The organism is Pseudomonas sp. zfem004, assembly GCF_032621715.1.
Lineage (GTDB): Bacteria > Pseudomonadota > Gammaproteobacteria > Pseudomonadales > Pseudomonadaceae > Aquipseudomonas > Aquipseudomonas sichuanensis.
Genome location: NZ_JAVYJF010000008.1, coordinates 1 through 57671 on the forward strand (window position 1 = coordinate 1; position 57671 = coordinate 57671).

The 57671-nt window shown below is 65.3% G+C and carries 47 protein-coding genes (1 of these 47 running past the window's edge); 17 read left to right on the top strand and 30 right to left on the bottom strand.

Annotated features, from left to right (window positions below; all coding sequences use genetic code 11):
• Nucleotides 1-61: 61 nt before the first annotated feature.
• On the bottom strand, nt 62-2281 hold the full coding sequence (locus RTH46_RS10765; RefSeq protein ID WP_153787929.1) for a primosomal protein N': 2220 nt from the start codon (nt 2279-2281) through the stop codon (nt 62-64).
• A 169-nt stretch (nt 2282-2450) separates the two neighbouring features.
• Between RTH46_RS10765 and rpmE the strand changes: the two genes are divergently transcribed.
• The 3 genes from rpmE to RTH46_RS10780 all read left to right on the top strand — a co-directional run bounded on the left by rpmE (nt 2451) and on the right by RTH46_RS10780 (nt 4937).
• Complete coding sequence (rpmE, locus tag RTH46_RS10770; protein ID WP_125465915.1) at nt 2451-2666, top strand: 50S ribosomal protein L31; 216 nt, start codon at nt 2451-2453, stop codon at nt 2664-2666.
• Nucleotide 2667: 1 nt separating this feature from the next.
• Nucleotides 2668-3489 (top strand): thermonuclease family protein, encoded by an 822-nt coding sequence (locus tag RTH46_RS10775; RefSeq protein ID WP_316905667.1) that lies wholly within the window; start codon nt 2668-2670, stop codon nt 3487-3489.
• 179 nt (nt 3490-3668) lie between these two features.
• Nucleotides 3669-4937 carry a malic enzyme-like NAD(P)-binding protein gene (locus RTH46_RS10780; RefSeq protein WP_110996568.1) on the top strand — a complete coding sequence of 423 codons (1269 nt, stop codon included), beginning with the start codon at nt 3669-3671 and terminating at the stop codon, nt 4935-4937.
• 111 nt (nt 4938-5048) lie between these two features.
• Here RTH46_RS10780 and RTH46_RS10785 read toward each other — a convergent pair whose 3' ends face one another.
• The 5 genes from RTH46_RS10785 to RTH46_RS10805 form a co-directional block, all read right to left on the bottom strand.
• Nucleotides 5049-7241, bottom strand: a complete 2193-nt coding sequence (locus tag RTH46_RS10785; RefSeq protein WP_316905668.1) for a lipase family protein — start codon at nt 7239-7241, stop codon at nt 5049-5051.
• Between the two features lie 6 nt (nt 7242-7247).
• A complete protein-coding gene (locus RTH46_RS10790; protein WP_316905669.1) occupies nt 7248-7844 on the bottom strand; it encodes a hypothetical protein in 597 nt (198 codons plus the stop codon).
• 187 nt (nt 7845-8031) lie between these two features.
• On the bottom strand, nt 8032-8856 hold the full coding sequence (locus tag RTH46_RS10795) for a DUF4123 domain-containing protein (RefSeq protein WP_316905670.1): 825 nt from the start codon (nt 8854-8856) through the stop codon (nt 8032-8034).
• Nucleotides 8853-10913: a type VI secretion system tip protein TssI/VgrG gene (gene tssI / locus RTH46_RS10800; RefSeq protein WP_316905671.1), complete on the bottom strand. Its 2061-nt coding sequence runs from the start codon at nt 10911-10913 to the stop codon at nt 8853-8855. The genes RTH46_RS10795 and tssI overlap by 4 nt, the downstream gene beginning before the upstream one ends.
• A 381-nt stretch (nt 10914-11294) precedes the next feature.
• The gene (locus RTH46_RS10805) at nt 11295-13745 is read right to left on the bottom strand and encodes a penicillin-binding protein 1A (RefSeq protein ID WP_371923729.1); all 2451 of its coding nucleotides are present in this window, start codon (nt 13743-13745) and stop codon (nt 11295-11297) included.
• 169 nt (nt 13746-13914) lie between these two features.
• Between RTH46_RS10805 and pilM the strand changes: the two genes are divergently transcribed.
• The 12 genes from pilM to RTH46_RS10865 all read left to right on the top strand — a co-directional run bounded on the left by pilM (nt 13915) and on the right by RTH46_RS10865 (nt 30626).
• On the top strand, nt 13915-14805 hold the full coding sequence (gene pilM, locus RTH46_RS10810; RefSeq protein ID WP_316905672.1) for a type IV pilus biogenesis protein PilM: 891 nt from the start codon (nt 13915-13917) through the stop codon (nt 14803-14805).
• Nucleotides 14805-15341, top strand: coding sequence for a PilN domain-containing protein (locus tag RTH46_RS10815; protein WP_316905673.1), 537 nt, complete (start codon nt 14805-14807; stop codon nt 15339-15341). The genes pilM and RTH46_RS10815 overlap by 1 nt, the downstream gene beginning before the upstream one ends.
• Entirely contained in the window at nt 15338-16348 is a 1011-nt protein-coding gene (locus RTH46_RS10820; RefSeq protein ID WP_316905674.1) for a pilus assembly protein PilP, read from the top strand. The genes RTH46_RS10815 and RTH46_RS10820 overlap by 4 nt, the downstream gene beginning before the upstream one ends.
• Nucleotides 16305-17546 (top strand): type IV pilus secretin PilQ, encoded by a 1242-nt coding sequence (locus RTH46_RS10825; RefSeq protein ID WP_410478562.1) that lies wholly within the window; start codon nt 16305-16307, stop codon nt 17544-17546. Before RTH46_RS10820 ends, RTH46_RS10825 begins: the two co-directional genes overlap by 44 nt.
• Nucleotides 17547-17550: 4 nt before the next feature.
• The gene (gene aroK / locus RTH46_RS10830; protein WP_110996384.1) at nt 17551-18069 is read left to right on the top strand and encodes a shikimate kinase AroK; all 519 of its coding nucleotides are present in this window, start codon (nt 17551-17553) and stop codon (nt 18067-18069) included.
• Nucleotides 18070-18167: 98 nt separating this feature from the next.
• Nucleotides 18168-19265 carry a 3-dehydroquinate synthase gene (aroB, locus tag RTH46_RS10835; protein WP_153788048.1) on the top strand — a complete coding sequence of 366 codons (1098 nt, stop codon included), beginning with the start codon at nt 18168-18170 and terminating at the stop codon, nt 19263-19265.
• A 15-nt stretch (nt 19266-19280) separates the two neighbouring features.
• Nucleotides 19281-20885 carry an AAA family ATPase gene (locus tag RTH46_RS10840; protein ID WP_316905675.1) on the top strand — a complete coding sequence of 535 codons (1605 nt, stop codon included), beginning with the start codon at nt 19281-19283 and terminating at the stop codon, nt 20883-20885.
• 376 nt (nt 20886-21261) lie between these two features.
• Nucleotides 21262-25707 (top strand): glutamate synthase large subunit, encoded by a 4446-nt coding sequence (gltB, locus tag RTH46_RS10845; protein WP_316905676.1) that lies wholly within the window; start codon nt 21262-21264, stop codon nt 25705-25707.
• Nucleotides 25708-25830: 123 nt separating this feature from the next.
• On the top strand, nt 25831-27249 hold the full coding sequence (locus tag RTH46_RS10850; protein ID WP_153788046.1) for an FAD-dependent oxidoreductase: 1419 nt from the start codon (nt 25831-25833) through the stop codon (nt 27247-27249).
• A 127-nt stretch (nt 27250-27376) separates the two neighbouring features.
• Nucleotides 27377-28888, top strand: coding sequence for an amidase family protein (locus RTH46_RS10855; RefSeq protein ID WP_153788045.1), 1512 nt, complete (start codon nt 27377-27379; stop codon nt 28886-28888).
• 161 nt (nt 28889-29049) lie between these two features.
• Nucleotides 29050-30114, top strand: coding sequence for a uroporphyrinogen decarboxylase (hemE, locus tag RTH46_RS10860; protein ID WP_153788044.1), 1065 nt, complete (start codon nt 29050-29052; stop codon nt 30112-30114).
• A gap of 164 nt (nt 30115-30278) precedes the next feature.
• Complete coding sequence (locus RTH46_RS10865) at nt 30279-30626, top strand: YgiW/YdeI family stress tolerance OB fold protein (RefSeq protein WP_028689103.1); 348 nt, start codon at nt 30279-30281, stop codon at nt 30624-30626.
• 185 nt (nt 30627-30811) lie between these two features.
• On the opposite strand, the gene RTH46_RS10870 is transcribed toward RTH46_RS10865, so the two are convergent.
• Entirely contained in the window at nt 30812-32053 is a 1242-nt protein-coding gene (locus RTH46_RS10870; protein WP_153788043.1) for an MFS transporter, read from the bottom strand.
• Between the two features lie 111 nt (nt 32054-32164).
• Between RTH46_RS10870 and RTH46_RS10875 the strand changes: the two genes are divergently transcribed.
• A complete protein-coding gene (locus tag RTH46_RS10875; RefSeq protein ID WP_316905677.1) occupies nt 32165-33067 on the top strand; it encodes a LysR family transcriptional regulator in 903 nt (300 codons plus the stop codon).
• Nucleotides 33068-33072: 5 nt separating this feature from the next.
• Here RTH46_RS10875 and RTH46_RS10880 read toward each other — a convergent pair whose 3' ends face one another.
• The 19 genes from RTH46_RS10880 to RTH46_RS10970 form a co-directional block, all read right to left on the bottom strand.
• Nucleotides 33073-33876: a hypothetical protein gene (locus tag RTH46_RS10880; RefSeq protein WP_153788041.1), complete on the bottom strand. Its 804-nt coding sequence runs from the start codon at nt 33874-33876 to the stop codon at nt 33073-33075.
• A 25-nt stretch (nt 33877-33901) separates the two neighbouring features.
• Nucleotides 33902-35128, bottom strand: coding sequence for a beta-ketoacyl-ACP synthase (locus RTH46_RS10885; protein ID WP_316905678.1), 1227 nt, complete (start codon nt 35126-35128; stop codon nt 33902-33904).
• On the bottom strand, nt 35128-35856 hold the full coding sequence (gene fabG, locus RTH46_RS10890; protein ID WP_153788039.1) for a 3-oxoacyl-ACP reductase FabG: 729 nt from the start codon (nt 35854-35856) through the stop codon (nt 35128-35130). Before fabG ends, RTH46_RS10885 begins: the two co-directional genes overlap by 1 nt.
• Complete coding sequence (locus tag RTH46_RS10895) at nt 35849-36319, bottom strand: hotdog family protein (protein WP_153788038.1); 471 nt, start codon at nt 36317-36319, stop codon at nt 35849-35851. The genes fabG and RTH46_RS10895 overlap by 8 nt, the downstream gene beginning before the upstream one ends.
• Nucleotides 36316-37509 carry a beta-ketoacyl-[acyl-carrier-protein] synthase family protein gene (locus tag RTH46_RS10900; protein WP_316905679.1) on the bottom strand — a complete coding sequence of 398 codons (1194 nt, stop codon included), beginning with the start codon at nt 37507-37509 and terminating at the stop codon, nt 36316-36318. Before RTH46_RS10900 ends, RTH46_RS10895 begins: the two co-directional genes overlap by 4 nt.
• Nucleotides 37506-37991, bottom strand: coding sequence for a DUF3261 domain-containing protein (locus tag RTH46_RS10905; RefSeq protein ID WP_153788036.1), 486 nt, complete (start codon nt 37989-37991; stop codon nt 37506-37508). The genes RTH46_RS10900 and RTH46_RS10905 overlap by 4 nt, the downstream gene beginning before the upstream one ends.
• Nucleotides 37988-38728 carry a class I SAM-dependent methyltransferase gene (locus RTH46_RS10910; protein WP_316905680.1) on the bottom strand — a complete coding sequence of 247 codons (741 nt, stop codon included), beginning with the start codon at nt 38726-38728 and terminating at the stop codon, nt 37988-37990. The genes RTH46_RS10905 and RTH46_RS10910 overlap by 4 nt, the downstream gene beginning before the upstream one ends.
• The gene (locus RTH46_RS10915) at nt 38725-41046 is read right to left on the bottom strand and encodes a hypothetical protein (RefSeq protein WP_316905681.1); all 2322 of its coding nucleotides are present in this window, start codon (nt 41044-41046) and stop codon (nt 38725-38727) included. The genes RTH46_RS10910 and RTH46_RS10915 overlap by 4 nt, the downstream gene beginning before the upstream one ends.
• Nucleotides 41036-41641, bottom strand: a complete 606-nt coding sequence (locus RTH46_RS10920) for an outer membrane lipoprotein carrier protein LolA (RefSeq protein WP_153788053.1) — start codon at nt 41639-41641, stop codon at nt 41036-41038. Before RTH46_RS10920 ends, RTH46_RS10915 begins: the two co-directional genes overlap by 11 nt.
• Before the next feature lie 80 nt (nt 41642-41721).
• Complete coding sequence (locus RTH46_RS10925) at nt 41722-42147, bottom strand: acyl-CoA thioesterase (RefSeq protein ID WP_153788034.1); 426 nt, start codon at nt 42145-42147, stop codon at nt 41722-41724.
• Nucleotides 42140-43684 carry a histidine ammonia-lyase gene (hutH, locus tag RTH46_RS10930; protein ID WP_153788033.1) on the bottom strand — a complete coding sequence of 515 codons (1545 nt, stop codon included), beginning with the start codon at nt 43682-43684 and terminating at the stop codon, nt 42140-42142. Before hutH ends, RTH46_RS10925 begins: the two co-directional genes overlap by 8 nt.
• Nucleotides 43665-44597, bottom strand: a complete 933-nt coding sequence (locus RTH46_RS10935) for a glycosyl transferase (protein ID WP_153788032.1) — start codon at nt 44595-44597, stop codon at nt 43665-43667. The genes hutH and RTH46_RS10935 overlap by 20 nt, the downstream gene beginning before the upstream one ends.
• A complete protein-coding gene (locus tag RTH46_RS10940) occupies nt 44594-45328 on the bottom strand; it encodes a glycosyltransferase family 2 protein (RefSeq protein WP_316905682.1) in 735 nt (244 codons plus the stop codon). Before RTH46_RS10940 ends, RTH46_RS10935 begins: the two co-directional genes overlap by 4 nt.
• A complete protein-coding gene (locus RTH46_RS10945) occupies nt 45321-47000 on the bottom strand; it encodes an AMP-binding protein (RefSeq protein ID WP_316905683.1) in 1680 nt (559 codons plus the stop codon). Before RTH46_RS10945 ends, RTH46_RS10940 begins: the two co-directional genes overlap by 8 nt.
• Nucleotides 46997-47542 carry a hypothetical protein gene (locus tag RTH46_RS10950; protein ID WP_316905684.1) on the bottom strand — a complete coding sequence of 182 codons (546 nt, stop codon included), beginning with the start codon at nt 47540-47542 and terminating at the stop codon, nt 46997-46999. The genes RTH46_RS10945 and RTH46_RS10950 overlap by 4 nt, the downstream gene beginning before the upstream one ends.
• Nucleotides 47539-47793 carry an acyl carrier protein gene (locus tag RTH46_RS10955; protein WP_110995337.1) on the bottom strand — a complete coding sequence of 85 codons (255 nt, stop codon included), beginning with the start codon at nt 47791-47793 and terminating at the stop codon, nt 47539-47541. Before RTH46_RS10955 ends, RTH46_RS10950 begins: the two co-directional genes overlap by 4 nt.
• A 9-nt stretch (nt 47794-47802) precedes the next feature.
• Nucleotides 47803-48075, bottom strand: a complete 273-nt coding sequence (locus RTH46_RS10960; protein WP_023632703.1) for a phosphopantetheine-binding protein — start codon at nt 48073-48075, stop codon at nt 47803-47805.
• A complete protein-coding gene (locus RTH46_RS10965) occupies nt 48044-48862 on the bottom strand; it encodes a lysophospholipid acyltransferase family protein (RefSeq protein WP_316905685.1) in 819 nt (272 codons plus the stop codon). Before RTH46_RS10965 ends, RTH46_RS10960 begins: the two co-directional genes overlap by 32 nt.
• On the bottom strand, nt 48838-49554 hold the full coding sequence (locus RTH46_RS10970; protein WP_153788027.1) for a beta-ketoacyl synthase chain length factor: 717 nt from the start codon (nt 49552-49554) through the stop codon (nt 48838-48840). The genes RTH46_RS10965 and RTH46_RS10970 overlap by 25 nt, the downstream gene beginning before the upstream one ends.
• A gap of 313 nt (nt 49555-49867) precedes the next feature.
• Between RTH46_RS10970 and RTH46_RS10975 the strand changes: the two genes are divergently transcribed.
• The gene (locus tag RTH46_RS10975) at nt 49868-50641 is read left to right on the top strand and encodes a ParA family protein (RefSeq protein WP_110995334.1); all 774 of its coding nucleotides are present in this window, start codon (nt 49868-49870) and stop codon (nt 50639-50641) included.
• 362 nt (nt 50642-51003) lie between these two features.
• Here the strand turns inward: RTH46_RS10975 and trxC are convergent, their stop codons facing one another.
• The 4 genes from trxC to RTH46_RS10995 form a co-directional block, all read right to left on the bottom strand.
• The gene (trxC, locus tag RTH46_RS10980; protein WP_316905686.1) at nt 51004-51438 is read right to left on the bottom strand and encodes a thioredoxin TrxC; all 435 of its coding nucleotides are present in this window, start codon (nt 51436-51438) and stop codon (nt 51004-51006) included.
• 115 nt (nt 51439-51553) lie between these two features.
• A complete protein-coding gene (selO, locus tag RTH46_RS10985) occupies nt 51554-53014 on the bottom strand; it encodes a protein adenylyltransferase SelO (protein WP_316905687.1) in 1461 nt (486 codons plus the stop codon).
• 163 nt (nt 53015-53177) lie between these two features.
• The gene (mscK, locus tag RTH46_RS10990) at nt 53178-56486 is read right to left on the bottom strand and encodes a mechanosensitive channel MscK (protein ID WP_153788022.1); all 3309 of its coding nucleotides are present in this window, start codon (nt 56484-56486) and stop codon (nt 53178-53180) included.
• Between the two features lie 35 nt (nt 56487-56521).
• On the bottom strand, nt 56522-57671 hold the 3' portion of the coding sequence (locus tag RTH46_RS10995) for a potassium/proton antiporter (protein WP_316905688.1). It continues 593 nt past the right edge of the window; only the last 1150 of its 1743 coding nucleotides appear in the window; the start codon falls outside the window, past its right edge; its stop codon occupies nt 56522-56524.

Below are 57671 nucleotides of genomic sequence, written 5' to 3' on the forward strand. Positions count from 1 at the left end.
GGGYTKCCCCGCGATGGGCTCAATCGCGGGGCAAGCCCGCTCCCACGGACCGCTTGAACTCTCAGTACAGGTCCACCGGGTCGACATCCAGCGACCAGCGCACTTGCCGCCCCGAAGGCATCTGCTCCAACACTAGCAACCAGGCACTGATCAGTCGATGCAACTGAGCCCGGGCATTGGCCTGGAGCAACAGTTGCGCGCGGAATCGCCCCGCTCGTCGCTCCATGGGCGCGGGCACCGGGCCCAGCAGCTCGATGCCATGCAGGCCCTGTTCGGCCAGCACGCGCTCGGCGGCGGCGCAGGCTTCGTCGAGGAAGCCTTCGGCCTGGCCGGGCTTGTGCGCATCGGCGCGCAGCAGGGCCAGGTGGGCGAACGGCGGCAGGCCGGCTGCGCGGCGCTCGCTCAGGGCCTGTTCGGCAAAGGCGAAGTAGCCCTGTTCGGTCAGTTGCACCAGCAACGGATGGTCGGCCAGGTGGGTCTGCACGATAACCTTGCCCGGCTCTTCGGCGCGCCCGGCGCGGCCCGCCACCTGCACGATCAGCTGGGCCATGCGCTCGCTGGCGCGGAAGTCGCCGGAGAACAGCCCGCCGTCGGCATCGAGGATCGCCACCAGGGTCACCCGCGGGAAGTGGTGCCCCTTGGCCAGCATCTGGGTGCCGACCAGGATGCTCGGCTGGCCGCGCTGGATGGTGGTGAACAGGTTGTGCATGGCGTCCTTGCGCGAGGTGCTGTCGCGGTCCACGCGCAGGATCGGGTAGTCGGGGAACAGCACCTTCAGGCGTTCTTCGGCACGTTCGGTGCCGGCACCTACCGGGCGCAGGTCGACGTGGGCGCATTGCGGGCATTGCAGCGGCAGGCGCTCGTCGTAACCGCAGTGGTGGCAGCGCAGCACGGCCGAGCGCTGGTGCACGGTCATGCGCGCGTCGCAGCGCGGGCATTCCGAAAGCCAGCCGCAGTCGTGGCACAGCAGGGTTGGGGCGAAGCCGCGGCGGTTGAGGAACACCAGCACTTGTTGGCCGGCCTCCAGGGTCTGGCGAATCGCTTGCTGCAGCGGGCCGCTGATGCCGCTGTCCAGTGGCAGGCTGCGCACGTCCAGGCGCATGAAGCGCGGTGCGCGCGCACCGCCGGCACGCTGGTTCATGCGCAGCAGGCCGTAGCGGCCGCTGTGGGCGTTGTGCAGGCTCTCCAGCGACGGGGTGGCCGAGCCCAGCAGGATCGGGATGTTCTCCTGGTGCGCGCGCACCACCGCCAGGTCGCGGGCGTGGTAGCGCAGGCCTTCCTGCTGTTTATAGGAGCCGTCGTGCTCCTCGTCGATGATGATCAGCCCCGGGTTCTTCATCGGCGTGAACAGCGCCGAACGGGTGCCGATGATGATGTCCGCCTCGCCATCGCGGGCCGCCAGCCAGGCGTCCAGGCGCTCGCGGTCGCCCACTGCCGAGTGCAGCAGGGCGATGCGTGCGTTGAAGCGTTGCTCGAAGCGCTGCAAGGTCTGCGGGCCGAGATTGATCTCGGGGATCAGGATCAGCGCCTGTTTGCCGGCCTCCAGGGTTTCGCGGATCAGTTGCAGGTAGACTTCGGTCTTGCCGCTACCGGTGACGCCGGCCAGCAGGAACGCGTGGAAGGCGCCGAAGCCTGAACGCACGGCCTCGAAGGCGGCGCGCTGTTCTTCGTTGAGCGGCAGCTCCGGCTGGGCCAGCCAGTGCTCGTGACGGGCCTGTGGCAGGTGCCGGCGGGTTTCGACCTCGACCAGCTCCTTGGCCAGCAGCAGGTCGAGGCTGTCCTTGTTCAGGCCGAGCTTGCTAAGCAGGCTGTGGGCCACACCGTGCGGGTGCTGCGACAGCGTCTTCAGGGCTTCGCGCTGGCGCGGCGCGCGGGCAATGCGCGGGTCTTCAAGGCGTGCCCCGGCGGCGACATGCCAGAAGCGCTCCTGGCGCACTTCGGCCGGCTCGCCCTGGCGCAACAGGGTGGGCAGCGCCCAGTTCAGGGTGTCGCCCAGGCTGTGCTGGTAGTACTGCGCCGTCCACAGGCACAGCTTGAACAGCGCCGGCGGCAGGGGCGAAACCGGGTCGAGCAGGGCGCTGGCGGGTTTGAGCTTGTCCGCCGGCACTTCACTTTTGTCGGCTACCTCCACCAGCACACCGATCATTTCCCGGCGGCCGAACGGCACGCGAATGCGCATGCCGGGGGTCAGCGTCTGGCGAGCCATGCTTGCGGTGGCCCGGTAGTCGAACAGGCGACGCAGGGGCGAGGGCAGGGCAAGGCGCAGGATGACGTCGGACACGCGGAAGGTCTCTGGAGGGCGTTTCACAAATCAGGCGAGCCTAGCAGACGACGGTCGGTGCAAGCGACAACTTGCGCTGGCGTCGCGCTCTGGTATTATTCGCCGCCTAATTACGTGCGGTATTCAACAATAGGTGTTGGGTGGCGGCACGCAGCTCGAGGAAGTGACCATGAAAGCAGATATTCATCCGAACTACGAAGTAGTTGCAGTCACCTGCAGCTGCGGCAACAAATTCGAAACCCGTTCGACCCTGGCCAAGCCGCTGGCGATCGACGTGTGCTCCCAGTGCCACCCGTTCTACACTGGCAAGCAGAAAGTCCTGGACACCGGTGGTCGCGTACAGAAGTTCGCCGATCGCTTCGGCATGTTCGGTGCCAAGAAGTAAGATGCGCATGGCGAAGCCTTCGGGGTTCGCACTGTTGCAGAAGAAGGCGTCCCTTGTGGGCGCCTTTTTTGTGGGCGCGATTTGGCATTTGCCGGCCCTGGCCTTCTGCCCGTTGCCGGACAGCCCGCAGCAGGTGGCGGTGCGCCATGTGGTCGATGGCGATACCGTTCGCCTGGTTGATGGCCGCAGTGTTCGCCTGATTGGTATCAATGCCCCGGAAGTCGCAGGTAAAGGGCGGCCCAGAGAGCCCTATGCCGACGCGGCCAAACGCCGCCTGCAGGCGTTGATCAAGGCCAGCGATGGCCGGGTCGGGCTGGTGCCCGGGGTTGAGGGCAAAGACAAGTACGGGCGCACCCTGGCGCATATCTACAGCCGTTCTGGCAACAATCTTGAAGCACAACTGCTCAGCGAGGGCTTGGCCTACCGCATTGCATTTGCGCCGAATACGCGCCTTGCCGGGTGTCAGCAGCAAGCTGAACAGGCAGCGCGCAAGGCGCGTCTGGGGCTCTGGCGGCAATCGCCGGTGCTGCGTGCACGGGATGTGCGCCAATCCGGTTTTGCGCTGATCAGCGGCAAAATCAATGGCATCGAGCGCAATAGCGGCGGTGTCTGGCTGGAGTTGGACAACAGCGTGGTGGTGCGGATCCCCGCCCGTCTGCAGCGCAACTTCCCCGCCAGCTTCTTCGCTAACCTCAAGGGACGCCAGGTCGAAGCGCGTGGCTGGGTGCTGGATCGTTCCCGCAAGGGAGGGCTCAAGCCCGGGCAGCGACGCTGGGTGTTGCCATTGACCGATCCGAGTATGTTGCAGCCTGCCTCTGGCTAAATAGTTGTAGACAGTTTGCTATTGGATTGTACACACTAGGCTTTCGCAAGCCCCGTGGGTTATAGCGTAAAGTCGTAGGCCAAAGGCCTTGACACTAGTGACCGGGCAGTCTTGTCGCCCCCCGGCACTTTGCGTATCCTCGGCGGTCCGTCAGAACAGTAAATAGCGGAATGCCCATCATGTCAGACCTGAAAACCGCCGCTCTCGAATACCACGCCCAGCCCCGTCCGGGGAAACTGAGCGTCGAGCTCTCCAAGCCCACCGCCACTGCCCGTGACCTCGCCCTGGCCTACAGCCCAGGCGTCGCCGAACCGGTGCGCGAGATTGGTCGTGATCCAGAGCTGGCCTACAAATACACCGGCAAGGGCAACCTGGTTGCGGTGATTTCCGACGGTACCGCGATCCTCGGTCTGGGTGACCTGGGCCCGCTGGCCTCGAAGCCGGTCATGGAAGGCAAGGGTGTTCTGTTCAAGCGTTTCGCCGGTATCGACGTGTTCGACATCGAAGTCGAATCGGAAAGCCCACAGGCCTTCATCGACACCGTTCGCCGCATCTCCATCACCTTCGGTGGCATCAACCTCGAAGACATCAAGGCACCTGAGTGCTTCGAGATCGAGCGCACCCTGATCGAACAGTGCGACATCCCGGTGTTCCACGATGACCAGCACGGCACCGCGATCGTTACCGCGGCCGGCATGATCAACGCTCTGGAAATCGCCGGTAAAAAGCTCGAAGACGCCAAGATCGTCTGCCTGGGCGCCGGCGCTGCCGCCATCTCCTGCATGAAACTGCTGGTGAGCATGGGCGCCAAGGTCGAGAACATCTTCATGATCGACCGCAGCGGCGTGATCCACGCCGGCCGTGACGACCTGAACCAGTACAAGGCCCAGTTCGCCCACGCTACCGACAAGCGTACCCTGGCTGACGCCCTGGACGGTGCCGACGTGTTCGTTGGCCTGTCCGGCCCGAACCTGCTGAGCGCAGAAGGCCTGAAGTCGATGGCGGCCAACCCGATCGTGTTCGCCTGCTCGAACCCAGATCCAGAGATCTCCCCGGAGCTGGCTCACGCCACCCGCAGCGACGTGATCATGGCCACCGGTCGTTCCGACTACCCGAACCAGGTCAACAACGTACTGGGCTTCCCGTTCATCTTCCGCGGTGCCCTGGACGTTCGCGCCAAGCGCATCAACGAAGAAATGAAGATCGCCGCCGCCGTCGCCCTGAAGGACCTGGCCAAGCTGCCGGTGCCGAAGGAAGTCTGCGACGCCTACGGCGTACAGGCACTGGAATTCGGCCGTGAGTACATCATCCCGAAACCACTGGATGCACGCCTGATCACCGTCGTTTCCGATGCCGTGGCCAAGGCCGCCATCGAGTCCGGCGTGGCGACCCTGCCGTATCCGAAGCACTACCCGCTGAAAAGCGTGGATGACGTGTTCAACGGCTGATTCAGCCGTAGCGTCATGAAAAAGCCCCGGCTCGTGAGAGTCGGGGCTTTTTTGTTTGACTGGACACTTATCAACCTTTCAAAAGGCCGCGCGCACGCATCGGGCCCTTTTTCATATCAAGTTCAGAGGGTCAGACGGATCGCTCTCGGAATCGAGCATGGCTAAGATCTCGTCGAAGGACACTTTGATTACCGGCGGCTCGCTTGAGGGAAGTTCGGCGGGGGCCATGGCAAGCTGCTCTTCGCGGTTGTTCACGTCATGGGTGTGCCAACGGGCGAGGAGGGTTTCGAGTTCTGGGTGGTTGGCGAGCGAGCCGTAGACCTGGGCTGCGGTGACGGTGGTGGTGGCGAGCGCAGAGAGTCGCGTCAGGGTGGCTTCGAGTCGGCGGCGTTCCTCGTGCATGATTTGCAGCCGACTTTCATGTTGGCGACGGTGTGGGTCCGCATGCTTGATCGACGCCTGCATGCGCTGGATCTGTTCATCGAATGAAACCAGCATTGCGCGGATCAGCGTCAACTCACGGCGGGTGACCGGGGGCGTGTTGGCCTGCAGGACCTCTTGATGGCGGCGCAACGCGGCCCAGCAGGCGGGAATATAGGCCACCATGAAATGGTCGCCGACACGGAACAACTGATCCATGAAGGCCATGCGTTCGGGCAGGCCGTGCTCGTGACGCAGCATGCGGTCGCACAGCGCTTGCTCGGTGATGGTCTCGCAGCCCGGCGTCCATAGCACGGCGGACTGGCGGCCCGGTGCGAAGGGAATGCTCATGAAATGGCGCAATTCGCCATGGTGCTCGTAGGACTCGGCTAGTTCGAAACCGAGGCTGGTGAGCACCGTCTTCACGCCCAGGGGCGCTTGCATATGGGCCTGTGCGATATCCTGACGGACCCGCTCGAAGGGCCGGTGCATCCAGCTGGCGGGGACACTAGGGACCGGGTCGTTGTCGTTGACGATGCGGTGATGGACCAGGTCGGCGGCGCCTCGCATGAAGGTGGCGTCGCCGGCGCGAGGGGCGCCGTAGGTGTAGAGCTGGATGTCGATGCCTTCCACTTGGCGACGAAGCATTTCTGCCAGAAGTAAAGCGACCGCACCGCCGAGGCTGTGGCCACAGATGACCAGTTGTTGACCCGTGTAGAACCTGTCCATGTACTCCCGTGCGAAAGCGTATGCTTGCGTAGCGGACCCATAAAATCCTCGATGAACTCGACCTGCCCCTTCACGAAATTCGACCTGTAACGCATCAAAATCTCGAAGTGCATCGGCCATGAATTCGCTGGTACCCCGGACTGCTATCAAAATTTGATCTGATGTGTGAGTGGCAAATGCTTGGGTATCCGTCGCGTTGAACTTGTTTCGATCATCAAGAAAATGAAGCTTGGCGGGGTGCTCTTGAAGGTCTTCCCGACTCGGATGGTTGTAGGGATACAGGTCGGGATCAAAAGGCGCGATCTCCCACCGCTGCGAGTACGGTACTTCTTCATAGAACGGGTAGAACGACTGCGTCAGTTTTGTATCGACCCTCCAGATCTCCCTGAATGCACTTAGCGATTCGGCAAACCAGTTGCCTACACTGGGCTCATGGGGGAAGCTGACTGTCGATGACCGGACTGGGTGCCCGTCCGGTTCTTGTCCGAACGGCGAATAGCTCAGCGTGGCCATGAGTGCCAACTGATACATGTTCAGCACGCAAAAACTTGGATCCTTCGAAAGCACCAACCGCAAGGCGCGCAGGGGGCGGACTTCCAGCACCGTGTGCTGGTTGGGCCGCAGGCACACACCGTGGGCACCATGCCCGCGCATGAGTTTCTTGGCGTATTCCTCAGGAGGAAAGTTAGACTTCGTCGCAGGAGGTAGATGACAGGTGTGCTGGACAAGGTCACGCACCTCCACTTGGAGAAATCGATCACACTTCGCGTAAGCAGGATTGTCTTCGGTTCGCGAACCATTCGTTTTTTTAAACTGCGTATCTTCCGCTCTAACCTGCAAATCCGTTATTTGCAGTGGATAAAATTCTCGATCAATAAAACCCTTATATAGCTTATCAGTACCACCAAAGAGCGTAGAGAATTTTATAACTAGCCCGCCGCTGTAGTGCCTCGAAATAACAGCGTTCCCTTCAATATCCAGCACGCCCGTGTGGGTTATACCCTCCCGGTCGATCGCTTCATAACTCAATCCTGCGTATGGCTCACCTCGCCCAAATTCGTCAACCAATTGAAAGCTGGTTCTACAGTCCTCTATAGGGCACGCAAAAATCTTGGAATTAATAGGCGACGACAGCTCATCAAGAAGCTCCTTCATAACGCTCTACTCCTTACAGCCTGGATGTATCGTGCAAACCTCGCCGTTCGGACCGGTGAAGTGGCTGAAATTTGATGTGTTTCCATCGCAAAATGCATAAGGATCTTCAAAGCCATCCCCCATACACCTCTTCCATCCATTAGCAAACTGAACCCACCTATTTCGCTCGCCCGGTTTTTCCTCATCAAGTAAACGAATATTCATCTTTATGGTTTTTCCCGGTAATTGATCCAGTGTATAGACGGCATACACTACATCCAAGCCGACCTCCCCGCGGCTTGCGTCCTGCCTGCAACTCAATCCCTTTGACAGCTGGCGTTTCTTTCCCATCGTTCTAAATCTCCAATAGCACTCACCATAGAAAGTATCCTCATCGCTTTTTGTGAGTGTTCGTTTATTCTTACCTTCATATTGCGAGTAAACAGTCAGGCCGGCGCGTGTGTAGCTATCCGTTCTGTCTACAGGGGTGGCATCAGACCATCGAGCAAATATTTTAATATCGATTTTATCCAAGACCATCTGACACCCCTTTATCAGGGTGCGTATTGGTATTTTTATTTCCGGGTTATATTCGCCCAGCCAAGGCCGGTTGAATTCCGGCATGGTTCGCCTCCAATCCGTCACAGCACAGTTGGTACCAGGCTCAGGCTCATAGAGCACGCCCGCCCAATAAGAAAAGTTTGGTGGTAACTCTCCCACCAATGTGAACGAATTCGGTTGCCATTCAGAGCAGCTGGTCTGCAACAACACGGCCGCTACAACAAGTCCTCGTTTCCTCCAATAGTTCATTTCACTTTCTCCCTTGCTCTAATGGCGCAATCCGTCGCACCCGCTGAAAATGTGCCTCGGGCGTTTCCTCCGGCCACCGCGCCCACTCCTCACCGACCCTGAACCCCGGCGAACGCAGGCTGCTGAGCAACAGGAACTCCAACTGCGCGGACGTCTCCCACCCCCAGGCCTTGGCCTGTTCCAGCTGCCGCACAAGCCAGGCCTCGTGGTCCTGTTCGCTCGCCAGTTGCAGATAGCGTTCGTAGTCATGCCGGACCAGGTAGCGATCAGCATTCACAAGCAGCGTCACCTCGGCAGCAGGTGTCGGCACCTGTAGCCAGGCCGGCTCGGAGGGCACGGGATAGCTCCCCGGTGCCGGGTTATCCACCACCCGCCATGCATCCGTTTGCCAGTAACAGAGGCTGATGGTCGGCCCGAGGTAAGCGGGCAGTTCAGCCGGCGCCAGGACATCCAAGGCACGCGCCAGTACGCGGTTGTCGTGAAAGCGGTACAGCCCAGGCCCGACCATCAGCCGCGCCCGCCAGTGGCTGAGCCAGGCCTCCCATTCGCCAGGGGCTATGCTGGCCAGCCAACCCCAGTGCGCCTGTGGCGCCGAGAGGTCCGCGCCCGCCAACCGCAGCTCGCCATCGCCCACCCGGAACGCGGTGGGGCCAGCGCTGGCCAGTTGGGCTGCTGGTGTCTGGCTGTAAAGGGCGCTCCAGCGGTCGCTGCCCAAGGCAGCCATCAGCTCGCGAGGGGTCGCTGCTTCGCCATCCAGCAGCAGCACGACTTCGCGCCCCAGGGCACGCTGTGCGGCCGTCCATTGCCAAAGGTCATGGCCGCTCATCGGACACCTCCTGCCGGCAGGCACTGGCCATTGGCGCAGGCCTCGCAGAGCGGGCAAAAGTCCTGGTCGGCCTGCTTGCTGGCGGGCACCAGCGCCAGCATCACCGGCGCCACCACCTTGGGTAACGCGGCCAATGTTTGGCTGCCAACCAGTTCAGGCGGGAGTGGTACTACCGACTGGTTGGCCGCCGGCGTGCCCCCCACCTGGATCGGGCTGCTGGCAAAAATACCGGCGCTGTTGATCACCAGGTGCTGCCCGCCAACCTTGAGGCTGATGCTGGCCCCGCCTTCCACCACCACCTCGCCGTCCGCCGACACTTGCACCTGGCGCCCGGCATGCTGCACCAGCACCGTGCCCACGCGGGTCTGGCTGCCCTGCTCGACCACCAGGTGGTCACTAGCCCGCACCAGTACCTTGCGCTCGCCGCCCACGCTGCGCTGCTCGTCGGCTTCCACCGTGACCAGGCTGTCGCCCCGCACCAGCAACTGGCGGTGGCCGCCGATCTGCACGTGGCTGTCGTTGCCCACCTGCTGCTCGAAGTCGCGCTGGGCGCGCAGGTACAAAAGCTCCTGCCCGGCGCGGTCTTCCATGGCCAGCTCGTTGTAGCCACCGCCGCCACCCAGGCTGCGGCTGCGCAGCACCGTGCGGCTGCGGTATTCGGGCAGGGCATAGGGTGGCGGGTGCAGGCTGTCGGGCAGGCAACCRSTGACCACCGGCTGGTCGGGGTCGTTGTCGAGGAAGCTGACCACCACCGCCATGCCGACCCGGGGCAGCGTGACGGCGCCRTGGYTRTCGCCCGACCAGCTGGACATCACCCGCAGCCARCAGCTGCTGTGGGCGTCGTTGCGGCCYTCGCGGTCCCAGTGGAACTGCACCTTGACCCTGCCCAGGGCGTCGCAATACACCTCCTCGCCGGCCGGGCCGGTGACCCTGGCCACCTGGCTGCCGGGAACCTGCGGCCTGTGATGGGTGAGCGGCGGGCGGAACAGCAGGTCCCAGGGGGTGGCGGTGAATGTGTTGCTGTAGCGTTGCACGGCATCGCTGGGCTCGGCGTGTTCTTCGAGCACCTGGGGCTGGCGCCCTTTGTGGTGCATGCTGGTCAGCAGCCACAGGTCGTTCCACGGCTCGCGCGGGTGGTCGGTGAGTTGCAGCAGGTGGCCGCTGAGCAGATGCGGGGCGTCACTCGCGCCCTCGGCCTGGCAATGGTTGGCGCGGCAACGTTGCAGCGCCCGCTTGCTCAGCGAGCCGCCCAACTGCTGGTCGAGGGTCTGGCGCAGGCCGCCGGGGTAGCTGTAGTGCTCAAGGGCCAGCTCCTGGGCCGCGTCGCTGCTGCTGGGRTAGGCCAGCGGCAAGGCGGCCTTGCGAAARTCGTGGTCGCGCAGTTCCACCTGGTTGACTGCAGTTCGCACCCCCACGCCGAAGCGGCTGACCACCACCTTGTCGGCCTGCAGGCCTGAAGGTGGGTGAAAGCCCACGRCMGGCCCGAGGCGRGGGAAATGYGACTGRTGATCGGCAAACAGSACGCGGTGGCCCAGGCGCGAATGGCGGAAGTGGTAGTGGATACCGTCTTCCTGRCACAGCCGCTCGATGAACGCCAGGTCGCTCTCGCCGTACTGCACGCAGTAGTCACGGGGTGGGTAAGGCTCTTCGAGGAGGAACTGATAGCTGTCGCTGAACAGCCCGTGCTCACCGAGCACCTGGCCAACGATCTGCGCCACCGTGCGCTGCTGGAACACCCGGTGGTTGTGGCGCAGGGCCAGGCGCGACAGGCGCGGCTGCAGCCGGGCGTGGTAGTGGGTGAGCCGCGCGCCGATAGCGCCCTGGCGAAAACTGCTGATGACGCCATGCACACCGGCGCCTTTGTCATCGAAGGCGAGGAAGGCCGGCTGGTTGAGCATGGGTTCGAGCGGCAGGCGAGGGTTTTCGCTGACCAGCTCGATATCGAAGCTGAAAAGCTTGCTGATGGCGTCGTCGCCGTCGAACGCCAGTACCTGAAGATCGTGCTGAACCGCCGGCACGTGGAAGCGCAGGCGCTCTGTAGGTGTTGAGTCGAACATCCGTTGTCCCTTGTCATGTCAGTCTGGCAAGGGCTTGCGCAGCGTCGCCCCGCCAGGGGAAAAGTTGCCAAGCTAGCGGGGTTTCTCAACGGAAGATGCAGGACCCCTCCGTACGCTTGTAGGACGATTCCGGGCAAGGTGTCGGGTATATCTAGGCAGCCAGGTCGAGGGTGCAAGGCGTGCATCCGGCTGCAGGTGCTTGTCGGGACGTTCAACTGCGACAAGGTGCTGAACCGTTGAAACGAAAGAAGACGCCAATGGCGTCTTCTTTGTATTGCTGGGGCCGCTTGGCGGCCCTTCGCGGGGCAAGCCCGCTCCCAGAGGGATCGCGCTAGCTTTAGTAGTTGAGCAAGGCAGTTGCTCCTACACGGGCATCGTCTGTCAGAACAGATCCATCGGCGCCGCTTCATCCGCTGGCAGCGGGCTGCCAGGCGCTGCACCATTACCCAGCTCATCCACCGATGGCGGCGAGTCCTCGGCCTTGAACAGCTCGAAGTAGGCGTTCGGCGTGCTCGGGGTGGCCGCGCGGCCGCTGATCGGGTCGACCCTCAGGCTGAGAATGCCTTCCGGCTCGGCCGGGGTGTGTTCGGGCTTGCCCTTGAGCGCCGGGCCCATGAAGCCCATCCAGATCGGCAGGGCCACAGTGCCGCCGTACTCGCGGCGGCCCAGGGTTTCCGGTTGGTCGAAGCCTACCCACACGGTGGTGACGTAGTCGCCGTTGTAACCCGAGAACCACGCGTCCTTGGATTCGTTGGTGGTGCCGGTCTTGCCCGCCAGGTCATTGCGGCCCAGGGCCAGGGCGCGGCGGCCGGTGCCGCGCTTGATCACGTCCTGCAGCATGCTGGTCAGGATGTAGGTGGTGCGGCCATCGATGATGCGCTCGGCGACTGCCGGGGTTTGCGGTGCGGGCGCTACCTGGCCGAAGGCGGAAGGGGCTTCGCCCGGCATGGCGGTCACGCTGATCGGCTGTTCGGGCGCGGCAAGGCCGGCCTGGTCCTCGCTGCCTTGCGGCACGCGCGGCGGGTTGGCGGTGAACAGCGTTTCGCCGCTGCGGCTATCGATGCGCTCGATCAGGTATGGGCTGATCTTGTAGCCGCCGTTGGCGAAGGTACTCCAGCCGGTGGCGATCTCCATAGGGGTCAGGGTGGCGGTGCCGAGTGCCAGCGACAGGTTGCGCGGCAGGTCCTGCTTGTTGAAGCCGAACTTGGCGATGTAGTCGATGGTGCGGTCCACGCCCATGGCCTGCAACAGGCGGATCGACACCAGGTTGCGCGACTTGTACAGCGCCTCGCGCATGCGGATCGGGCCGAGGAAGGTGTTGGTGTCGTTCTTCGGTCGCCAGACCTTGTCCAGATATTCGTCGACGAACACGATCGGGGCGTCGTTGACCAGGCTGGCGGCGGTGTAGCCGCTGTCCAGCGCAGCGCTGTAGACGAACGGCTTGAAGCTCGAACCTGGCTGGCGCTTGGCCTGCATGGCGCGGTTGTAGTTGCTCTGCTCGAAGGAGAAGCCGCCGACCAGAGCTCGGATCGCGCCGTTATACGGGTCGAGGGTCACCAGTGCGCTCTGGGCGCCAGGCACCTGGCTGAACTTGAGCTTGCCGTCTTCCAGGCGCTGCAGGCGCACCAGGTCGCCAACCTGGGCGACATCGGCCGGCGACTGCGGCGAGCGGCCCTGTGCGTTGCTGTTGATGTACGGGCGGGCCCACTTCATGGTGTCCCAGGTTACGGTCTCTTCCAGGCCGCCGCGGGTCATTACCTTAAGGCCGGTTTTCTCGACCTGGGTGACGATGGCCGGCTCCAGGCCGCCGAGGGTGCGCTGCTTGCCGAGTTCCTGCAGCCAGGCGGCGCGGGCCTTGCCCGGGAAGCGCGCTTCGGGGCCGCGGTAGCCGTGGCGTTCGTCGTACTCCGAGAGGCCGTTGAGCACCGCGTTGTTGGCCATCTGCTGCATGTCGCTGGGGACGGTGGTGTAGACGCGGAAACCTTCCGTGTAGGCATCGCTGCCGTAGCGGCCGACCATTTCGGCACGCGCCATTTCGGCGACATAAGGGGCATTCACCTCTGGTGTCGGCACGTGGTAGCTGGCGTTCAACGGTTCGGCCAGGGCCGCCTGGTAGCTGGCTTCGTCGATCTTGCCGAGCTTGTACATACGCCCGAGGATCCAGTCGCGGCGCTCCTTGGCGCGCACCGGGTTGGCCAGCGGGTTGAAGCGTGACGGCGCCTTGGGCAGGCCGGCGATCATGGCCATCTGCGCCAGGCTGACGTCACGGATCGACTTGCCGTAGTACACCTGCGCGGCGGCATCGATGCCGTAGGCGCGGTTGCCCAGGTAGATCTTGTTGACGTACAGCTCGAGGATTTCGTCCTTGGTCAGTTCGCGTTCGATCTGCAGGGCCAGCAGGATTTCGTTGGTCTTGCGCGAGAAGCTGCGTTCGCTGCTGAGGAAGAAGTTCTTCGCCACCTGCATGGTGATGGTGCTGCCACCACTTTGAATGTGCCCGGACTTGACCAGCTGCGTGGCCGCGCGCATCAGGCTGCTGGGGTCGACGCCATAGTGATTGAGGAAATTATCGTCCTCGGCCGACAGCAATGCCTGGATGAACTGTGGGGGAATTTCCTGGAACTTGATTGGCGAGCGGCGCATTTCGCCGAACTCGGCGATCAGCTTGTCATCGCTGCTGTACACCCTCAGGGGGATTTGCAACTGGACGCTTCGCAGCGAATCGACCGACGGCAGGCTGGGGCTAAGATACAGAAACGCACCGCTCACACCGAGCACGAGCGCGCAGATGACTGCGACGAAAGACCACCAGAAGAACTTCAGCAGGCGTATCAAGGCTTTTGGGTGTCCAGGTTGAGGAGTGGAGGGCGCGGGGCCGGCGGACAGGAAAAAACGCTGGGCATTATAAGCATTTTTCGCCCCTTCGGGTGACCGGCCGGGGTACTGCGATGACCGCCCACGCGGCAAGCGCACGGGCTTTGATGACAGGGAAGGCACAGCCATGCTTGGACGCTTTGGCAAGGTTGCAGGTTCACTGCTGGGGGTGGAAATCGCCGCCGATTCCATACGAATGCTGCAAGTACGCCGTCAACGGGGCCGTTGCCGGGTCGTGGGCTGGGTGCGGCAGTCCATCGACCCTCCGTTGCGTGGCCCCCACCTGCTCGATGATGACGCCCGCCTGGTGGACGCTTTGCGCCAGGCCCATGGGCGCTGCGCGACGCGTCAGCGCCGGGTTGCCCTGGCGTTGCCGGCCTCGCAGGTGATCTGCAAGGTGCTGCGCTTGCCGATTGGCGTGTCCGACCTCGACGCCGAGGCGCAATTGCTTGATCAGGCCGACCAGCTCTTCCCCTTTCCGCTGGATGACCTGGCCCTGGATTTTCAGGTGCTAGGGGCGTCCGCCGAGCACCCAGGGCACGCCGATGTGCTGGTCGCTGCGTGCAGGCAAAGCCAGATTGACCCACTAGAGCAAGTGTTTGCGCGAGCAGGGTTGCAGGTGCAGGCAATGGAAGTCGACAGCATCGCCTTGCGCCGGGCCATGCCAGCGTTGCCGGCACGCACGACCGCCCTGGTGCAACTGGAGAGGAACGAGGCGGTGCTGCATCGGCTGCAGGACCCTGTGCTCCCACACCGTCAGCAGGTCGCGCTGGCATCGCCAGATGGGTGGCTCGAACCTGTCGAGCGCCTTTGCACGCAAGCCGGCGTCGATGAGGTGGTTTTGGTTGGAGGGGCAGTCGATGACGAGCGGGCTTCAGCACTGGCTGAGCGCCTGAAGGTGGCATGCAGAATGGCCACCGGCTCGGACTTCTCGGGCTTGGCCCAGGGGCGTGAGGCCAAGGCGCTCGACGCTTCGATGGCCCTGGCCTGTGGGCTGGCGCTCGGTGGGCTGCATTGATGCTGCGCTTGAATTTGATGCCGTGGCGCGAGCGGCGCAGGGCGCGGGATGCCTATCGCTTTCGGGTGCTGGTGATCGCCAGCCTGCTAGTGGCGTTGCTGGGTGTGATGCTGCTCGATCACCTGGCGCGGTCACGCCTGGCACGGCAGATCGACGCCGTCACCGCGCAACAAGCCGAAGTGCAGCGTCTTGATGCCATCGTGGCGCAGGTCGAGCAGTTGCGTCAGGCGCGCGATGCCCTGCTGGCAGAGCATGCAGAGTTGGTTGGGTTGCGGGCTCGCCAGGCGACGCTGCCCGGCGTCTTTCTCGGTTTGGAGCACGCTCTGCCAGAGGGCGCCAGGCTTACTGAACTCAAAGCGCTGGATGGGCAGTTTCGGCTGACCGGGCAGGCGGCTTCGCCGGCAGTCATCGCCCGGTTCATGCGCGATCTGCAAGCGGCGCAGGTGCTACAGGACCTGCAACTGGTTCATCTGCGCAATCTCGAAACGGGGGATGAGTTTGTTTTGACGGCGCGCCTGGCGGCGCACGGCTCATGAGGCGCACTTCTCTGGCTGAATGGCAGGTGTTGCTGCAGCGCTCGGCAGTGCTCAGGGCCGTGCTCGTATTGGCACTGGCGGCGACAGTGGTGGTCGTGGGCTATCAGGTAAGCCTGCGCGAGCAGTATGAACACCATCGCGCGCACGCCCTGCTTGAGCAGCAGCTCCAAGAGAAGCTTGTGGCGAGGGAAGGGCAGGCTGCCGAGCTCGAACCGGAGCGCCAGGCGCTCAACGACGACGAGCAGCGCTTGTCGCGGGAACGCTGGCGGCTGGCGGCAGGAGAGGGGGTGAGCGAGTTGCTCGACCAGCTGGCGGTTTCGGGGCACCAGCACGGCTTGCTGGTCGAGCGCCTCGATGTGCTGGAGGAGCGTCAGCAAGCCGGGTATCGCGTGATGCCCCTGGACATCAGCGTGGTGGGCCGTTACCCGGCGTTGCGAGCGTGGCTGGAGCAGTGGCTGCAGCAGGTGCGCCTGTTGAATGTGGCACGGCTGGAGCTGCTGGCGGTGGATGAGCGTTCCGGGTTGGTCAGGGCGAAGCTGCAAGTGCATGCGTACACCGCCGCGCCGGGCCAGGCAGTGGCGGTTTCGCTGGCAGATGAGCGCGCCAGACAGGCGGTATCCGCCCGCCAATTCGATCCGTTCCTGGCGTGGACATCCCGGGTTGCGCCCCAAGGAATTGGCCGCGTTCCGCTGGAGCAACTCGAGATGGTCGGCAGCCTTTCTCGGGCGGGGCAGCGCCATGCACTGTTGCGCTCGGCAGGCCATCTGTACCGGGTCGCAGTGGGTGATCGGCTGGGGCGTGATGACGGGGTTGTGGTGCGCATCGATGCGCATCAGGTCGAGGTGCACGAACGGCTGTATATCGCCGGTGGCTGGCAGGAGCGCTCCCGGTTTCTGGCACTCGGGAAGGGTGCCCATGGAGAGGTCAGGGATGAAGATGAAAGTGTGGTCGAGCGGGGTTCTGATGCTCCTGCTGGGCTTGAAGCCGACGCTGACGCCGGCGTTTGAGCAAGAGCCCATATCGCTGAACTTCCAGGACGTGGAAGTACGCGCGGTGCTGCAGGTCATGGCCGATTACGTAGGGATCAACCTGGTGGCCAGCGATACTGTTCAGGGCCGTATCAGCCTGCGCCTTGACGATGTGCCGTGGCAGCAGGCGCTGGATCTGGTACTGCGCAGCAAAGGGCTGGGGCGGCGCCAGGAGGGCAATGTGCTGCTGGTCGCGCCGGTTGCCGAGCTTGCCGAGCAGTCGCGCGGCGCCCATCTGGAACAGGCGTTGGAGGCACAACTGGAGCCCTTGCAGCGCGAGCTGATTCCGGTCTACCACGCCCGCGCTGCGGAGCTGGCGGAGTTGCTGCAGGCCAGCCTTGCCGACGACGGCCTCCTGGCTGGGCGCGGCAGCCTCAGCGTGGATGCGCGAACCAATACCTTGGTGATGGCCCAGCCGCCGGACCGGCTCGCCGAGCTGCGCAAGCTGGTGGCGCAGCTCGATGTGCCCGTACGCCAGGTGATGATCGAAGCACGTATCGTCGAGGCCGGCGTCGATTACGAAAAGGCACTGGGTGTGCGTTGGGGAGGCCCTTTGTACGGGCCGGACAGCCGGTTGGGCAGCGAGCTGTTCGTCGACCTGGGGGTGGAGCGGGCCACGTCGGGGCTGGGAGTGGGCCTGCTGCGCAGTGACATACTGCTGGACCTGGAGCTCAGTGCCATGGAAAAGAGCGGCAACGGCGAGATCATCTCGCAGCCCAAGGTGGTCACCGCCGACAAGGAGACCGCGCGCATCATCAAGGGTACCGAGGTGCCTTACCAGGAAACGACCAAGAGCGGTGCCACCTCCGTCTCGTTCCGCGAGGCCTCGCTGTCGCTGGAAGTAACGCCGCAGATCACCCCGGATGGCCAGGTGGTGATGGAAGTGCGGGTGACCAAGGACGAGCCGGATTTCGTCAATGCCCTGAACAATGTGCCGCCGATCCGCAAGAACGAGGTCAATGCCAAGGTGCGGGTTGCCGATGGCCAGACCATTGTGATTGGCGGCGTCTACTCGACGTCGCAGAACAATGTGGTCGACAAGGTGCCATTTTTCGGCGATCTGCCGTATGTTGGGCGGCTGTTTCGACGCGATGCATTACAAGAGAAAAAATCCGAGCTGCTGGTCTTCCTGACTCCGCGTATCATGAGTGACCAGGCGATTGCTGTGAGTCGTTGATTCTGTGCGAAATTTGATACTTGTAGGGCCCATGGGCGCTGGAAAGAGCACCATCGGGCGCCTGTTGGCCAAAGAGCTGCGCCTGCTGTTCAAGGATTCCGACAAGGAAATCGAACTGCGAACCGGCGCCAATATCCCGTGGATCTTCGATAAAGAAGGCGAGCCGGGCTTTCGTGATCGTGAGCAGGCGATGATCGCCGAGCTCTGCGAACTCGATGGCGTGGTCCTGGCCACCGGTGGCGGCGCGGTGATGCGCGATGCCAACCGCGCCGCGCTGCACGCCGGAGGCCGGGTGATCTACCTGCATGCCTCGGTGGAGCAGCAGGTCGGGCGTACCGCCCGTGACCGCAACCGGCCGCTGTTGCGCACGGCCAACCCGGAAGCCACGCTGCGCGCCCTGCTGGAGGCACGCGACCCGCTCTATCGCGAGATTGCCGACATCGTGGTGGAAACCGACGAACGGCCACCGCGCATGGTGGTGCTCGATATTCTCGAGCGTTTGCATCAGTTGCCGCCCCGATAAGTCAGGACTATCCTCGGCCACCAACGCCGAGGCGGGGTTGAACGTCATCGCGCGGAGCCGCACAGCCGTCACCGCGCCCAAGCACATTGTGGGGATACATGCAGACACTTAAGGTCGACCTGGGCGAACGTAGCTACCCGATCTACATTGGCGAGGGCCTGCTGGACCAGCCCGAGCTGCTGGCGCCGCACATTGCCGGGCGCCAGGTGGCCATCGTGTCCAACGAGACCGTCGCGCCCCTGTACCTCGAACGCCTGAGCAAGACCCTGGGTGCCTACAAGGTGCTGCCAGTGGTGTTGCCCGATGGCGAGGCCCACAAGAACTGGGAAACCCTGCAACTGATCTTCGATGCGCTGCTGACTGCCCGTCATGACCGTCGCACCACCGTGGTCGCCCTTGGTGGCGGTGTGATCGGCGACATGGCCGGCTTCGCCGCGGCCTGCTACCAGCGCGGTGTCGACTTCATCCAGGTGCCTACCACCCTGCTGTCGCAGGTGGATTCGTCGGTCGGCGGCAAGACCGGCATCAACCACCCGCTGGGCAAGAACATGGTGGGTGCTTTCTATCAGCCCAACGCGGTGCTGATCGACACCACCAGCCTCAAGACCCTGCCTGAGCGCGAACTTTCCGCCGGGCTCGCCGAAGTCATCAAGTACGGCCTGATCTGCGATGAGCCTTTCCTGGGTTGGCTCGAAAAGAACATCAAGGCTCTGCGCGCCCTGGATTCCAAGGCCCTGACCGAAGCCATCGCCCGTTCCTGCGCCGCCAAGGCCGCCGTGGTCGGCGCCGACGAGCGTGAATCGGGCGTACGCGCCACGCTCAACCTAGGCCACACCTTCGGCCATGCCATCGAGACCCACATGGGCTACGGCGTCTGGCTGCATGGCGAGGCCGTGTCGGCGGGTACGGTGATGGCCCTGGAGATGTCCATGCGCCTTGGCTGGATCGACCAGCCTGCGCGAGATCGCGGTATTCGCCTGCTGCAGGACGCAGGATTGCCGGTGGTGCCACCACAGGAAATGACCCCGGCGCATTTCATGGAGCACATGGCGGTCGACAAGAAAGTGCTCGACGGGCGCCTGCGCCTGGTGCTGCTGCGCCAGATGGGCGAGGCCGTCGTCACCGACGACTATCCGACAGAGATTCTTCAGGCCACGCTGGCGGCGGATTACCGCGCGATCGTGGCCCAGCTTTGAGGTTGTGACAACGCAATGACCAGTCTGCATGCCGATGAGGCGTTCCTCGATCATTACCAGTTGAGCCACGATCCGTTCGCACCCCGTGTGCCCGGTTTCAAGTTCTTCCCCGCCCAGCGCAAACCGGTGCTGGGCCAACTGCACCACCTGGCGCGTTACAGCCAGTTGATGCTGGTGGTTACGGGCCCCGTGGGCAGCGGCAAGACCTTGCTGCGCCAGGCGCTGGTGGCCAGCACCAACAAGCAGTCGGTGCAAAGCGTGGTGGTGTCCGCCCGCGGTGCCTCCGACGCCGCCAGCGTGCTCGGCCAGGTAGCCCAGTCGCTCAACGTGGCGCAGCCTGAAGTGCAGGCAATCCTGTCGCAGGTGGTGCAACTGGCGCTGACCGGCCAGGAAGTCTATCTGCTGGTGGACGATGCGGAACAACTCGACGAGTCGGCACTCCAAGCCTTGCTGGAGTTGGCGGCGGGTGTTGCCGAAGGGCGTCCGCATGTGTTCCTGTTCGGCGAACCTTCACTGATCGCCGGGCTGGATGAGCTCAGTATCGATGAGGAGCGTTTCCACATCATCGAGCTGGCACCCTACAGCGAGGAAGAAACCCGCGAGTACCTGGAGCAGCGCCTGGACGGTGCCGGCCGGGGTATCGACGTGTTCACCCGCGAGCAGATCGCCGACATCCACGAAAATGCCGATGGGTGGCCTGGGACCATCAACCAGGTTGCCCGCGATACCTTGATCGAAGCCATGATCGCCAGCCGTACCACGGTGAAGCGACCAACCATGGGGTTCAAAATGCCTAAGAAACACGTGCTTGCGCTGTCCGCTGTGGTCGTGGTCGCCGTTGGTGCGGCGGTCCTGATGCCGAAGAAGAGCGACAAGGCCCCGACCGAGGCGCCGAGCGCCCAGGCTCAGTTGCCGCTGGGGCAAGGCGGCAATGGCGCGCCGGCCATCGAATTCGCCGGTTCCTCGCAGCCAATGCCGCTGCCGCTGGTCGGCCAGTCGCAGCCGGTCATGCGCGAGCCATTGGCCCAGGCCGCCGGCATGGGTGACGGCGAAGAAGCCGCGCCTGCCGGCAACACCGCGCTGCAGCCTGCTGCGCCTTCCGCAGCGGTACCGCCGACTGTCACCACTATTGCCCCGCCGCAAGGCGCTACTGCCGGGCCAGCACCGGCACCTGCACAGCCGGTCCAGCCGGTTGCGCCTGTGCAAAAGCCAGTCGCAACCCAGGCGCCAAAACCGGTTGCACCGGCTAAGCCAGCACCGGCCCCGACCCAGGTCGCCAGCGCCAAGCCTGCAGCCAAGCCTGTCGAGAAACCGGCAGCCGGTGGCGCCGGTGGCAGCAGCTGGTATGCCGGCCAGAAAGCCGGCAACTATGTGGTGCAGATCTTCGGCACCAGCTCCGAGGCGTCGGCCCAGTCGTTCGTCAAAGAGCAGGGTGGCGACTATCGCTACTTCAAGAAAAACCTGCAGGGCAAACCCCTGTATGTGGTCACCTACGGCAACTTCTCCAGCCGTGACGCCGCCGCTGCGGCAATCAAGAACTTGCCAGCCAAGGTCCAGGCTGGTAAACCTTGGCCACGTACCGTCGGCAGCGTCCAACAAGAGCTGGCCACGGCCCGCTGACACCTTCCGGGCGGCATCACCCCCGCCGCCCAGTTGCTGAGCGACTTCTAGCTTTCGACTAGCCTGCTGCACATCAAGTGCGGCAGGCTTTTCTGTCCCAGACTGCCGGCCACAAGCCCCGTGTTGCAGTCATGGCTGAAACGCTTCAGACTCGAGCCAAGCCGCTACCACGGCGCATGGCGCAAAAACATTCAAAATTGCGACATAAATTTTCAATGGTGAGACATGAAAATTTGTGAGCATCGCTGTCGCTGTGCAACAATGGTTTTCCATGACCACCGCAAAAAAGCTGGCGTTTGATCGGCGTGGATGGTAAGTGGTTGTTAAAAAAGAGATTTGCCTCCGGTTGAGAGGTGAACCTGGTGAGAAAGTGTCTATGAAAACAGGTCTGTACCATCCCGAAGAATTCAAGGACAACTGTGGTTTCGGCCTGATCGCCCATATGACGGGGCAGCCGAGTCACCACCTTCTGCAAACCGCCATGCAGGCGCTGACCTGCATGACCCACCGCGGCGGCATCAACGCCGACGGCAAGACCGGCGACGGTTGCGGTCTGCTCATGCAGAAGCCCGATCAATTCCTGCGTGCCGTGGCCCAGGAACACTTTGCCGTCGAGCTGCCCAAGCAGTACGCCGTCGGCATGGTGTTCTTCAACCAGGACCCGGTCAAAGCCCAAGCCGCACGCGCCAACATGGACCGCGAAATCGTCAATGCCGGCCTTACCCTGGTCGGCTGGCGCAAAGTGCCGATCGACACCAGCGTGCTCGGCCGCCTGGCCCTGGAGCGCCTGCCGCAGATCGAGCAGGTGTTCATCGGCGGTGAAGGCCTGAGCGATCAGGAATTCGCCATCAAGCTGTTCAGTGCCCGTCGCCGTTCGTCCGTGGCCAACGCCCACGACGCCGACCATTACATCTGCAGCTTTTCGCACAAGACCATCATCTACAAAGGCCTGATGATGCCGCGCGATCTCGCGGCCTTCTATCCAGACCTGGGTGACGAGCGCCTGCAAACCGCGATCTGCGTGTTCCACCAGCGCTTCTCCACCAACACCCTGCCGAAGTGGCCGCTGGCGCAGCCTTTCCGCTTCCTCGCCCACAACGGCGAGATCAACACCATCACCGGCAACCGCAACTGGGCCATGGCCCGTCGCACCAAGTTCGCCAACGACCTGATCCCAGACCTCGAAGAGCTCGGCCCGCTGGTCAACCGCGTCGGTTCCGACTCCTCGAGCATGGACAACATGCTCGAGCTGATGGTCACCGGCGGCATCGACCTGTTCCGCGGCGTGCGCATGCTGGTACCGCCAGCCTGGCAGAACGTCGAGACCATGGACGCCGACCTGCGCGCCTTCTACGAGTACAACTCCATGCACATGGAGCCGTGGGATGGCCCGGCCGGTATCGTGATGACCGAAGGCCGCCACGCGGTGTGCCTGCTCGACCGCAACGGCCTGCGCCCGGCGCGTTGGGTGACCACCACCAACGGCTACATCACCATCGCCTCGGAAATCGGCGTATGGGGCTACCAGCCTGAGGAAGTCCTGGCCAAGGGCCGTGTCGGCCCGGGCCAGATCCTGGCCGTCGACACCGAAACCGGCCAGATCCTCGACACCGACGCCATCGACAACCGCCTGAAGTCGCGCCACCCGTACAAGCGCTGGCTGCGTCAGCACGCTACGCGCATCCAGGCGACGCTGACCGACGACCAGGGCGCGGCCAGCTACGACGCCGACCAGCTCAAGCAATACATGAAGATGTTCCAGGTCACCTTCGAGGAGCGTGACCAGGTGCTGCGCCCGCTCGGCGAGCAGGGCCAGGAAGCGGTCGGCTCGATGGGCGACGACACGCCGATGGCCGTGCTGTCGCAGCGCGTGCGTTCGCCGTACGACTTCTTCCGCCAGCAGTTCGCCCAGGTGACCAACCCGCCGATCGACCCGCTGCGCGAAGCGATCGTCATGTCCCTGGAAATCTGCCTGGGTGCCGAGCGCAACATCTTCCAGGAGTCCCCCGAGCACGCCTCGCGGGTGATCCTCAGCTCGCCGGTCATCTCGCCCGCCAAGTGGCGTTCGCTGATGAACCTGGAGCGCGAAGGCTTTGACCGCCAGTTGATCGACCTCAACTATGCAGAGAGCGTCGGCCTGGAAGCGGCCATCCGCAACATCGCCGACCAGGCCGAAGAAGCGGTGCGCAGCGGCAAGACCCAGCTGGTGCTCAGCGACCGCTACATCGCTCCGGGCAAGCTGCCGGTGCACGCTTCGCTGGCCGTCGGTGCGGTGCACCACCGCCTGACCGAACAGGGCCTGCGCTGCGACAGCAACATCCTGGTCGAGACCGCCACCGCCCGCGACCCGCACCACTTCGCCGTGCTGCTGGGCTTCGGTGCCTCGGCCGTGTACCCGTACCTGGCCTACGAAGTGCTGGCCGACCTGATTCGCACCGGCGAAGTGCTGGGCGATCTGGACGAAGTGTTCAAGTACTACCGCAAAGGCATCTCCAAGGGCCTGCTGAAGATCCTGTCGAAGATGGGTATCTCGACCATCACCTCGTACCGTGGCGCCCAGCTTTTCGAAGCCATCGGCCTGTCCGAGGAAGTGGTCGGCCTGAGCTTCAAAGGCGTGTCGAGCCGCATCAAGGGTGCGCGTTTCGAAGACCTGGAGAGCGACCAGAAGCTGCTCGCCGCCGAAGCCTGGAGCGCGCGCAAGCCGATCCAGCAAGGTGGCCTGCTCAAGTTCGTCCACGGTGGCGAGTACCACGCCTACAACCCGGACGTGGTCAACACCCTGCAGGCCGCCGTGCAGCAGGGCGACTATGCCAAGTTCAAGGAATACACCACGCTGGTCGACCAGCGCCCGGTGTCGATGATCCGCGACCTGCTGAAAGTGAAGGTGGCCGACCAGGCCCTGGCACTGGATGAAGTCGAGCCGCTGGAGGCCATCCTCAAGCGCTTCGACTCCGCCGGCATCTCCCTGGGCGCGCTGTCGCCAGAGGCTCACGAAGCCCTGGCCGAGGCCATGAACCGCCTGGGTGCGCGCTCCAACTCCGGTGAGGGCGGCGAAGACCCGGCCCGCTACGGCACCATCAAGAGCTCGAAGATCAAGCAGGTGGCCACCGGCCGCTTTGGCGTGACCCCGGAATACCTGGTCAACGCCGAAGTGCTGCAGATCAAGGTGGCCCAGGGCGCCAAGCCTGGCGAGGGCGGCCAGCTGCCCGGCGGCAAGGTCAACGGCCTGATCGCCAAGCTGCGCTATGCGGTACCGGGCGTGACCCTGATCTCGCCACCGCCGCACCACGATATCTACTCGATCGAAGACCTGGCCCAGCTGATCTACGACCTCAAGCAGGTCAACCCGCAGGCCCTGGTCTCGGTCAAGCTGGTCGCCGAAGCCGGCGTGGGCACCATCGCCGCCGGCGTGGCCAAGGCCTATGCCGACCTGATTACCATCTCCGGCTACGACGGTGGTACCGGCGCTTCGCCGCTGACTTCGATCAAGTATGCCGGCGCCCCGTGGGAACTGGGCCTGGCCGAAACCCACCAGACCCTGCGCGGCAACGACCTGCGCGGCAAGGTGCGGGTACAGACCGACGGCGGCTTGAAAACCGGCCTGGACGTGATCAAGGCCGCAATCCTCGGCGCCGAGAGCTTCGGCTTCGGCACCGCGCCGATGATCGCCCTGGGCTGCAAGTACCTGCGCATCTGCCACCTGAACAACTGCGCCACCGGCGTGGCCACCCAGAACGACAAGCTGCGCAAGGACCACTACATCGGCACCGTCGACATGGTGATCAACTTCTTCACCTTCGTCGCCGAAGAGACCCGTGAGTGGCTGGCCAAGCTGGGCGTGCGCAGCCTGGGCGAGCTGATCGGCCGTACCGACCTGCTCGACGTGCTGCCGGGCGACACCGAGCGCCAGGGCCACCTCGACCTGTCGCCGCTGCTGGGCAGCTCGCACATTCCGGCCGACAAGCCGCAGTTCTGCGAAGTCGACAAGAACCCGCCGTTTGACCAGGGCGAGCTGGCCGAGAAGATGGTGGCCATGGCCATGCCGGCGATTCGCGACCTGGCCGGTGGCGAGTTCAGCCTCGACATCTGCAACTGCGACCGCTCCATCGGTGCGCGCATCTCTGGCGAAATCGCCAAGCTGCACGGCAACCAGGGCATGGCCGGTGCGCCGATCACCTTCCGCTTCAAGGGCACCGCGGGCCAGAGCTTCGGCGTGTGGAACGCCGGGGGCCTGAACCTGCACCTGGAAGGCGACGCCAACGATTACGTCGGCAAGGGCATGACCGGCGGCAAGGTGACCATCGTGCCACCGGCCGGCAGCCCGTTCGAAACCCAGCACAGCGCCATTGTCGGCAACACCTGCCTGTACGGCGCCACGGGCGGCAAGCTGTTCGCCGCCGGCACCGCGGGCGAGCGCTTCGCTGTGCGTAACTCCGGCGCCCACGCTGTGGTCGAGGGCACCGGCGATCACTGCTGTGAATACATGACCGGTGGCTTTGTCTGCGTCCTGGGCAAGACCGGTTACAACTTCGGCTCTGGCATGACCGGCGGCTTCGCCTACGTGCTCGACATGGACAACAGCTTCGTCGACAAACTCAACCACGAGCTGGTGGAAATCCAGCGCATCAGTGGTGAGGCGATGGAGGCCTACCGCAGCCACTTGGCGCGGGTCCTGGGCGAGTACGTGGAAGAGACCGGCAGCGAGTGGGGGCGCGAGCTCTCGGAGAACCTGGACGACTACGTGCGGCGCTTCTGGCTGGTCAAGCCGAAGGCGGCCACGCTCAAGCAACTGCTGTCCAGCACCCGCGCCAACCCGCAGTAAAAGCAGCTGCAAGTGGCAAGCCTCAAGTTGCAAGTAAAGGCAGCTAGAGGTTTGCCCGGCTTAAGTGATCGTCTTGCGGCTTGCAGCTTGTAGCTTGCAGCTGCTGTTGAGAGGTTTTGAAAAATGGCTGAACGTCTGAGCAACGACTTCCAGTTCATCGAAGTGGGTCGTAAGGACCCGAAGAAGAAACTGCTGCGCCAGCGCAAGAAGGAGTTCGTGGAAATCTACGAACCCTTCAAGCCCGCGCAGTCCGTGGAGCAGGCACACCGCTGCCTGGGCTGCGGCAACCCGTATTGCGAGTGGAAGTGCCCGGTCCACAACTTCATTCCCAACTGGCTGAAGCTGGTCGCCGAAGGCAACATCCTCGCCGCCGCTGAACTGTCGCACCAGACCAACACCCTGCCGGAAGTGTGCGGCCGTGTGTGCCCGCAAGACCGCCTGTGCGAAGGTGCCTGCACCCTCAACGACGGTTTCGGCGCGGTGACCATCGGTTCGGTGGAGAAGTACATCACCGACACCGCCTTCGCCATGGGCTGGCGGCCGGACATGTCCAAGGTCAAACCCACCGGCAAGCGCGTCGCCATCATCGGCGCCGGCCCCGCTGGCCTGGGCTGTGCCGACGTGCTGGTACGTGCCGGCGTGACCCCGGTGGTGTTCGACAAGAACCCCGAGATCGGTGGCCTGCTGACCTTCGGCATCCCCGAGTTCAAGCTGGAAAAGACCGTGCTCAGCAACCGCCGCGAAGTCTTCACCGGCATGGGCATCGAGTTCCGCCTGAACACCGAGGTGGGCAAGGACGTCAGCATGGAGCAGCTGCTCGCCGAGTACGACGCCGTATTCATGGGCATGGGCACCTACACCTACATGAAGGGCGGCTTCCCCGGCGAGGACCTGCCAGGCGTGCATGACGCACTGGACTTCCTGATCGCCAACGTCAACCGCAACCTGGGCTTTGAAAAGTCGCCGGAAGATTTCGTCGACATGCAGGGCAAGAAGGTCGTGGTACTGGGCGGTGGCGACACCGCGATGGACTGCAACCGCACCTCGATCCGCCAGGGCGCCAAGGCGGTGACCTGTGCTTATCGCCGTGACGAAGCCAACATGCCGGGTTCGCGCAAAGAGGTGAAGAACGCCAAGGAAGAAGGCGTGAAGTTCCTCTATAACCGCCAGCCCATCGCCATCGTCGGCGAAGACAAGGTCGAAGGCGTGAAGGTGGTCGAGACCCGTCTCGGCGAGCCGGACGCCCGTGGCCGCCGCAGCCCCGAGCCGATCCCCGGCTCCGAGGAGATCCTGCCGGCCGACGCCGTGGTGATCGCCTTCGGCTTCCGCCCGAGCCCGGCACCGTGGTTCGAGCAGCATGGCATCCAGATGGACAGCCAGGGCCGCGTGGTGGCACCGGAGAAGGGCAAGTTCAAGCACCAGACCAGCAACCCGAAAGTGTTCGCCGGTGGCGACATGGTGCGTGGGTCGGACCTGGTGGTAACGGCGATCTTCGAAGGGCGCACAGCGGCTGAAGGAATCCTCGATTACCTGGGTGTGTAATTGGGCGCCTCAAAGTAGGACGGATCCTACCTAGCCCGACGAATTGTCGGGCTAGTTCCACTGCCCAATGATTCCGAGACTGGAGGTGCTCAACAAAGAGCTAACATCCAGTCAAGGAATCTGATGTATGAATAATCTGCTTCAAAAGCCGCCAATTTCTGTAATAGGCAATTATTTCCCTCCCAACAGCGTGGCGCAGGGCAATTTCGACGGTCCGATCTTCGGCTCGATCATCGAGCCGGACAGTAAGGATTTCGCCACCATCGCCGAGCTTCAGGCCCTGCTGGCCGAGGGCGAGGTGAGTTCTGCCGATCTGGTGAGGCGTGCACTCGCGCGTATCGCCGCCCTCAATGGGCAAGGCCCGCAATTGCGGGCAGTCATCGAAACCAACCCCGATGCCCTCACCATCGCCGAAACCCTCGATGCCGAGCGTGCCGGCGGCAAGTCGCGTGGCCGCCTGCACGGCATTCCCGTACTGATCAAGGACAACATCGACAGCGGCGACAGCATGCAGACCAGCGCTGGCTCGCTGGCACTGGTGGGTGAGCCGGCCCCCGCCGACGCCTACCTGGTCCAGCGCCTGCGCGCTGCGGGTGCGATCATTCTGGGCAAGGCCAATACCTCCGAGTGGATGGGCTTTCGCGACTGGACGACCCCAATGGGTTGGAGCGGTCGTGGTGGCCAGACGCAGAGCGCGTTGGGCGAGGAATTGTCCGTCTTCGGTTCCAGCGCAGGCTCCGCGGTCGCGGTCAGTGCCGGCTTCGTGGCGGCGGCCGTGGGCACTGAAACCAATGGCTCGCTGGTAGGGCCTGCATTCTTCAATCAGGTGGTGGGGCTGCGCCCCACCTTGGGCCTGCTCAGTGCGTCCGGCCTGGTGCCTTTGACCAGCAGGCAGGATACCCCGGGGCCCATGGCGCGGACGGTAACCGATGCGGCGGCCCTGCTCGATGCGATGTTTGGCCTGGACATGCCGATACCCGCGCCGGAAGGGGCGCCCACCGAAATGATCGACTATGCAGGCGGCCTGGATGCCACGGCCCTGGATGGCGCCAGGCTGGGTTACCCGTTGAAGACCCCGTCTGGCACGCCGATGCTCGAGGACCCTGTGTTCGCCGCCCTTGCGCCAAGGTTGGAGAACGCCGGCGCAACGCTGATACCGATCGACTTCGAGTTCCCCGATCTGTTCCAGGCCCAGATGGCGGTGTTGAGATTCGACTTCAAACGTGAACTGGCCCAGTACCTTGGCAGCCGTACGGGCATTGGGGTCAACACGCTGGCCGATGTGATTGCATTCAACGAGGCCAATCCCGTGCCCGAGGAATATGGCCAGGCCCTGTTGGTCGGGGCCGAGGCGCTGGAGTTCGACGAGGAACTCTACACCAGCCTTGCCGGGCTGCTGCGCGGCCAGAGCCAAGCACTGATCGACGATGCGTTGGCCGAACATGAACTGACCGCCTTGGTCGACCTGCCCATGGGGCGACTGGTCGGTTATGGTGCCCAGGCGGGCTACCCCGGCCTGACGGTGCCGGCAGGGGTGGACGATACCGGCATGCTCAAAGGCCTGCACTTCAGCGGCTCGCGTTGGAGCGACCAGGCGCTGCTCTCCCTGGGGTATGCCTTCGAGAAGAGCGAGGCGTAATAGCGGCTCTGTCGGACGGACGCCGAGGCAGCGTTGTTGCCTCGGTTTTGTATACAAAAAGCCTTGATCCATGGCACCTGATAGACAAAACGCATGACCATGGCCGTGCCTTTTACGTCGGCGTCTGAGAAAATGCCCGCACTTTTTTTCCGGATGCCGACATGACTGCCCTGAAGAACGATCGTTTCCTGCGTGCACTGCTCAAGCAACCCGTAGACGTCACCCCGGTGTGGATGATGCGCCAGGCCGGCCGCTACCTGCCGGAGTACCGCGCCAGCCGCGCCAAAGCCGGCGACTTCATGAGCCTGTGCATGAACCCGCAGTTCGCCTGCGAGGTGACCCTGCAGCCGCTGGACCGCTACCCGCTGGACGCGGCGATCCTGTTCTCGGACATCCTCACCATCCCCGATGCCATGGGCCTGGGTCTGTACTTCGAAACCGGAGAAGGCCCGCGTTTCAAGAAGGTCATCAGCACCCCAGCCGACATCGAGGCGCTGCCGATCCCCGACCCACAGAAAGACCTGGGCTACGTGATGGACGCGGTCAGCACCATCCGTCGCGAGCTCAACGGCCGTGTACCGCTGATCGGCTTCTCCGGCAGCCCCTGGACCCTGGCCACCTACATGGTCGAAGGCGGCTCGTCGAAAGACTTCCGCAAGACCAAGGCCATGGCCTATGACAACCCGCAAGCCCTGCACCTGCTGCTGGACAAGCTGGCGCAGTCGGTCACCAGCTACCTCAATGGCCAGATCCTCGCCGGTGCCCAGGCCGTGCAGATCTTCGACACCTGGGGCGGCAACCTGTCGGCGGCGGCCTACCAGGAGTTTTCCCTGGCCTACATGCGCAAGATCGTCAGCGGCCTGATCCGCGAGCACGAAGGGCGCAAGGTGCCGGTCATTCTGTTCACCAAAAATGGCGGCCTGTGGCTGGAAAGCATCGCCGAGGCCGGTGCCGACGCACTGGGCCTGGATTGGACCTGCGAGATCGGCGACGCCCGCCGCCGCGTCGGTGACAAGGTGGCGCTGCAGGGCAACATGGACCCGACCGTGCTGTACGCCAAGCCCGAAGCCATCCGCAACGAAGTGGCGCGTATCCTCGCCAGCTACGGCAAGGGCAGCGGCCATGTGTTCAACCTGGGCCACGGCATCACCCCTGAAGTCGATCCGGAGCACGCTGGCGTGTTCATCAACGCCGTACACGAGCTGTCGGCGCAGTATCACCAGTAATCGTCAGGCCTATCGCGGGGCAAGCCCGCTCCCACAGTGTTCAGTGAACCTGTGGGAGCGGCGGTTCGGCGCCCCGACTTGCCCCGCGATTTTTTGCATTAAGTTTCAATTCAGCGATCGTCGGTAATCTGGTCCCATCAAAACGCAAACAGGACCCGATCACCATGAAAGCCCGTTACCTGCCCCTGATCCTCGCCCCGCTGTTCAGCACCGCTGCCCTGGCCGCCGGCTACACCGGCCCTGGCGCCCAGGCCGTGACCACCGTCGCTGCCGCCAACGACGCCGCCGACGACACCCCGGTTGTGCTGCAAGGCTTTGTGACCAAGAAGATCAACAACGATGACAAGTACGAGTTCAAGGACAACACCGGCACCATCACCGTCGAGATCGACGATGAAGACCTGCCGCCGACGCCGTTCAACGACAAGACCAAGGTCAAGCTGACCGGCGAGGTGGAGAAGCACCTGATGAGCCGTGAAGTGGATGTGGATATCGTCGAGATCATCAACTGATCCGAAGCTTCAAGCTTCAAGCTTCAAGCTTCAAGCTTCAAGCTTCAAGCTTCAAGCTTCAAGCCTCAAGCCTCAAGCCTCAAGCTTCAAAGCGTGGGAGCGGGCTTGCCCCGCGATGGCGTCAGCAGGTGCATTCTTCGTTTGCTGATATGACGTCATCGCGGGGCTAGCCCGCTCCCACGCTTTCAAGCTGATTTCGGCGCCAACTTGCTCAAGTGCAGCGCCACCAGCAGGGCCACTGCCAACAGGCTGCCGATGAACAGCCCAATGCCATTCCAGCCCCACTGGTGCCAGAACACCCCGCCCGCTGTCCCCGCTACGCTCGACCCCGCGTAATAGCAGAACAGGTACAGCGACGACGCCTGCCCCTTGGCTTTAAGCGCTCGCCGGCCAATCCAGCTACTGGCCACCGAATGCGCGCCGAAGAAACCAAAGGTGAACACCAGCATGCCGACGATGATCAGCGCCAGCGGGCTGGCCAGGGTCAGCAGCAGGCCGCCGGCCATCACCAGGATGCTGGCCCAGAACACCTTGCGCCGTCCCAGCTTGTCGGCCAGCGCGCCAACCTGCGCCGAGCTGTAGATCCCTGACAGGTAGACCACCGAGAGCAGGCCAACCAGCGCCTGGTTCATGTGATAAGGCCCGGCCAGCAGGCGGTAGCCGATGTAGTTGAACAGGGTGACGAAGGCACCCATCAGCAGGAAGGCTTCGAGGAACAGCCAGGGCAGCCCGGCGTCCTTGAAATGCATGACGAAGCCGTCCAGCAGGCTGCGCGGGTTCATGGCCTGGGGGCGGAAGTTGCGCGACTCGGGCAGCACCTTCCAGAACACCACGGCCGCCGCCAATGCCAGGCCACCGATCACCAGCATCGCCGTGTGCCAGCTGACGAAGTCGATCAGCACCCCGGTGATCAGCCGCCCGCTCATGCCGCCGATGGCGTTGCCGCCGATGTACAGGCCCATGGCCAGGCCGATGTGCTGGGGGTGGATCTCCTCGCTCAGGTAGGTCATCGCCACCGCCGCCAGGCCACTCAGCGCCAGGCCCACCAGCGCGCGGCTGGCCAGCACCAGCTCCCAGCTCGGCATCACCGCGCTGGCCAGGGTGGCCAGGGCCGCGCATAGCAAGGCGCAGACCATCACCGGCTTGCGCCCGATACGGTCGGAAATCGGCCCGGTGACCAGCAGCCCGATGGCCAGCATGGCGGTGGACACCGACAACACCAGGCTGCTCTGCGCCGCGTTGATGGCGAACTCCTGGGACAGCAGCGGCATCATCGGCTGCACGCAATACAGCAGGGCAAAGGTGGCGAAGCCGCCGCTGAACAGCGCCAGCACGGTTTTCATGAAGGCGGGCGTGCCTTTCTCGATCCAGATGTCGTTGAAGGCAGGTTCAGGTTCGACGGGCAGGGGGGCGACGGCGGATCTCACGGAGGGTACCTCGGGGCGTTGCGATGGAAAAATCATATAGCTGGCTAATGATTAGATCCAATATATTGTTCGACCTGTTTAAGACGTTTCACGACCTGTTCGGAGCCGATCATGGAGCTGCGTCACCTTCGTTATTTCATCGCCGTGGCCGAAGAGCTGCACTTCGGCCGCGCCGCCCAGCAACTGGGCATCTCGCAACCACCGCTGAGCCAGCAGATCCAGGCCCTGGAGCAGGAGCTGGGCGCGCGGCTGTTCGAACGCACCAACCGTCGGGTCGAGCTCAGCGAGGCCGGGCGGCTGTTCCTCGACGAAGCCCGCCAGGTGCTGGCCCAGGTGGAAAAGGCCGCCGACGTGGCCCGGCGTGCGCAACTGGGGGAGCTGGGTGAGCTGAAGATCGGCTTCACCTCCTCGGCGCCCTTCACCTCGAAGTTGCCCAAGGCGCTGCACGCGTTCCGCCAGCAGTTCCCGGCGGTGCACCTGAACCTCAAGGAAATGAGCAGCCGCGATGTCGCCGAAGCGGTGCTCGACGAGGCCATCGAAGTCGGCCTGATGCGGCCGATGCCCCTGCCCCAGGGGCTGGAGGTCAACGAATTGCTGCGCGAGCCGTTGGTGGCGGTGATCAATGCCTCCCACCCGCTGGCCGCAGGCAGCGAGCAGGGCCTGTACATGCAGGCACTGGCCGACGAGCCGTTCGTGTTCTTCCCGCGCAGCTACGGCAGCGGCCTGCACGCGCAACTGCTGAGCCTGGCGCGCCAGGCCGGCTTCAGCCCGCACTTCGCCCAGGAAGCGGGTGAGGCGATGACCATCATCGGCCTGGTGTCGGCGGGGTTGGGTGTGTCGGTACTGCCAGCGTCGTTCCAGCGCATGCGCATCGACGGGGTGGTCTACAGGACCTTGCTGGACGAGGGCGCCGACACCGCCGTGTGGCTGGTGCGGCGTGTCGGCGAGGGCTCGGCGATGGCGCGCGCTTTCGCCGAACTGCTGGGCGGGCAGCGGATCACGCCACCCGCCTGAGCCGGTCAGTCGACGTGGGCCAGCTCGCCGCGCAGGGCCACCGCGCTGACCAGCATGCCGGCGCGGCACTGGAACTTCTCCGGGTCCTTGTACAGGTCGCGCTGGTCGACGCTGGCGATGTTCACCACGGCGTTGGCGTCAGCTTCCTGGGCGGCACGCTGCAGGGTTGCCAGCGCCGATTGCAGGGCCCAGAAGCAGGCCTCGCTGTCGCTCTTGTTGCTGCCGTTGGTCTTGCGGCTGCTGCTCACCGTGCGCAGGGTGCGCACCGAGGTCGGCAGTGCTTCGCCGGCCAGGTAGAACTTCACGCTGCCGTCGAGCAGGCCGGCTTCGGTGGCGCGTTTCACACCCTCGCGAAAGCTCAGGTAGGTCGGCCCGTCGACGCCCTGGTTGACGATGCCCAGCGCGTTGACCGCCTCGATGTCCGGGTTGAACGACAGCTCCTTGAGCACGTTGTCGCGCAGGCGGTTGATCCAGCGGTTGTAGTTGCCGTGGATCTTGCCGTCCTTGTAGTCCAGGCCCCAGCTGCTGCGGTAGACGATCTGGAATTCGGTGGGGCTGTAGGGGATATCGACCTCGGCGTGGTGGCGGCCGCGCACGGTGATGGCCGCCTTGACCATGCCCGGGCGCACCGACTGGACGACCCACTGGCGGTCGTTGAGCGCGGTGACGATTGCCCGTTTCATCTGGTCGTCGCTGAAGTTCAGGCTGCTGGCGAAGTCTTCCTTGGCGTTGTACACCGGCTTGCTGGTGCACCCGGTGAAGATCAGGGCCATGGCCAGCAAGGCGAGGGTGCGGTGAATCCGAGTCATTCCTTTCACTCCGTGGTTTTGCGTGTCAGCGCCAGCGGCGGAAGATCAACGAGGTGTTGACGCCGCCGAAGGCAAAGTTGTTGTTCATCACGTATTCGTGGCTCATGGCGCGGAAGGCGCCTTGCAGGTAGTCGAGCTCGCCGCACTGCGGGTCGACCTTGTCGAGGTTGAGCGTGGGGGCGTACTGCTCGCGGTTCATCATCTCGATGCTGAACCAGGATTCCAGGGCGCCGCAGGCACCCAGGGTGTGGCCCAGGTAGCTCTTCTGCGAGCTGATCGGCATGTGCGGCCCGAACAGGCTGCTGGTGGCCAGGGTCTCGGCGATATCGCCTTGCTCGGTGGCGGTGCCATGGCCATTCACATAACCGATCGCCTCTGGCGCCAGGCCCGCGTCTTCCAGCGCCAGTTCCATGGCCCGGCGCATGGTCGCCTGCTCGGGCCGGGTGATGTGCTGACCGTCGGCATTGCTGCCAAAACCCACCACTTCGGCGTGGATCCGCGCGCCACGGGCCAGGGCATGCTCCAGCTCTTCGAGCACCAGCATGCCGCCGCCCTCGCCGATCACCAGGCCGTCGCGGTCGAGGTCGTAGGGGCGTGGGCTCAGGTGCGGGGTGTCGTTCTTCAGGCTGGTGGCATAGAGTGCGTCGAAAACCATGGCCTCGGTGGGGCACAGCTCTTCGGCACCGCCGGCGAGCATCAGCGGCAGGCGCCCGAACTTGATCGCTTCATAGGCATAGCCGACACCCTGGCTGCCGCTGGTGCAGGCGCTGGAGGTGGGGATCAGGCGCCCGGTCAGGCCGAAGTAGATGCTGATATTGGCCGCTGTGGTGTGCGGCATCATGCGCACGTAGGAGTTGGCGTTGAGCCCCTCCGAGGTGGAGTTGAGCAGCATGTTGCCGAAGGTCTTGATCTCGTCGGTGCTGCCGGTGGACGAACCGCAGGCCACGCCCATGCGCCCGTCACGGATGCTCGGGTCGTCGAGCAGCCCGGCGTCGGCCAGCGCCCGCTCGGCCGCGGCCACCGCCAGGCGCGACACCCGGCCCATGCTGCGCAGTTGCTTGCGGGTCCAGTGCGCGGGCACCTGGAAGTCATCGATGGGCCCAGCCAGGCGTGTATTGAGCTCGCTGTAGCGGTCCCACTCGTCCATGCGGCGGATGCCGCTGCGCCCGGCGGCGAAGTGCGCGGCGATGCTCTCCCAGTCGTTGCCCAGGGCGGTAATGCCGGCCATGCCGGTGACCACGACGCGGCGCATCAGCACAGCCCTCCATTGACCGCCAGCACCTGGCGGGTGATATAGGCCGCCTCGGGCGACATCAAAAAATTCACCGCGCCGGCCACTTCTTCCGGGGTGCCCATACGCCCGGCCGGGATCATCTTCAGCAGTTCATCGACCGGCACGTTTTCGTCGAGCATGGCCGTGTCGATCAGGCCGGGGGCCACGCAGTTGACCGTGATGCGGCGCTTGCCCAGCTCGATCGCCAGGGCCTTGGCGGCACCGATCAGGCCGGCCTTGGAGGCGCTGTAGTTGACCTGGCCGCGGTTGCCGATCAGCCCCGACACCGAGGTGATGCAGACGATACGCCCCGGCGCGCGGCGGCGGATCATCGGCATCGTCAGCGGGTGCAGGACGTTGTAGAAACCGTCGAGGTTGGTGCGCATCACCTGGTCCCAGTCGTCGTCGGTCAGCGCCGGGAAGGCGCCGTCGCGGGTCAGCCCGGCATTGCACACCACGCCGTAGTAGGCGCCGTGGGCTTCGACATCGGCTTCCAGCACCGCCTTGCAACTGGCGCGATCGGCCACGTCGAACTGCAGCACCCGGGCCTGCTGGCCGAGTGCGCGCACTTCGGCGGCCACGGCGTCGGCCTCGGCACGGCCGCTGCGACAATGCAGCACCAGGTCGAAGCCGGCCTGTGCCAGGCGCAGGGCAACGGCCCGACCGATGCCACGGCTGGAGCCGGTAACGAGAATGCTGTCAGTCATGCTGTGGTTCCTCTGGGCCGGTTTCGGCCAGGTAGCGGTCGGGCTGTGGCGGGCGGTATACATTCAGGCGGGCCGTGGCATGGATGCCGGGGCCGCGCAGGTGGCATTCGAACACCCCCATGCCGTTGTCGTCTTCCAGCGAGCGCTGCGCGTGGATCAGCAGTTCGGCGCCGGCGGGGAAGTGCTCGACGGCGCATTCGAACTTGCGCGTGCCGAGCAGAAAGCCCAGCTCCACCGGTAGGCCCAGGCGACGGGCGCGGCAGCCGGCGAAGGCGGCCACGCTCTGGGCCATCAGCTCCAGGCCCAGCCAGGCCGGCAGGCTGCCGTCGGCGCGATTGAACAGGCCGCCCGGGCGCACCGTGGTGCGGGTGTGGATCTGCTCGTCGTCGCAGCTGTCGATCTGCTCGATGAGGATCATGTCACCGGCATGGGGCAGCAGCTCGGCCAGGGGCCAGGGGATCATGGGGCGTCTCCGAGAATCAGGCTGACATTGTTGCCGCCAAAGGCGAACGAGTTGCTCATCAGGTAACGCGGGCGCTCCAGCGCAAGCCGTTGGTTGCCATCGACCAGCGCCAGGGCCGGCAATCCCGGGTCCTGCTGGCCGTCCCAGGCATGTGGCGGCAGCAGGCCCTGCGGGTTGTGCCCGCTCAGGGCCAGCCAGCAGAACGCCGCTTCCAGCGCGCCGGCAGCGCCCAGGGTGTGGCCGGTCATGGGCTTGCTCGACGAGCAGGGCAGGCCGGCGCCGAACAGGCTGTGCACGGCCAGGGCCTCCATGGCGTCGTTGTGCACGGTGGCGGTGCCGTGCAGGTTCAGGTAGTCGATCTGCGCTGGCGCAAGGCCGGCATTGTCCAAGGCTTTGCCCATGGCCTGCAAGGCGCCTTTGCCGGTGGGCTCCGGCGCCGAGATATGGTGGGCGTCGGAGCTGGCGCCGGCGCCCAGCAGCGCGATACGCGGGCCTTGCAGGTTGGCCTCGCGGGTCATCAGAAACAGCGCCGCGCCTTCGCCGATGTTGATGCCGGCGCGGTTGCGCGAGAACGGGTTGCAGCGGGTGTCGCTGACCGCCTCCAGGGCACTGAAACCGTTGAGGGTCAGGCCGCACAGGCTGTCGACGCCGCCGCACAGCACCGCGTCGCACAGCCCCAGGTCGAGCAGCCGGCGCGCGCTCATCAGCGCCCGGGCGCTGGAGGTGCAGGCGGTGGAAATCACATAGGCCGGGCCGCTCAGTTGCAGCCAGTCGGCGAGGAAGTTGGCCGGGGCGCTGAGCTCTTGCTGGGCGTAACGGTAGCCCTCGGGAAAGCGCTGCTCGCGCAGGTAGTGGGCGATGCCGTCGCTGGCCTCGGCGATCCCCGAGGTGCTGGTGCCCAGCACCACGCCGAGCCGATGGGCGCCGTGGCGCTCGATCGCTTCACGGATAGCCGGTTCGATCTGCAGCGCGGCGCTGTACAGCAGCTGGTTGTTGCGGCTGTGGTGTTCCGCCAGCGGCAGCTCGGGCAGCGGGGTAGCGACGGCGCCCACCGGCAGGCTGCGCGCGGGCACCCAGCCCGCTTGCGACAGCATGCCCGAACAGTCGCCGGCAAATAGCCGGCGGGCGATATCGGCCTGGTCGTGGCCGAGGGCACAGACCAGGCCCAGGGCATTGAGATAGGCGCTCATGGAGTGTTCTCGTCGGGCAACGGGCTGACGTGATAACGCAGCCCTTGGCCCAGGTTCAAGGTAAAGGTATCGGCGCCCTGATAGCGCACCTGCCAGCGCTCGCCGAGCCAGCGTCGGTCATCCTGCTGGCGGGCCTGGGGGTAGGCCTGTGGCAGTTGCTGCGCCGGGGTCAGGGCGAACAGCACGGCGGCGAACAGCTCGCGCGCCGCCGGGTTCGGCGGTAGCAGCCCGTCGGCCTGCCACTGCTGGCCATCGAGCAACTGGCGGGCCTGGGGGATGCCCAGCAGATCGAGCAGCGACCAGCGCAGGCGGGTGTCTTCGCGCTGGATCACCAGCAGCCAGTCCTGGCGTTGCCCGGCCTGCTCCCGTTCGACGTGCAACTGGCGTGGCAGTTCCAGCGCGGGCGCTTGCTCAGGCAAGGGCGGTCGCGCGGCGCAGGCACCGAGCAACAGGCAGCAGAGCATGGCCAGCAAGGCTTTCATGGGGTCTCCTGCGCTTTGCGCGCGACCACGTTGAGCAAGGTCTCTTCGCGTTGCCCGACCGGCGGTGGGTTACGCAGCCCGAAGCGTTCGAGCAGACCGAAGTCCTTGGCGCGGCTCCACCACAGGTACGGGTACGAGACATGCCGTGGCGCAAACTCGAAGCCTTGGGCGCTGAGCATCTGCAGGTAGCCCTCGGCACTCTTCTGAACATGCATCGGGTGGCGGAACAGCCAGCGGATCACCCAGGTATCGATATACGCCTCGGTGGACTCGGCGAACAGCAGGTAGCCACCCGGCTTGAGCACCCGGTGGAATTCGGCCAGGGCTTTTTCCTGTTCCACCAGGTGGTGGAAGGTCTGGTGGCAGAACAGGATATCGACGCTGGCGTCGGCGTAGGGTAGCGCGGCGCAGTCGCTGCCATGCAGTTCCACCGCGATGCCCAGGCGTTCGGCCTCGGCGGCGCTGAGCGCCAGGCTGTGCGGGTCGGCGTCGGTGCCCAGCAGGCGCGAAGGGGCGAACACCTGGTGCAGGTGGCGGAACGACTTGCCCTGGCCGCAGCCGACATCCAGCAGCACCGGCGCGGCCGGCGGGTTGCCGTCGAACAGCCGGCGCAGGTCGTTGATTGCCACCCGCAGCACATGGTGCTGCCAGGTGTGGCTGCGCAGGAACCAGAACCCGAAACGGGTTTCCTCGACATAGGTGTCGCTGAAAAAGGCCTTGGACGTGCTGCTGTTCATGGCGGTGGATGCGCTCCTTCGCGGGGGGCGGCCCAGGGGGCCAGCAGGAAACTGAAAGCCAGGCCCAGGCTTACCGCCAGGCCGAAGTTGCTGACTGCCGGGGTGCTCGACAACGCCAGCAGGCCGAACGACAGCCAGGTGGTCACTGCCGCCAGCAGGGTGCCCAGCAGGCTCACGGCGGCGCCGCCGATGCGCTCGTGCATGAGGATGGCGTAGTCGACGCTGATGGCCGTCACCAGCAGCAGGCCGAACAGGCTGAACAGGGTCAGCGGCTGGCCCAGCCAGCCGAGGCTGGCCAGGCTGCATAGTGCCGCCAGCAGCGGCAGGGCGACGATGCGCAGGGCGCCGCGCAGGCCGAACGGCAGCACCAGCAGCACCACGATCAGCAGGCACGACAACAGCTTGAGTTCGGCGGCGCTGAGCTGGGTGGCGGCGAACAGCTGGTTCAGCTCGCCGAGGCGGTCGACCAGTTGCACGCCGGGCAGGTCGTCGGTCTGCAGGCGCAGCAAGGCGGTGTCGCCCAGGCCTTGCAGACTGACGATGGCGGCCACGCCATCGCCGTCCGGGCCCAGCCACAAGGGCCGCCAGGCTTCGCCCAGCGGGCCGGCCAGCACTTGGTCGATGCTTTGCGGCGGCAGCTGTTGCAGGTGCTGGAGCTCGCCTGCCAGCGCGGCCTCGGGCACGCCGAGCGCCAGCAAGGGTTGCCAATGTGCTGGCAACTGGCCGAGGGCCTGTTGCAGCTGGGCCTGTTGCGCAGGGCTGGCGAGCAGCTGGCTGAGGCTCATGTAGCCTTTGAGCTTGCCCAGCTCGACCAGTTCGCCCAGCTTGCCGCTCAGCGCCTGCAGGCGTACGAGCAGTTGCTGCGGATCGTTGCCGCGCACCAGGTAGAACTGGCTGGTGGGCTGATAGCCGGTGATGCGCGCCACGGCCTGGGCCTCTTGCAGCAACTGCGGCGGGCTGGCGACCCACTGGCGGATGTCGTTGCGGCTGTCCAGGCGCCACAGGCCGGCGGCGCAGAACAGCAGCACCAGGATCAGCAGCACCGCGCTCGGCACCTTGGCCAGCAGGCGTTCACGCAGCCTGGTCAGGGATTGCGCGATGCGCAGCGGCCACTGCGCCGGGCGCAACTCGACGCCTGCAAGCAGCGCGGGCAGCAGGCACACCGCGCCGAGGTAGGCGCCCAGCAGCCCGGCGGCGGAAAACGCGGCGATCTGGGTCAGCGCCGGGAACGGCGTGAACGCCAAGGCCAGGTAGCCGATGACGCTGGTCGCCAGGCTCAGGCTCAGCCCCGGCAAGGTCAGGCGCAGGGCCGGCCAGCTGTGCCAGGGCTTGAGGCTCCAGCTCTTGGACAGGTAGTGCAGCGGGTAATCCACCGCCACGCCGATCAGGCTCGAGCCCAGCACCAGGGTCATCACATGCATCTGCCCGAACAGCGCCACGCACACCACCGCGCCGAACAGCATGCCCACCAGCACCGGCACGAAGGCCAGCAGCACGCGCCAGCGCCGGAAGGCCAACAGCAACAGCAGCAGGATGCCCAGTGTGGCGCCACCGCCGACCCAGGTGATCTCGCGGCTGGCCTGCTGCTGGCCGGCGGCGGCGTACAGCAGGCCGCTGGCCGCCAGCAGCCGGGCACCGTGCTGGTCGGCGTCGAGGCGGCTGGCTGCGAGCAGCTCGGCCACCTGCAATGGCAGGTGCATGTCGAAGGCGTTGCCCTGGGTGCGTGCCCGCAGCAGTACCCACTGCTGGCCGTCGGCCTCGGCGACCAGCGCACCGCTGGCGGTATCCAGCTGCACGTTGACCGGCATCGGCTGGCTGTTCTGGATGCGCCCGGTCAGGCCCAGCCAGTCGTCCTGGCTGGGTACCAGGCTGAAACCGGCGAAGGGGTCGAACAGGCTTTTCACGCGCTGTTCGATGAAGGCCTGGGGCTGGGTGATCAACTGCTCGCGGTCGTTCGCCGAGAGCAGGGCCAGGCGGCCTTGCAGCAGTTGCGCGCGCAATGCCGACAGGTCGGTCTGCAGGCTCCACTGGACCTTTTCAAACAGGCCACTGGCTTGCCATTGCGTGGCCAGGCGCTCGGTCAGGGCCAGTGCCTGTTCACGTTCGGGGTGGCCTACCAGCACCAGAATTTCGCGGTTGAGCGGCTCTTGCATGCGCTGTTCGGCCCGCAAGACCTGCGGGTCCTGGGTGGCGCCGGGCACCAGGGTCATCAGGTCGGCCGACAGCGGCGCGCCGCGGTGCCACTGCCAGCCGGCGATGGCCAGCATCACCAGCAGCAAGCCGAGGAACAGGCGCGGCAGCAGGCGTTCAGTCGGCAAAATCGCTGCGCTCCGTGTCGCTCAGGGCCGCTGCGGCGGTGCTGGCCGGCATGCGCAGCACGGTGCTGTCGCCCTGGGTTTCGCTCAGCTCGATGCGCTCCACATACTGCCCGCCGGCGATGTCGATGCGGTTGAACACCTGTTTGAGCAGCAGCGAGCGCGGCGTCAGGCGCAGTTGCCAGTGCCCGGCGTCGCCGGACAGGGCCAGTTCGAAATCACGTTGCAGGCCACTGCTGTCGCCCTGCAGCACGGCGAAGAACAGGCGGTTCTGCTCGGCCCCGGCGCTGCGGCTGGGCAGGGTTTGCCAACCGTTCGGGTCGCGCCGGGCGATGCCTTTGGCGTCGATGCGGTAATCCTGGCGCAGCGGGGTGTCCAGCAGCCACAGCAGGCCGTGGTCACGGGCGAGAACGAAGCGACCCTTGCTCAGCAGCGGCTGGGGCAGGGCGCGCAGGTGTTTTTCCTGGATGAACGGGCCCTTGACCACGGCGGGCTGGCTGAGCTGCTTTTGCAGGTCGTCGAGGCTGAAGGCCAGGGTCAGGGGGCTGGCGAGCAGCAGGCCGAGCGTGATGAGGAAGCGGGCCGCGTTGCGGCCCATCGCCGGCAAGCCGGCTCCCACAGGAACCGCGCAGCCTTTGTGGGAGCTGGCTTGCCAGCGATGAGGCCAGAGCAGGCGACTCATGACAGCACCTTGGCAACCGCATCGAGCATCGCCTGCGGCGAGGCCAGTTGCATCTCGCCGCTGTCGATATGCACGGCTACCTGCACGGTGCTGGCACGGGTCATGCGCTCGCCGGTTTCGGCATCGCTGATCAGGTAATGGATCTTCAAGCGGTTCTCCCACTCCACCAGGCTGGCGCGTACGGTCAGGCGCTGGCCGAAGGTGGCACCGCGGATGTAGCGCAGCTGCAGGTCGATCACCGGCCAGTGATAACCGGAGGCCTGCATGCCGCGGTAATCGTGCTGCAGGCGTTCGAGCAAGGCGCAGCGGGCGACTTCCAGGTACTTGACGTAATGCCCGTGCCAGACGATGTGCATGCTGTCCACATCGAAGAACGGCACGACGATCTCGCTGTCGACGTGAAACACCCCGGGGTTACGCATGCAGCCTCCAGTGGCGCTGGCCGATACGGGTCAGGCACAGGCGCAGGTCGTGTTCCAGGGCGCGGTCCTCGATCACCGGGGCGAAGTCGGCCAGCAGCAGTTGGTGCATCTGTTCGAGCGCGGGCGGCAGAGGCCGGGCGTCGGCCTGGCGGCCACGCAGCCAGACGCCCTGGTTGGCCGCCAGCAAGGTGGCGGCGGCGACCTGCTCGGTCAGCTCCAGCACCCGCAGGGCATCGCGCGCGGCAATGGTGCCCATGCTCACCTTGTCCTGGTTGTGGCATTCGGTGGAGCGCGAGAACACGCTGGCCGGCATGGTCTGCTTGAGGGCTTCGGCGGTCCAGGCGCTGGCGCCGATCTGCACGGCCTTGAAACCGTGGTTGAGCATGGCCCGCTCGGCCTCGGCGCCGGACAGGTTGCTCGGCAGGCCGTGGTTGTAGCGCACGTCCACCAGCAGCGCGAGCTGCCGGTCGAGCAGGTCGGCGACGTTAGCCACCAGGGTTTTCAGGCTGTCCATGGCGAAGGCGATATGCCCGCCGTAGAAGTGCCCGCCGTGCAGCACGCGCTCGGCGTCGCCGTCGATGATCGGGTTGTCGTTGGCGCTGTTCAGTTCGGTTTCGATGAAGCCGCGCAGCCAGCCCAGGCTGTCGGCCAGCACGCCGAGCACATGGGGCGCGCAGCGCAGCGAGTAGCGGTCCTGCAGGCGGTGCAGCGACGGCAGCGGCGCGTCGATGGCCAGGTCCTGGCGCAGCCAGGCGGCCACCTGGGTCTGGCCCGGGTGCGGCTTGGCGGCGAACAGGCGCTCGTCGAAGTGCTCCGGGTTGCCCTGCAGGGCGATCACGTTGAGCGCGGTGATGCGCGTGGCCAATTGCAGCAGGTAGTCGGCGCGGGCGAAGGCCAGGCAGGCCAGGCCGGTCATTACCGCGGTGCCGTTCATCAGCGCCAGCGCTTCCTTGGGGCGCAGCACCAGCGGCTGCCAGCCCAGCTCGCGGTGCACCTCGGCACTGCTGCGGCGCTCGCCCTGATACAGCACCTCGCGCTCGCCGGAGAGGGTGGCGGCCACGTAGGACAGCGGCGTCAGGTCGCCGCTGGCGCCCACCGAGCCCTCTTCGGGGATCAGCGGCAGAATGTCGTGTTCGAGGAACAGTTGCAGGCGCTCCAGCAGTTCCATGCGCACCCCCGACACGCCATGGCTCAGCGAGCGCAGGCGCGCTGCCAGCACCGCGCGAGTGGCCGCTGCATCGAGCAGGCGGCCCAGGCCGCAGCCGTGGAAGGTGTAAAGGTGACGCGGCAGGCTCTCGACATGCTCCAGCGGCACGGCCACCACGCAGGAGTCGCCGTAGCCGGTGGTGACCCCGTAGATCACCCCTTCCTGGTCGAGCAGGGTGTCGAGAAAGCGCGCGCCACGGGCGATGCGCTCGCGGTACTCGGCGTCGTCCTGCAGGCGGCTGGCGGCACGGCGCTCGGCCACGGCCAGCACGTCCTCGATGGCCAGCGGCGCTTCGCCGAAGGTGACAGGCTCATGGGGTTGCATCGTCATCGCTCTTCCAGAAAGGGTAGAAATTGAACCACTGCAGTGGCGCCTGGCGGCAGTAATGGGCCAGGCGTTCGGCGTAGCGGGCCGTCCATTGCTGGATCACCTGGTCACGCTCGGCACGCCGCCATTGCAGCTGTGCGGCGAAAGGTTCCAGGGTGATCTGGTAGCGGCCGTCGAGCTTGAGGCAGAACAGCAGGTTGACCGGGCAGCCGAGCAGCCCGGCCAGCAGCCACGGGCCTTGCGGGAACGCGGCCGGCTGGCCGAGAAAGTCCACGCTGGCGGTGCGCGCGCCATGCAGCGGCACGCGGTCGCCGGCGATCGCCAGCCACTCGCCGCGCTCCAGGCGTTGCGAGAGCTGCAGCATGATCGCCGGGTCCAGCTCGCTGACCTGGATCAGCCGCAGGTGGGTGGCCCCGGCCTCGCCGAGCAGGCGGTTGAACTGCTCGGCATGGCGGGTATGCACCAGCACGTTCATGGTCACCTGCTCGCCCAGTTCGGCCAACGCCCGACACACCTCGAGATTGCCCAGGTGGGCGCCCACCAGCAGTTGCCCGCGCTCGCCGCGCAACTGCCCGCGCAATCCGGCCGGGTCGACGATATCGATGTCTTCCAGGCGCAGGCGGCCGTTCCACACGTCGAGCTTGTCCAGCAGGGCGTCGGCGAAGGCCATGAACTGGCGGAACACCTGCCACTGGCTGGGCGCTGGCGTGTGCCCGGCGCTCCAGCGGTGCAGGCGCTGCTGATACTGCCAGGCGCTGCGTCGGGCGCGGCGGCCGAACAGGAAGAAGTAGGCGACGATCACATGGATCAGCGGGCTGAGCAGCCGGCGCCCGAGCAGGCGTGCCAGCAGTGCGGTCAGCTGCATCAACCGGAAGCTGCCGCGCTCGCGTTGCGCGGCCCAGTGCTGCTCGCTCATCGGCGCCACCGGCGCCAGAGGATCAGCGGGCTGCGCAGGAGCATGCCGAAGAACAGCTTGGCGTGCATCTTCGAGATCAGCGCGTTGTCGTGCACCAGGCGAAAGTGCGACAGGCCGTCCTGCGGGTAGTGCACCCGGGTCGGCAGCCAGCGCATCGGCTGGTTGCGCCAGGCCAGGCGCACCAGGATCTCGGGGTCGAAGTCCATGCGCTTGCCCAGCTTGACGCTGTCGATCAGCGCCAGGGTCGGCGGCAGCGGGTAGACGCGAAAGCCGCACATCGAATCGGGAATGGCCAGCGACAGGCTGTTGATCCACACCCATACATGGGTGAGGTAGCGGGCATACAGACGACCCTTGGGCACACTGGCGTCGTACTGTGGATAACCGCACACCAGCGCCTGTGGATAAACCTGCGACTGGGCCAGGAAGTGGCCGACATCGGCCAGGTCGTGCTGGCCGTCGGCGTCCACCTGCAGGGCGTGGCTGAAGCCCAGCCGCGCGGCCTCGCGCAGGCCGGCCATCACCGCGCCGCCCTTGCCCTGGTTGACCGCCAGTTGCACCAGGTGCACATCCTCGCGCTCGGCCAGCTGGCGCAGCACCTTGGCGCACGGCGCATGGCTGGCGTCATCCACCAGCACGCAAGGCAGGCCGGCGCGCAGCAGGTCGTCGACCACCTTGGGCACGGCCTGTTCGTGGTTGTACACCGGGATCACCGCGCAGGGTTTATGCACTGGCGGCCTCCAGCAGGATGCGGCCGCTGGCGCAGGCTTGGCCGGCGCGGGTGTAGCTGAAGTACAGCTTGCTGCGGTCCGGCTCGAAGCGCAGGTCCAGCTGCAGTGTGTCGCCGGGGCGCACCAGTTGCTGGAACTTGAGTACTTCCATGCCGGCGAAGCGCAGGTTGGCGGCCAGCAGCGGTTCGGCGAGGGCGATGGCCCAGTCGAGCTGGACCACGCCGGGCAGTACCGGGGTCTGCGGGAAATGGCCGGTGAAGCAGGGCAAGTCCAGCGGCACGGCCAGGCGCAGTTGCAGTTGGTTGCCTTCGCGGGCCTGTTCCTCGACCTCGGGGGCCTGGCTGCGAGCGGCCAGCAGCAACGCCGTGACCTCGGCCTGGGGCAGCTTGCCCTGGGCGTTGCACGGCAGCTGGCGCAGCAGGCGCCAGCGCCGGGGCAGGGCGATGGCCTCGCAGTGTTCGGCCAGGTGCGCACGCAGGCCCTCCAGCAGTGCGCGGCGCCCCTGGTTACGCAGCGCATGCAGGCCTTCGGCGCTTGGCACCAGCAGGGCACCGAGGAAGGCGCGACCTTCTTCGATCACCCCCAGGCGCGCCTCGGCGACCCAGGCGTGGGCGCACAGGGCCTGTTCGAGCATGGGCAGGGAAATGCGTTTCTCTTCCAGCTTGACGGTGCGGTCGAGGCGGCCGAGCAGTCGAAAGCGCCCGTCGCTGGCGAACTCGGCGGCATCGGCGCTTTGCTCGACGTGGCCGGCAGGCAGGTAGGGCGAGGCGATGCGCAGGGCGCCGTCGGCATCCTGGCTGAGTACCACGCCGGCGAACGGCTGCCACAGGGCTTCACCCTGGCGCCAGGCGATGCCGCCGGTTTCGGAGCTGCCGAGGATTTCCGTGGGCCACTGGCCGAGGCGCTGGTGCAGGCGTTCGGCGGCTTCGGCGGGCAGTTCGCCGCCGGAGGAGAATACCCGTCGCACCGTGCTCAGCCCGGGCCAGTCGAGGTTGTCGCCCATGCGCTTGAGCAGCGCCGGGCTGGCCACCCAGGCGAACGCCGGGTGTTCGCGGCTGGCGCGTTGCAGGTCTTCGGGGAACGGCTGGGCCCTTCGGGCGAAGCCGCGACCGGCGCACAGCGGCCACAGCACGCGGAACAAAAGGCCGTAGATGTGCTGGGTGGCGACGCTGCCGAGGATGTGCGCATCGCCCAACGATGCGCCCCACAACTGCTCCAGGGCGATGACTTCGTTGGCCAGTTGGCGCAGGCATTTGTCGATGCGCTTGGGCTCGCCGCTGGAGCCCGAGGTGCACAGGCTGATGCGGCATAGGTCCGGGTCGAGGTCGGCGCTGGCCAGTGGTTCGCCCAGCAGGTCGTCGAGTTGTGGGTCGCCCGGCTGGTCGCTGAGCCACAGGTCGACCTGGGCCTGCCAGCGGGCGCGGGTCTGCGCTTGCAGGTCGGCGGTCAACAGCACCTGCGCCCCGGCGCGCCAGGCGCCGAGCAGGGCGATGGCCAGTGTCGCTGCGTCATCCACATGCACCGCCAGGCGTTGCACGCCCCGGGCTTGCAGGCCACCGGCCAGGCGCAGGGCTTGCCGGCACAGCGCGGCGTGGTCCAGGGCCGGCGCCTCGGTCACCGGGCGTGACGTGGCCAGCGGGTGCAACAGGTGTTCGAGGTTGATCCAGTTCATGAGCGTCCTCGCACACGTTGACGTATCAGCCATTCCACGGCGAACAGCAGGCCCATCGCGGCGTAGGCGATCAGGCCGTTGTACAGGGTCCACCAGGCCAGTGGCGCCCACAGGGTCAGGCCGGCGGCGATCAGGCCGTTGACCAGGAAGAACAGGCACCAGGCCTGGGTCACCCGCCGCGTGTAGCGCACCGCCGCCGGTGGCAGTTCGGGTTCGCGCAGCCGCGCCAGGCGCTCGGCCATTGGCATGCCCTGCAGCAGGCTGGTGCCGAACAGGCCGAGTAAGAAGGCGCTGATCAGCACGGGGTACCAGCGCAGCAGTTGCGCGCTGTCGGACAGCGCCAGCAGCGCGCAGAAACCCAGCGCCGCCAGCGCCATCCACAGGCCGCCGGGGCGTTGTGGCGCGCTCAGTGCGCGGGCCAGCCACAGGCCGCCGAGCAGCAGGGCGAACTGCCACGGGGCGAAGTGGCCCAGGCCGTAGTGCACGGCAAACGGATACAGCACGCCGGCCAGCAGCAGGCCGAGGCCGACCAGGCGTTTCATGCCGCGCTGTTTACCAGGCGATGAACCGCTTCGACCACATCGTTGACGGTGCGTACCGACTTGAAGTCCTCGGCGCTGATCTTCTTGCCGGTCTTGCGCTTGATGTGATCGAGCAGGTCGATGGCGTCGATGCTGTCGATTTCCAGGTCCTGGTACAGGTGCGATTGCAGGCTGATGCGCTCGGGCTCGAGCTCGAACAGCTCGACCAGGGCGTCACGGAGGGTGTTGAAGATGTCTTCGCGGGTTTGCATGGTGCGGTCTCAGGCGGCCTGGCGGGCGGTGATGAACGCCGCGAGGGTGGCGACGTTGGTGAAATGGCTGCGGGTGTCCTTGGCATCGGCGTCGATCTTGATGCCGTAGCGCTTCTGGATCGCCAGGCCCAGCTCGAGGGCGTCCACCGAGTCCAGGCCCAAGCCTTCGCCGAACAGTGTCTGTGCGTCGTCGATGTCCTGCACGCTGATGTCTTCCAGGCCCAGGGCGTCGATGATCAGTTGCTTGATGTCACGGTTCAGGTCGTGCTGTGCATCGCTCATCGGTGGCGAGCTCCTTGTTGTAGTACTGGTGCAGGTAATCGTTAAGTTTGCGCGACGCCAGGGGGGCCGGGCCAAGGCTGGCGAAGGCCTGGGGGTCGATGTCGGCGCCGACGCGCAGGCTGAAGTGCACGCGCCGCCGGGGGATGCGGTACCAGGGCTCGTGCTTGGTCAGGGTGGCGGGGCTGACCTGGATGATCACCGGTGTGATGATTTTCGCACCGCGCAGGGCGATCGCGGCGGCGCCACGATGGAAGGCCGGGGCCTGGCCGGGCGGGGTGCGGGTGCCTTCGGGGAAGATCACCAGCGGCTGGCCCTGCTGCAGCGAGGCGGCGGCGCTGTCGAGCATGTCCAGGCTGCCGTCGTTGCCGATGTACTGCGCCTCGCGCACCGGCCCACGGGTGAAGGGGTTGTCGAACAGGCTGTGCTTGACCACGCAGTTGGCGTCGCGCACCTGCCCGAGCAGGAACACCACGTCGATCAATGAAGGGTGGTTGGCGATGATCATCTGCCCGCGCCGGCCCAGGCGTTCGGCGCCGCTGATCTCGAAGGTGAGCACACCGAGGCCGCGCATGATCAGGATGAACCGCCAGAACAGCCAGCCGATGGTGCGTCGGGCGCGTTGGCGATGCTGTTCGCCACTGCCCGGCAGGCAGGCCAGCAGCGGGAACACCAGCAGGCGCAGGCACAGCCCGCCCAGCCCGAACAGCAGGAAGCTCAGGGCGGTGGCCGCCAGGCGCCACAGGTAGGCGTCGCGGGGGCGGTTCATGGCTGACGTTGCCAGTTCCATGTGCGACGGCTCCAGGTGTGGGAAAAGGCGTTGTGGCCGCTGAGCGAGGCGTGCAGCCACGCCAGGGCATGGGGCAGCTCGGGGGCTGGCGCCGTTTGTGCCGGCCCAAGGGACAGCTGCCATTGCTGGCCGGGGGTGAGCAGCAGCGCCACGGCGTAGGCGAACGGCACATCGCTGATGCAGGGCGCATAGGCGGCCGGGGGTTGTTCCTCGGTGACGATCAGCAGCACCGCCGGTGCACCTTCGGCGAGCAGCGCGGCGGCTTCCATGGCGCCTTGCTCGAAGCCGTCGCCGGCGGCGGCCAGGGCGGTCATCTCGCAGGTTTGCCCGCGCATGATCGACCACAGGCCGATCATCGCGTTGTGCACCGACAGGCTGAACTGGGTCGGCGACAACGGCTGCTGGCTGGCCAGTTCGCTGAGGATCGAGAAGGTGCGCGGGGTTTCACCGTGGCGCGAGACGAACACCAGTGGCAGCTGGGCGTGGCCTTCGGCCAATGGCCAGCCGACGGCAAAGGCCATGCGCGCCATATGGCTCAGGCGGCGGCGCTGCAAGGCTGGCAGGAACGCCACGTCCGGCGCCTGCTCGGCACCGGGCTCGCGTTCGGCGCCGTCCGCCCAGGCCTGCCAGTCGGCAGGGCTGTGCAGGCCCGGGGCCCAGGCACGCCATTGGCTGATGTCGAAGGTGATCATGATGAGTGTGACGTTCCGCCCTGAGGGAGTTCCTGTCCGTGGGAATGACTCGGAGCACGCGCCGTGCGGGCTTGGCGCACGGGAAGGTGGCGCGCATTATCCCGGTGCACGGGACGTGTATCAATCCACATGATGGCTATCGGACAACATCCACACGCATATGCGTCATGTCCGCTTCCATGGCTGCACGGTTTCCGACAGTCGGTTACGCGCAGGTTGTCGGGCTGCATGCCGTCAACTTGAGCGAACAACGCTGGCCAATGGCGCAGTGTCGCCACATACTCGGGCATTCGTTGATACACGGAGGTCTGACATGCGGCGCGTGGTGTTCAATCAGAAAGGTGGCGTGGGCAAATCGAGCATTGCCTGCAATCTGGCGGCGGTGAGTGCCAGCGAAGGCTATCGGACCCTGCTGATCGACCTGGATGCCCAGGCCAACTCGACCCAGTACCTGACCGGCCTGACCGGCGACGACATCCCCATGGGCATCGCCGACTTCTTCAAGCAGTCGCTGTCCAGCGGCCCGTTCGCCAAGAAGAACAAGGTCGATATCTACGAAACACCGTTCGACAACCTGCATGTGGTCACCGCCACGGCAGAGCTGGCCGACCTGCAGCCCAAGCTCGAGGCCAAGCACAAGATCAACAAGCTGCGCAAACTGCTCGAAGAGCTGGACGAGGACTACGAGCGGATCTACATCGATACCCCGCCGGCCCTTAATTTCTATGCCGTTTCCGCGCTGATCGCCGCTGATCGCGTGTTGATCCCCTTCGACTGCGACAGCTTCTCGCGTCAGGCCCTGTATGGCCTGCTGGCCGAGATCGACGATTTGAAGGAAGACCACAACGACGAACTGGTGGTCGAAGGCATCGTGGTCAACCAGTTCCAGTCACGCGCCAGCCTGCCGCAGCAGATGCTCGATGAATTGCTGGCCGAGGGGTTGCCGGTGCTGCCGGTGTACTTGAGCAGCTCGGTGAAGATGCGTGAGTCCCACCATGCCAGCTTGCCGCTGATTCACCTGGAGCCACGGCATAAGCTGACTCAGCAGTTTGTTGAGTTGCATGATCTGCTGGAGCGGAGTGCGTGAGGGCCTGCATGAGTTCGCCGAAAGATCTTCAGCGCCGATGAGATCGAGCGCCGCCCGCGCGGCGCATCGCTGGCAAGTCGCAGCGGCGAACCGCAGCTCCCACATCTGTTTCGGGCCAGTCACTCTTGTAAGGTCATCACTGTCCGCCTTGTTGGTACGACGCGGTTTCAGTGTGGGCGTTGCCGCCGCTCCACATGACTCAAGACATGCACCAAGGCAGGCGCCGGTACTTTCACAGGAATAATTGGCCCGAAACAAACTGTGGGAGCTGGCTTGCCAGCGATGCGCCGCGCGGGCGGCGCTCGATCTCACAGGTGCTGCAATTCTTCCGCCGACCCCCTGTCAGCCCCGACGCAATCCCCTCAAATCCCTTGCCCGCGCAACCACTCCAGCAACGACTGGAGTGGAAACGCGCCGGCCTGGCGAGTCACTTCGCGGCCATTCTTGAACAGGATCAAACTGGGGATCGAGCGAATACCCAGTTGCCCGGCGAGGTTGCGATTGGCTTCGCTGTCGAGCTTGGCCAGGCGGCAACGGCCAGTCAGTTGCCGGGCCGCCTGTTCGAAGGTCGGGGCGAAGCTCTTGCACGGGCCACACCAGTCGGCCCAGACATCCAGCAGCAGCGGCAGGTCGCCCTTGATCTGGGCGGCGTAGTTGGCTTCGGTCAGGTCGAAGGGGCGGGACAACAGCATGTCCTGCTTGCAGCGGCCGCATTTCGGGCTGTCGCCCAGGCGTTCAGCGGGCAGGCGGCTGAGGCCGTTGCAGTGGGGGCAGGGGATTACCAGCGGTGCACTCATGTATGGCTCCAAGGTGGGCGTGGGAGCGGGCTTGCCCCGCGATGGCGTCAGATCAGGCAGTGACGTTGTAGCGGCTGACGCTATCGCGGGGCAAGCCCGCTCCCACAGGTGAATGTCAGGAAGAGCAGCTTATCTCCAGATGCTTGCCCCACTCCGGCGGTCGCTCGGCATAAGCCTGCATGCCGGCCTGCTCCTCGAACGGCTTGCTCAACACCTGATGCAGCCGCCGCACTTCACTGTAGTCACCCGCCTCCGCCGCCTCGATGGCCTTCTGCGCCAGGTAATTGCGCAGCACATACAACGGATTGACCGCGTGCATCCGCTCACGCCGCCCCTCGGCGTTACCCGGCTCACGCTGGCAGCGTGCCAGGTACTCGGCGCCCCAGGCGTCGAAACCGGCCAGGTCGACGAAGTCATCGCGTACCACTTGCAGCGCTTCGGCCACTGGCCGTTCACCGAGCTTGCGGAAGAACAAGGTGTAGTCCACGCCACCGCTCTGCATGCGCTGCAGCAGGCGTTCTACCAACGCCATGTCGTCATCCTCGGCCGTGGTCAGGCCCATACGGCGGCGCATCAGGTCGAGGTAGTGGGCCTGGTACAGCGGCAGGAACAGCGCCAGCACCTCCTTGAGCGGCTCGACCTCGATCACCGTGGTCAGGGCCTGGGCCAGGGCGCTCAGGTTCCAGTGAGCAATCGGCACCTGGTTGGCGTAGCTGTAGCGGCCACGGTCGTCGGAATGGTTGCAGATGAAGTTGGCGTCGAAGTCGTCGAGGAAGGCATAAGGGCCGAAGTCGAAGGTGATGCCGAGGATCGACATGTTGTCGGTGTTCATCACCCCATGGCAGAAGCCATACGCCTGCCAGCGGGCGATCAGCTCGGCGTTGCGTTCGACGATAGTGCGGAACATGGCCAGGTAGGGCTGCTCGGCGTCGCGGCATTCGGGATAGTGCTGGTCCAGAACATGGTCGATCAGCACCCGCTGCTGCTCGGGCTGCTTGGTGTAGTAGAAATACTCGAAATGGCCGAAGCGCACGTGGCTCTGGGCCAGGCGCAGGAGCATGGCGGCACTTTCGCGGGTTTCGCGCCACACTGGGGTGCTCGAGCCGATCACGCTCAGTGCGCGGCTGCTGGGAATGCCCAGGGCGTGCAGCGCTTCGGAGGCGAGGAACTCACGGATCGACGAGCGCAGCACCGCGCGGCCGTCGCCCATGCGCGAGTAGGGGGTCTGGCCGGCGCCCTTGAGGTGCAGGTCCCAGTGCTCGCCGGCATCGTTGAGCACTTCGCCCAGCAGCAGGCCGCGGCCATCGCCCAGGCGCGGGTTGTACGAGCCGAACTGGTGGCCGGAATAGACCATCGCCCGCGGGTCGGCTTGTTCCCATAGCTTGTGGCCGCCGAACAGCTCGGCGAATACCGGCAGCTCGGCCTGGGCCGGGTCGAGGTCGAGCAGGGCCATGGCCGAGGTGCTGGCGACGACCAGACGCGGCTCGGCGATCGGCTCGGGCAGAACCTGGGTGGAGAAGGCGTCGCCGAGCTGGGCGAAGCGGTTGTCGAAGCTGAGGTGGTCGAGGGACTTCACGGGGCCTGCTCCTGGATTCGGTGCGATTGGGGCCGCTTTGCGGCCCTTCGCGGGTAAACCCGCTCCCACAGGGATCGCGCTGGCTCTGTGGGAGCGGGTTTACCCGCGAACGAGGGCGCAGCCCTCGCAGCGATTCTCGACAGGATAAAGGATCTGAGGCCGGTCAGGCGCCCGGCGTGCCATCCGGCTTCGGCTGCTCCATCGGGATCAGTTGCTGCTTGCCGCCCTTGGTATCCATCACGAACACCTCCACCTGGCGTACCGAGATCTTGATGTCGTGGGCCTTGAACTCGCGGTTGATGTAGCGGTTGAGCTCATCCAGCGTCGGGTTGCGGTCGCCCAGGTCGCGCACGTGCATGCGCAGTTCATGGTCCAGCGAACTCTCGCCGAAGTTGAGGAAGTACACGATCGGCTCCGGGTCCTTGAGCACCCGCGGGTTCTCGTGGGCGCCCTTGAGCAGGATATCGCGCACCAGGTCCAGGTCCGAGCCATAGTCGATGCCCAGCTTCAGCGTCACCCGGGTGACCGTGTCGGTCAGCGACCAGTTGATCAGCTGGCCGGTGATGAAGGTCTTGTTGGGGACGATGATGTCCTTGCGGTCGAAGTCGGTGATGGTGGTGGCACGGATGCGGATCTTGCTCACCGTGCCGGACAGGTTGCCGATGGTGATGGTGTCGCCGATCCGTACCGGGCGCTCGAACAGGATCATGATGCCGGAGATGAAGTTGGCGAAGATCTCCTGCATGCCGAAGCCCAGGCCCACCGACAGCGCCGCCACCAGCCATTGCAGCTTGTCCCAGCTGACCCCGAGGGTCGACAGGGTGCTGACGATGCCGACCCCGACGATGATGTACGACAGCAGCGTGGTGGTGGCGTAGGCGCTGCCCTGGGCCAGGTTGAGCCGCGACAGCACCAGCACTTCGAGCAGGCCCGGCAGGTTGCCGGCCAGGGCGAAGGTGATGCCGACGATCACCAGCGCCCCCAGCAGGTCGCCGAGGCTGATCGGCACCATGCTGGCGGCGGCGCCGGTACCGCTGGTGTATTCGTAGAGGGTGAAGTTGTTGAGGTAGGAGAACACCGAGATCAGGTCTGCCCAGACCCAGTACAGGCCGGCGATGAAACCACCCAGCAGGGCCAGGCGGATCAGGCGCAGGGACTGCTGGTTGACCTGCTCGATGTCCAGGGTCGGCTCTTCGACCGGTACTTCGCCGTCCAGGCCTTCCTTGGCCGCCTGGCGTTTGCTCAGGGCGCGCTGGTAGGCCAGGCGCCGCGCCGCCACCGACAGGCCGCGCACGAATGCGGCCTCGATCACCAGCCAGAACAGCAGCAGATAGAGGGTGTAGATCAGGCGGTCGGTGAGTTTGAGCGCGGTGTAGTAGTAGCCGAAGCACACCGCCACGAACAGGGCGATGGGCAGGGCGGTGAAGGCCACTCCGACCGCGCGGCGGAACAGCGAGGTGTCGCGGTGCGCCGGGCTGCTCAGCAGCAGGCGGCTGAGCAGCCAGGCCATCAGCGCATAGCAGGCCAGCACCACGCCGATGCCCAGCACGTCGTCGGCCAGGGCCGAGGGCTGGTGTTCGGCCACCGCCACCACGCCCACCAGGGCCAGCACCACGGTGCCCAGCCGGCGCACCCAGCCACGCAGGAACTCGACCTGCGGCTTGTGCCAGCGGAAGTGGATCTCGGCCACGCCGCCCGGGGCGAGGATGCGGTAGGCGGTGTAGAACACCAGCCAGGCCTGGGCCAGTTGCCAGAGGGCGGCGCCGAGGTTGGCGTTTTGCCCGCGGGCGTCGATCTGCAGGGCGTAGCTACCCAGCGCCAGGGCCAGGGCCACCGGCATGGCCAGGAGGATGTTGATCAGGATCGCCTGGGGCGTGTGCCACTGGCTGTCACGCTTGAAGTGGCCGATGTCCTGGTGAACCTTGCCCAGGCGCTGATACAGGTACTTGCGTCGCCACAGCAGGGCGCCGATCACCAGCAACAGCGGCAGGAACAACAGCGGGCGCTGGCTGAGGCCGTCGGCCAGTTCCTTGATCCCCGAGCCCCAGGGCAGGCTGGCGACCTGGTCGGCCAGGCGCTCCGGCACGAAGCGCAGCCATTCCCAGTCCAGCGGCTTGTTGCTGGGGATCCAGAACATCTGCTCGTCCAGGGTGGTGCGCAGGTTCTGGGCGGTGCCGAGCAGTTGCTTCTGGTTCAGTTGCAGGGTGATCGATTCGTTGAGCAGCGCGGAAAGCTCGCGGTTCAGGCGTTCGAGCAGGTCGCCACGGGTGATCGCCACTTCCAGCAGGGCCTTGCGCAACTGCGGTGTGGCGTCTTCCTGCGGCTGGCTGGCCAGCAGCTTGTCGACATAGCTGGACGGGCTGCTCATCTGCTCGCGTTGCTGGTTGATCTCGAACTGGTACAGGCGGATATCGGCGATCTGGTCGGCCAGGTCGCGGTCGACTTTCAGGTGCGGCAGGGCCTGCTTCTGTTTGTAGAGGATCTTCGACAGCAGCAGGCTGCCCTTGAGCACGTTGATCTGCTCGTCCAGTGCCTGGTCGGCCTGGGTCAGGCTGTCCAGCTGCTGCTTGGTCCTGAGGTTCTGCTGGGTCAGCTCGTTCAGGCGGTCGGTGCTTTTGAGCAGGTAATCCGACAGCTTGAGGTTGGCGGTGCTCTCGTTGGCCAGCACGGTGCTGCCGCCGGCCTTCTGCGCTTCGATCGACTGCTGGGTGACAGCCTGCTGGGATTGGGCCAGGCGCTTGTCGTTGATCAGCGTCTGCAGGTCCTGGATCTCTTGCTCCAGCCGCGCGGCGCGGGCGATCAGCAGGTCGTGACGGGCGTTGCCCAAGTCTTGCAGCAGGCTGTTGGCGGCCAGTTCCTGGCGGCGCAGCAGGGTCAGGGCGTTGAGCGAGGCCAGCTCGGCGTTGAGCTGGTTGCGCAGGTCGCTGGTCAGCGCCTTGCCGCCGTCCTTGCCGCTCTTGAGGCTGTTGTTGATCTGCTGGGCGCGGGTCTGGCTGCTGCTGATCTCGGCCTGGGCCCGTTCGGGCCGGGTCTGCGAGTTGATGATCAGGCTGTTGGCTTCGGACAGGGCCTTTTGCAACTCGCCCTGCTGGGTGCTGCGCTCGCTGAGCATCTGTTCGAGCTGCGGCACCGTAAGGCTGGCATAGCGTTGGGCCACGGGTATGGCGCTGGCGTTCTTGAGCTTGTCCAGCTCGCGCTGGCTGTCGCGGGTTTCCTGGGGGGCAGTGGCCAGTTGCTGCTTGAGGGCTTCGAGTTTTTTCTCGCTGTCCTCCTTGCTGGCCAGCAGTGCCAGGGTCTGCTCCAGCACTTGCTGCACGGCCTTCTGTTCGGCTTCGGGCAGCTTGCGCTCGGCGATCTTGTCGAGGCTGTTCTGGATACCCGAGGTGGTCGGGACCTCCGCCGCGGTGGCCGCGAACGAGAGGGTCAGGCACAGCCCCAGCAGGGCTGCGCGGCAGTAATGGCGCAGGGACATAGGCAGGATTCTTGTGCTACGGGGCAAATCGGAGTTTAGAGGAACAAGCCGGGGCCAGGCCGGGTACCTTCGGGGAATCTGACGCCGACTTTCTGGATCTTGTTCCCGTCCATGACCGCGACGGTCCAGATCGTGCCGTGCCATTCGATCTGGTCGCCTACTACTGGAGCGCCTCCGACCTTCTGTCGGATGAACTGCGCCAGCGGCATTTTCGCGTCCAGACCGTCGAGTTTCAGGCCATAAAGTGCGGCCACCGCGCCCAGTTCGGCATCGCCTTCAAGGACGAAGTCACCGAAGAAGCGCAGGTCCAGGCCACGTTGCGGTGCCTGGCTGAACAGCTTGCCCAGCGCCGGCAGGTTGTGTTCGTGGCCGATCACGCAAAGCATGTCGCCGACTTCCAGCACGGTACTGCCCGAAGGGTGCAGCAGTTGTTCGCTGCGAAACAGCGCGGCGATGCGCGTGCCTTCGGGCATCTTCAGTTCGCGCAGGGCGGCGCCGATGCACCATTTTTCGGCGCCCAGGCGGTAGACGAACAGCTCCCACTCGCTGGTGATGTGCACTTCCAGCGCCGAGCGCGAAATCGGTGCCGGGTCTGGCGGTACCGTGACCTTGAGCAGTTTGGCCATCCACGGCAGGCTGGTGCCTTGCACCAGCAGCGACACCAGCACGATGAAGAACGCCAGGTTGAAGAACAGCTGCGCGTCCGGCAGCCCGGCCATCAGCGGGAACACCGCGAGGATGATCGGTACCGCGCCGCGCAGGCCGACCCAGCTGATGAAGCCCTTTTCACGGCCATGGAAGGCCTTGAACGGCAGCAGCGCGGCGACCACCGACAGCGGCCTTGCAACCACGATCATCCACAGCGCCAGGCCCAGTGCCGGCAGGGCGATGGGCAGCAGGTCGTGGGGCGTGACCAGCAGGCCCAGCACCAGGAACATGCCGATCTGCGCAAGCCAGGCCATGCCATCGAGCATGTGCAGGATGCCGTGGCGGCTGCGCACCGGCCTGTTGCCCAGCACCAGGCCGCACAGGTAAACGGCCAGGAAGCCGCTGCCGTGCAGGGCGTTGGTCAGCGAGAACACCGCCAGGCCGCCGGCTATCACCAGGATTGGGTACAGGCCGCCGGCCAGGTTGATGCGGTTGACCAGCTGCAGCATCAGCCAGCCGCCGCCCAGGCCCAGCAGC

Coding starts and splice junctions, on each gene's coding strand:
- RTH46_RS10910 (WP_316905680.1), bottom strand. CDS start 38,728: ATGAACAGCAGCACGTCCAAGGCCTTTTTCAGCGACACCTATGTCGAG.
- RTH46_RS10815 (WP_316905673.1), top strand. CDS start 14,805: ATGCTGCGCTTGAATTTGATGCCGTGGCGCGAGCGGCGCAGGGCGCGG.
- gltB (WP_316905676.1), top strand. CDS start 21,262: ATGAAAACAGGTCTGTACCATCCCGAAGAATTCAAGGACAACTGTGGT.
- RTH46_RS10935 (WP_153788032.1), bottom strand. CDS start 44,597: ATGAGCGAGCAGCACTGGGCCGCGCAACGCGAGCGCGGCAGCTTCCGG.
- RTH46_RS10880 (WP_153788041.1), bottom strand. CDS start 33,876: ATGACTCGGATTCACCGCACCCTCGCCTTGCTGGCCATGGCCCTGATC.
- RTH46_RS10965 (WP_316905685.1), bottom strand. CDS start 48,862: ATGGAACTGGCAACGTCAGCCATGAACCGCCCCCGCGACGCCTACCTG.
- RTH46_RS10885 (WP_316905678.1), bottom strand. CDS start 35,128: ATGCGCCGCGTCGTGGTCACCGGCATGGCCGGCATTACCGCCCTGGGC.
- RTH46_RS10895 (WP_153788038.1), bottom strand. CDS start 36,319: ATGATCCCCTGGCCCCTGGCCGAGCTGCTGCCCCATGCCGGTGACATG.
- RTH46_RS10960 (WP_023632703.1), bottom strand. CDS start 48,075: ATGAGCGATGCACAGCACGACCTGAACCGTGACATCAAGCAACTGATC.
- aroB (WP_153788048.1), top strand. CDS start 18,168: ATGCAGACACTTAAGGTCGACCTGGGCGAACGTAGCTACCCGATCTAC.
- hutH (WP_153788033.1), bottom strand. CDS start 43,684: ATGACGATGCAACCCCATGAGCCTGTCACCTTCGGCGAAGCGCCGCTG.
- RTH46_RS10900 (WP_316905679.1), bottom strand. CDS start 37,509: ATGAGCGCCTATCTCAATGCCCTGGGCCTGGTCTGTGCCCTCGGCCAC.
- RTH46_RS10945 (WP_316905683.1), bottom strand. CDS start 47,000: ATGAACTGGATCAACCTCGAACACCTGTTGCACCCGCTGGCCACGTCA.
- rpmE (WP_125465915.1), top strand. CDS start 2,451: ATGAAAGCAGATATTCATCCGAACTACGAAGTAGTTGCAGTCACCTGC.
- trxC (WP_316905686.1), bottom strand. CDS start 51,438: ATGAGTGCACCGCTGGTAATCCCCTGCCCCCACTGCAACGGCCTCAGC.
- RTH46_RS10840 (WP_316905675.1), top strand. CDS start 19,281: ATGACCAGTCTGCATGCCGATGAGGCGTTCCTCGATCATTACCAGTTG.
- RTH46_RS10955 (WP_110995337.1), bottom strand. CDS start 47,793: ATGCAAACCCGCGAAGACATCTTCAACACCCTCCGTGACGCCCTGGTC.
- RTH46_RS10825 (WP_410478562.1), top strand. CDS start 16,305: ATGCTCCTGCTGGGCTTGAAGCCGACGCTGACGCCGGCGTTTGAGCAA.
- RTH46_RS10905 (WP_153788036.1), bottom strand. CDS start 37,991: ATGAAAGCCTTGCTGGCCATGCTCTGCTGCCTGTTGCTCGGTGCCTGC.
- RTH46_RS10875 (WP_316905677.1), top strand. CDS start 32,165: ATGGAGCTGCGTCACCTTCGTTATTTCATCGCCGTGGCCGAAGAGCTG.
- fabG (WP_153788039.1), bottom strand. CDS start 35,856: ATGACTGACAGCATTCTCGTTACCGGCTCCAGCCGTGGCATCGGTCGG.
- RTH46_RS10925 (WP_153788034.1), bottom strand. CDS start 42,147: ATGCGTAACCCCGGGGTGTTTCACGTCGACAGCGAGATCGTCGTGCCG.
- RTH46_RS10775 (WP_316905667.1), top strand. CDS start 2,668: ATGCGCATGGCGAAGCCTTCGGGGTTCGCACTGTTGCAGAAGAAGGCG.
- RTH46_RS10920 (WP_153788053.1), bottom strand. CDS start 41,641: ATGGGCCGCAACGCGGCCCGCTTCCTCATCACGCTCGGCCTGCTGCTC.
- RTH46_RS10780 (WP_110996568.1), top strand. CDS start 3,669: ATGTCAGACCTGAAAACCGCCGCTCTCGAATACCACGCCCAGCCCCGT.
- mscK (WP_153788022.1), bottom strand. CDS start 56,486: ATGTCCCTGCGCCATTACTGCCGCGCAGCCCTGCTGGGGCTGTGCCTG.
- RTH46_RS10820 (WP_316905674.1), top strand. CDS start 15,338: ATGAGGCGCACTTCTCTGGCTGAATGGCAGGTGTTGCTGCAGCGCTCG.
- RTH46_RS10790 (WP_316905669.1), bottom strand. CDS start 7,844: ATGCCGGAATTCAACCGGCCTTGGCTGGGCGAATATAACCCGGAAATA.
- RTH46_RS10865 (WP_028689103.1), top strand. CDS start 30,279: ATGAAAGCCCGTTACCTGCCCCTGATCCTCGCCCCGCTGTTCAGCACC.
- RTH46_RS10855 (WP_153788045.1), top strand. CDS start 27,377: ATGAATAATCTGCTTCAAAAGCCGCCAATTTCTGTAATAGGCAATTAT.
- hemE (WP_153788044.1), top strand. CDS start 29,050: ATGACTGCCCTGAAGAACGATCGTTTCCTGCGTGCACTGCTCAAGCAA.
- pilM (WP_316905672.1), top strand. CDS start 13,915: ATGCTTGGACGCTTTGGCAAGGTTGCAGGTTCACTGCTGGGGGTGGAA.
- RTH46_RS10795 (WP_316905670.1), bottom strand. CDS start 8,856: ATGAGCGGCCATGACCTTTGGCAATGGACGGCCGCACAGCGTGCCCTG.
- RTH46_RS10785 (WP_316905668.1), bottom strand. CDS start 7,241: ATGAAGGAGCTTCTTGATGAGCTGTCGTCGCCTATTAATTCCAAGATT.
- RTH46_RS10950 (WP_316905684.1), bottom strand. CDS start 47,542: ATGAAACGCCTGGTCGGCCTCGGCCTGCTGCTGGCCGGCGTGCTGTAT.
- RTH46_RS10975 (WP_110995334.1), top strand. CDS start 49,868: ATGCGGCGCGTGGTGTTCAATCAGAAAGGTGGCGTGGGCAAATCGAGC.
- RTH46_RS10970 (WP_153788027.1), bottom strand. CDS start 49,554: ATGATCACCTTCGACATCAGCCAATGGCGTGCCTGGGCCCCGGGCCTG.
- RTH46_RS10850 (WP_153788046.1), top strand. CDS start 25,831: ATGGCTGAACGTCTGAGCAACGACTTCCAGTTCATCGAAGTGGGTCGT.